This is a genomic window from Ferrimonas sp. YFM (genome assembly GCF_030296015.1).
GTDB lineage: Bacteria > Pseudomonadota > Gammaproteobacteria > Enterobacterales > Shewanellaceae > Ferrimonas.
In genome coordinates, this window is record NZ_AP027368.1 from 3,608,783 (window position 1) to 3,666,453 (window position 57,671).

Sequence of the window (57,671 nt, forward strand, 5' to 3'; positions counted from 1 at the left end):
TCTCGGTCTTGATCACCCCGGGGGCGACCACGCCGGTGCGGATGCCATAGCGGGACAGCTCCCTGGCCCAGCCCACCGCCATGGTGGCCACCGCCGCCTTGGAGGCGGAGTAGTTGGTCTGGCCAATGTTGCCGGCCTTGGCCAGGGAGGAGATGTTGATGATCACCCCGCGGCTGCCGGTCTCTACCATCACCGCCGCCGCTTCACGGCCACAGAGGAAGGTGCCGGTCAGGTTCACATCGATCACCCGCTGGAACTGCTCCAGACTCATCTTGGCAGACACCTGGCCGTCGCGGGCCTTGATCAGCATGCCGTCCATCAGGATGCCGGCGTTGTTCACCAACACATCCAGGGCTCCAAAGTCCGCCTTGATGGCGGCGAAGGTCTGCTCCACCAGGGCCTCATCGGTGATGTTCACCTGATAACCCTTGGCGTCCATCCCCTTGGCGGCCAGCTCCTGGCAGGTCTGGTCCAGGATCTCGGCCTGGATATCCAGCAGCACCAGCCTGGCTCCCTGGCTGCCGAGGCGCTCGGCCATGGCCAGCCCCAGGCCCCGGGCACCGCCGGTGATCACCACTACCTTGTCCTTGAGTTCCATCTGTTACTTCCCTTGTTGATGTTCAAACTGCTCGAAGATGCTGGAGAAATCCCGGCCGCCATTGCCCTTGGCGGCGTGCAGGCGGAACAGACTGGTGGCCAGGGCCCCCATGGGGGTGGAGCTGTGACTGTCGGTGGCGGTCTGCATCGCCAGGCCGAGATCCTTACACATGAGATCCACCATGAAGCCACCCTGATAGCCGTTGCTGGAGGGCACATTGGCCATCACATCCGGGCAGGGGTTGTACTTCTCCAGGGTCCAGTTGCCCCCGGAACTCACCTTGATGATCTCCGACAACACCTTGGGATCCAGGCCGTTGTGAATGCCCAGCTGCAGCGCCTCACTGGTGCCGGCCATCAGCACCGCCAGCAGCATGTTGTTGCAGATCTTGGCCACCTGGCCGGCACCGGCGGCGCCGGCATGGAAGATGTTGGCCCCCATGTTCTCCAGGATGGGGCGGGCCCGGCCAAAGCCGGCTTCGCTGCCCCCGCAGATGAAGGTCAGGGTGCCTGCCGCAGCGCCGGCGGTACCACCGGAGACCGGCGCATCCACAAACTCGATGCCGCGCTTGGCGGCCGCTTCGCCCACCACCCGGGCGCTCTCGGCGTCGATGGTGGAGCTGTCAATCAGCAGGGTGTCCTGGGAAACGGTCTGAATCAGGCCGTCCTCACCCAGGTAGAGGCCACGTACATGCTTGCCGGCGGGCAGCATGGTGATCACCACCTCGGCACCGGCGGCGGCACCGCAGCTGGAGTTACAGGGGATGGCGCCCTGCTCGGCGATGGCGTGCACCGCATCGTGATTCAGGTCGAACACCCGGACCGTGTGGCCCGCTTTAACCAGGTTGAGGGCCATGGGGCCGCCCATGTTGCCCAGTCCGATAAAGGCGATGGTAGCCATAACTACTCCTTGTTCCAGTTGCTCAATGGGTGCTCGCTCCAGGGGGGCGTCACCATGGCGTCAATGTGGGCCGCCGGTACCTCGGTGGCGGTGGTAAAGCGCCACTTAGGCTGGCGATCCTTGTCAATCAGCAGGGCGCGTACCCCTTCGACAAAGTCGCCCATCTCGGCGCAGCGCACCGACAGCACCAGCTCATGCTCAAACACCTGCTCCAGGGTCATATCCGCCCCCTGAGTCAGCTGGTGCCAGATCAGGTGCATGGTGATTGGGCTGCCGCTGGCGAAGGTCTTCGCCGCCCTGTCGAGCCACTTCTCGTCACTCTCGAAACCGCTCAGGCGCTCCACCACCGACTGCAGGTCATCGCCGGCCATCAGGTCATCTATGTCTTTCTGGCGCGCCGACAGTACGCTGGCCGGCAAGGCCGCCTCGTCCTGTTGCTGGTAGCCACCGAGCAGCTCATCGATCAGCGCCTTGGCATCGTGGTTGTGCCACTCCAGATGACACAGGTCAGTGAGCAGTTGCTTACGGCGGAAGTCCGCCACCGCAAAGTCCGCCAGGCCCACGTAACGGGCATCCAGGCCATTCATCTGGTAACCGGTCAGCCCCAGGAAACGGCCGCAGTGACCGGGCATGCGGTTGAGGAACCAGGTGCCGCCCACGTCGGGGTAGAGACCTATGGTGATCTCCGGCATGGCGATGCGGGAGCTCTCGGTGACGATGCGGTGGCTGGCACCGGCCATCAGCCCCAGGCCACCGCCCATGACGATGCCGCCTCCCCAGAGAAGGATAGGCTTGCTATAGACATGAATCAGATGATCGAGGCGATACTCCCGGGTAAAGAAGGCTTCCACCTCGGGCACCCGCTGGCCAGGATGGGCCACACAGGCGTCGTACATGGCGCGGATATCCCCGCCGGCGCAAAACGCCTTGTCACCGGCGCCATCGAGGATGACGCACTTGATCTCCTCCCGCTGCTGCCAGTCGAGCAGGGTGGCATGGAGGCGATCCACCATCTCCAGAGAGAGGGCGTTGAGTGAGCGCTCACTGTTGAGGGTCAGGTGGCCAATCAGGGCGCCGCCGGCACCCTGATGCTCCTGGATTAAGACCAGCTCACTCATCAGCGGTTCTTCCACTCTGGGGCACGCTTCTCCAGGAAGGCGTTCACTCCTTCGGCCTGATCTTCGCTGTCGAACAGATCCAGGAACAGTTCACGCTCCATCACCAGGGCCTGGCTTCGCGGCATGCTGCGGCCACTTTGCACCAGAGTCTTGCAGGCGGAGACCGCCACCGGACTTTGTTTGCCCACCTTCTCCGCCAGGGTCAGGGCGGTGTCCAGGGCACAGCCTGTGTCCACCACCTCCTCCACCAGACCGATGGAGAGGGCGCGATCCGCCTTGATGCGCTCGCCGCAGAGGATCATCCGCTTGGCCCAGCCCTCGCCCACCAGGGCGGTGAGGTTCTGGGTGCCACCGGCGCAGGGCAACAGCCCCACTGTGGCCTCGGGCAGGGCCATCTGTGCCTGGGACTCGGCGATGCGAATGTCGCAGGCCAGCGCCACCTCCAGGCCGCCGCCCATGGCGTAGCCATTGATGGCGGCAATGGAAACGCCGCGGAAGGCGGACAGGGCCTCGAAGGCGCGGCCGAAGGCACGGGCCATATCGGCGGCCACGCCCTTATCACCCTCGGCAAACAGCTTGAGGTCGGCACCGGCGGAGAAGAACTTGTCCCCCTCACCGGTAAGCACCAGGGCGTAGATGTCGCGGTCATTGTTCAGCTCGCCCACCAGTTGTTCGAGCTCCCCCAGACTTTGCTGGGTCCAGGTGTTGGCAGGTGGATTGTTGATGGTCACCAGGGCGGTGTGGCCCCGGCGCTCCAGCTTGAGAAATTCCATCTTCATGGCTCCTTGTGAGCGTGTTTATTCGATTTGGCCGGCGTTGTCATCCAACAGGCGACGGGCGACGATGAGGCGCATGATCTCGTTGGTGCCCTCCAGGATCTGATGCACCCGTACGTCTCGCACATGGCGCTCAAGCGGGTACTCCTGGATGTAGCCATAGCCGCCATGGATCTGCAGCGCCTCGTTACAGACGGTGAAGCCCACGTCGGTGGCAAACCGCTTGGCCATGGCACAGTAGGCGGTCTTTTCCGGGTCGTTGCTGTCCAGTTTAAACGCCGCCAGGCGCACCATCTGCCGGGCCGCCACCAATTCGGTGGCCATGTCCGCCAGCTTGAACTGCAGCCCCTGAAAGGCCGCCAGAGGCTTGCCGAACTGCTTGCGCTCCGCCATATACTGCTGAGCCCGCTCCAGGGCCGCCTGGGCGGTGCCCAGGGAGCAGGCGGCGATGTTGATGCGGCCGCCGTCCAGCCCCTTCATGGCGAAGGTAAAGCCCTGGCCCTCCTCCCCCAGCAGGTTCTCCACCGGCACCCGCACATTGTCGAAGGTCACCAGGCGGGTGGGCTGAGCGTTCCAGCCCATCTTCTCCTCCGCCTTACCATAGACGATCCCCTCGGCGTCGGCGGGTACGGCGATGGCACTGATCCCCTTGGGGCCCTCAGCGCCGGTGCGGCACATCACCACCAGCAGCTCGGTGCTGCCGGCACCGGAGATGAACATCTTGGAGCCGTTGATCACATAGTGGTCACCATCGCGCTCCGCCTTGGTGCGCAGGGAGGCGGCATCACTGCCGGCTCCGGGCTCGGTCAGGCAGTAAGACGCCAGCTTCTCACCGGTCACCAGCTGAGGGCACCAGGCGTCCTTCAGGGCCTGGGAGCCCCAGGAGGCCACCATCCAGGTGGCCATATTGTGGATGGTGATCATGGCGGTGGTGGCGGTGCACCCCTTGGACAGCGCCTCGAAGATCAGCGCCGAGTCCAGGCGGGACAGGCCCATGCCCCCGGCCTCTTCCGGGGTGTACAGGCTGCAGAAGCCCAGCTCACCGGCGCGCTGAATCACATCCTTGGGGAAGTGATGGTCTTTGTCCCACTGCCCGGCGTTGGGGGCCAGCTCCGCCTCGGCGAACTGCTTGGCCACCTCGATGAAAGCCTGCTGGTCTTCGGTCAGGTTGAAGTTCATAAAGGCTCCCTCTTACTTCAGCGCAATGGTCAGGTTCTGACCGGCGACGATGCCGGACTCGGGCCAGCGGGCGGTGATGGTCTTGGTCTCGGTGTAGAAACGCACCGCCTGTTTGCCATAGGCGTGCAGATCGCCGTAGAAGCTGTTCTTCCAGCCGGTGAAGGAGAAGAACGGCAGTGGCACAGGGATGGGCACATTGATCCCCACCTGGCCCACTTCAATCTCATGCTGATACTTGCGCGCCGCGGCGCCGGAGTTGGTGAAGATGGAGGTGCCGTTGCCGAAGGGGTTGGCGTTGATCATGGCGATGGCGTCGGCCAGGGTATCCACTTCTGTGGTGCACAGCACAGGACCGAAGATCTCCTCCTTGTAGATGCGCATCTCGGGAGTGACACCGCTGAACAGGGTGGGCCCCACCCAGTTGCCGGACTCATGGCCCTCGACGGTGAAATCGGAGCCATCCAGCAGGCAGTTGGCGCCTTCGTCCTTACCGGCCTGAATCAGCTCCAGCACCCGAGCCTTGGCGGCCGGGTTGATCAGTGGGCCATAGCCGGCCTCCTCATCATCCCACAGGCCGGGACGCACCTTGGCCAGAGCCTCCTTCAGCTCGGGAATCCACTGTTTGGACTCACCCACGAACACCGCCACGGAGATCGCCATGCAGCGCTGACCGGCGGCGCCCACGGACGCCCCCACCAGCTGGTTGATGACGGTGTCCTTGTCCGCGTCGGGCATCACCACCATGTGATTCTTGGCACCGGCGAAGGCCTGCACCCGCTTGAGGTGTTCGGTGCCGGTCTTGTAGATGTACTGGCCCACGGGCACAGAGCCCACGAAGGAGATCGCCTTGATGTCCGGGTGGGTCAGGATGCCGTCGACCACCTCTTTGGCACCGTGGACCACGTTCAGCAGCCCCTTGGGCGCACCGGCCTCTTCAAACAACTCCGCCAGCAGCATCGGGGTCATGGGGTCCTGCTCGGAGGGCTTGAGCACGAAGCCGTTGCCGCAGGCGATGGCCATGGGGAACATCCACAGGGGGATCATCGCCGGGAAGTTGAAGGGGGTGATACCGGCACATACGCCCAGAGGCTGGATGTAGCTGTAGGTATCGATGCCACGGGCCACGTTCTCTACGGTCTCGCCCATCATCATGCTGGCGATGTTGGCCGCCTGCTCCGCCACTTCGATGCCGCGCCAGACGTCCCCTTTGGCGTCGGCAAAGGTCTTGCCGGTCTCCTGGGCCAGCACCTTGGCGATGCGATCGTGGTTCTCCTTCAGCAAATGCTGGTAGCGCAGCATCAGCCGGGCACGGTCGGACACCGGCGTCTCCCGCCACTGCTCCTGGGCCGCCTTGGCACTGGCCACCGCCTGGTTCACTTCCGCTTCGGTGGCACAGTTCAGCTGGGCGATGGGGCCGTTGTTGGCCGGGTTGGTCACCTGAATCTGCTGCTCGCCGCAGCCATCGGTGTATTCACCGCCGATCAGGTGCTTCACATGTGTGGTCATTATTGCTTCTCCCGTTGATGGGGCCGTCCGCGTTGGGTATGGAGTCGTTGTAGGCGTCGGACGGCCGGTCCTTGTCTGTTATCGCGAAAATTAAACCAGTTCGATGGCCATCGCCGTGGCTTCACCGCCGCCGATGCACAGGGAGGCGACCCCCTTGCTCAGGCCACGGCGCTTCAGGGCGTGCACCAGGGTCACCAGCAGCCGGGTGCCGGAGCAGCCGATGGGGTGCCCCAGGGCGCAGGCTCCGCCGTTGACGTTCACCTTGGCGTGGTCCAGCCCCAGCTCCTTGATGGCCAGCATGGTCACCATGGCAAAGGCTTCGTTGATCTCATACAGGTCCACCTCATCGCGCTGCCACCCCGCACGCTCCAGCAGGCCATTGATGGCACCGATGGGGGCGATGGTGAACTCCTCAGGTGCCTGGGAGTGGGTGTGATGGGCGGCAATGCGAGCCAGGATCGGCAGGCCATTGGCCCGGGCGTAACCGGCGCTGGTCACCACCATGGCGGCGGCACCGTCGGAGATGGAACTGGCGTTGGCGGCGGTGATGGTGCCCTCCTTGGCGAAGGCGGGGCGCAGGGCAGGAATCTTATCGGGACGGGCATTGCCGGGCTGCTCGTCCACACAAACGGTGACCTCGCCCTTGCGGGTCTTGATGGTGACCGGGGCGATCTCATCGGCAAAGGCACCCGCTTCAATGGCGGCGTTGGCCCGCTTGAGGCTTTCCAGGGCATAGTCGTCCATCTGCTCCCGGGTCAGGCCGTACTCGTCTGAGGTTCCCTGGGCAAACACCCCCATCGCCTTGCCGGTATAGGCGTCTTCCAGGCCATCGAGGAACATGTGGTCCAGCACCTTGCCGTGGCCCATGCGCATGCCACCCCGGGCCTTATCCAGCAGGTAAGGGGCCTGAGACATGCTTTCCATGCCACCAGCCACCACCAGCTGGGCACTGCCGGCTCGCACCAGATCATGGGCCAGCATCACCGTCTTCATCCCGGAGCCACACACCTTGTTCACCGTGGTGGCACCACAGGACTGAGGCAAACCGGCTTTCAGGGTCGCCTGACGAGCCGGGGCCTGGCCCTGACCCGCGGGCAACACACAACCCATCAGCACTTCGTCCACCTGTTCGGGGGAGACACCACTCTGTGCCAGGGCGGCGCTGATGGCGCTGGCGCCCAGCTCCGGGGCAGCCACTGAGCTCAGCGCTCCCTGAAATCCACCCATGGCTGTGCGGCTGGCCGCAGCAATCACAACCTCATGATCCTTGATCATTGTTAACTCCTTGTAATGCGATTCATCCTAGATTACTCGAAGCGTGACGTTTACGGCAACGTAAACTTTGGTTTAATGCCAGGCCAAAGTTTGTCCAGCTGTAAGCCCACGCTGACGCAAACTCCACTATCCTTATGGAGATCCAATGACAAACAGATGGCAATTCAATGGATAACAAGGGACAAATGATGGTCAGCTGGCTTACCCGCACCCTGGAAGTCAGCGCCGCACTGCTGATTTTCGTCATCGGCATCGGGATTCTGGTGGTCGCTTACCTCTACGTAAAGGACGTCACTCAGACCCAGCAGGCGATACGGCGCAACTACCCGGTGATCGGCCGTTTTCGCTACTGGTTTGAGCATATGGGGGAGTTTTTCCGGCAGTACTTCTTCGCCCTGGACCGGGACGAGATGCCCTTTAACCGGGCACAGCGCAGCTGGGTCTACCGGGCCGCCAAGGATGTGGACAGCACCATCGCCTTCGGCTCCACCCGCCCCCTGAATCAGCCCGGCGACATCATCTTCCTCAACTGTCTGTTTCCCACCCTGAAAGAGGATGCGGTTCCCCCCACCCCGGTCACCATAGGCAAAGGGGTGGCCCGCACCCCCTTTACCACCGCCAGCTTCTTTAACGTCTCCGGCATGAGTTTCGGCGCCCTCAGCGTACCCGCGGTGCGGGCACTGTCCATCGGCGCCCATGAAGCCGGCATCTGGATGAACACCGGAGAAGGGGGCCTCTCCCCCTACCATCTGGAGGGCGGCTGCGACATCGTTTTCCAGATAGGCACCGCCAAATACGGCGTTCGTGACGCCGACGGCAACCTGTGTGATGAGAAGCTCAAGGAGGTGGCGCGTCACCAGCAGGTGCGCATGTTCGAGATCAAGATGAGCCAGGGGGCCAAACCCGGCAAGGGGGGCATTCTCCCCGGCGGCAAGGTCACCGCCGAGATCGCCAAGATCCGCGGCATCCCCGAAGGGGAGGATTCCATCAGCCCCAATGGTCATCCGGAGATCCGCAATGTGGATGATCTGCTGGACATGATCGCCCGGGTCAGGGAGGTCACCGGCAAGCCCTGCGGCTTCAAGGCGGTGATCGGTCATACCGCCTGGGTGGATGAGTTGATGGCCGCCATCAAGTCCCGGGGCGCGGAGAGCGCTCCGGACTTCATCACCGTGGATTCCGCCGATGGCGGCACCGGCGCCGCGCCCCAGTCCCTGATGGACTTTATGGGGTTGCCCCTGAAGCGCAGCCTGCCCTATATCGTCGACACCCTGGAAGCCCACGGCCTCAGAGACAGGGTCAAGGTGATCGCCTCCGGCAAACTGGTGAACCCTTCCGATGTGGCCTGGGCTCTGTGCGTCGGCGCCGACTTCGTCAACTCCGCCCGAGGCTTCATGTTTTCTCTGGGGTGCATTCAGGCGCTGCAGTGCAACAAGAACTCCTGCCCCACCGGCATTACCACCCATGACCCCAAGCTGCAGAAAGGGCTGGTGGTTGAGGACAAGGCCAAACGAGTCGCCCACTATGCCCGCAACCTGATGCACGAAGTTGGGGTGATCGCCCACTCCTGTGGGGTTCGTGAACCCAGGCTGCTGCGACGGGATCATGCCCAGGTGATCAACGATCATGGCCTGCCGGTCTCACTGAATGACATGCCCCGCTGATGATGGGGCATCCCTTGGACTCTCTCATGATTGACAAAGAAGGAAACAGAGGGCTGATGTAGCACGAATGCAGCCCTTGCCCCCTCCCGGTTAACCAAGATTTGATCGTGGCGTGTTTTTCACTTTCCCGCCGTTAACAACGGGTTCACACCTCACATTTTCACACATTGAAACCCGCTATTTCGCTACGAGATCCGACCACCTTTGCCGCCGATGACCGTTCTGCCGTGATCCCGGTCACTCCTGAACCCAGCCTGAACCAAAAATCTCACCCGCTGACAGTTTTGCTTATACCCCTGCAACTTTTCTTCGCTCCATAAGATTAGGAATAGCTAATACAGTGGTAACTAAAGAAAAGTAAAGCACTCAGAGGTATCTTATGAAACGTCGCTCCTATCAAGCTCTTACCGCAGTTCTGCTGCTTACTGTCTCCGCTGGTCTGGCGGCTGCCGAAGGCGGCAACCCCAAGAAAGGCAAGCACCTCTATAAGAAACACTGCAAGGCCTGCCACAGCCAGAACAGTGAAGCGATGGAACTGACCCCCATGTCCAAAACCATGGCCCAGTGGGATCGCTTCTTCCAGCGCAACAAGCATAAGGCCAAGCCCGAAGTGTTCCAGGGACTCTCCGACCAGGCTCTGAAGGACATCCAGCAGTTCCTCTATGACCACGCTGCGGACTCCGACCAGCCAGCCACCTGCGGTTAATCAAACAACAACAAGCCCTTAAGGAAATGATGATGAAACCCACACTCGTAGCATTAGTCGTCTCACAAGCGCTGATTCTGCCCCAGGCGATGGCCGCAGACAGCACCGAGAAATCCATCGACGATCTCAAGCGCCAGCTGGCCGAGGTCACCGAAGAGCTGGAGTACCTGTCTGAGCGTGTCGACAAGCCGGAGAGCCATGCCGCCACCGACCGTGTGCTGATCACCGGAGATTTTCGCACCAAGGCCCACAGCCTGCACTACCAGGATGTGGTCTGGAGCCCAGGCGTGACCGTTGCCACCCCAATGGGCAGAATGCCCATGTCCATGAATGGCCCTGGCTTCGTGCCCACCGCCCAGGACATCGACAACGACGTGTTCTACACCACCCGCCTGCGCCTCAACCTCAAAGCCAAGGTATGGGACAACGTCAGCTTTGCCGGCCGTCTGACCATGTTCAAGAGCTGGGGTGACTCCACCGAAGTCAACGTGTTTGACTCCTGGAACTCCTTCACCATGGACGGCACCAGCAGCGGCCACCCTAATGGCGACACAGTGCGCGTTGAGCGCGCCTACTTCGACTGGAAGAACATCGGTGGCACCGAGTTCTACCTGTCCGTCGGCCGCCGCCCTTCCACCTACGGCTACCCCACCAACTTCCGTGAGAACGAGCTGCGTGGCGGCACCCCCTCAGGCCACCTAGTGAACTTCAACTTCGACGGCGCCACCGTGGGCTACCACACCGAGCACCTGACCGGCATGGAAGGCCAGGTAGTTCGCTTCTGTTACGGCCAGGGCTATGAGTCCCAGTGGGGCAACGGTGAGCTGTTCGGCAACACCTCTGTAGACGATGTCCACCTGGGTGGTTTCAACATCGACATCCTCAACGATGGCACCAACTTCCTGCAGTTCATCCTGTTTGGCGCCAAAGATGTGGCCGATGGCTTTAAAGGCACCATGTCCATGCCCGACGAGCTGCTGGCGATGTTCGGTCAGGACGGCATGGGCAACGTGACTCCTGTGGTTCGCTACCAGCCCAGCACCAACATCGGTGACATCTATCTGAGCGGCCTGACCTTTGTCCGTGAAGAGGACAGCGGCATCAAGTGGTTCACCTCCCTGGGCTGGACCCGCACCGACCCCAACGGCAACTTCGGCATGTTTGGCGGCCTGAACAACGATCCTCTCTACCAGATGATCAGTCAGACCGAGATGGATCCCAACCCCATCGGCACCACCGACAACGAAGCCCACGATGGCTACTCCATCTACGCCGGCATCCAGATCCCTGTAGGCGATGGCAAGTTCGGCCTGGAGTACAACTACGGCTCCAAGTACTGGACCCCCTTCACCCAGGCTCAGGACGATCCCATCGGCAGCAAGCTGGCCACCCGTGGTCACGCCTATGAGGGTTACTACATCCATGACATCAATCCAAAGACCTTCGTGAAGTTTGCGGCCCTGTACTACGACTACGAGTACACCGGCTCCGGCTCCCCGGTGGGCGCCCCACAGAACATTGATGAGGTTCTGGCTGGCCAGGCATTCAGCATGCTGCCTGCGATGGACTCCGCATTCGACGTGAATGCCTCCATCACAGTGAAGTTCTAAGTTTCATCATCTCGGCGGCCCAACCTCAGCACCAGAGGGGACGGCCGCCTCTCCAGGGAAAAGATATGCGCACATTACTGATTACCACTCTGCTGACCGGCCTGATGTTGCCGGTTGGCGCACAGGCGGAGAATCCTCACAAAGAGTTTATCTCCGGTCCCATCAACAGCGGCAGCGAAGCCACCGCCCAGTGCATCGAATGTCACGAAGAGCACACCGAAGCCTTTATGAAGACCAGTCACTGGACATGGGCCAAGGAGCAGACCGTCAACGGCAAGACCGTGAAACTGGGTAAAAAGAACGCCATCAACAACTACTGCGTTTCCGTCTCCAGCAACGAGCCTCGCTGCACCAAGTGTCACGCCGGTTACGGCTATGAAGACGCCAAGTTCGACTTCCAAGACGCCACCAAGGTGGACTGCCTGGTGTGTCACGACACCACAGGTACCTACAAGAAGGATCTCAGCGGCTACGCCTTCAAGAGCGTCGACCTGGTGAGAGTCTCCCAGAACGTGGGTGCCCCGGTACGCGACAACTGCGGCAGCTGCCACTTCTTTGGCGGCGGCGGCGACGGCGTGAAACACGGTGACATGGACTCCAGCATGGCCTATCCGGACAAGGCGCTGGATGTGCACATGGACGCCGATGGCATGGACTTCCAGTGCCAGGACTGCCACAAGGGTGAGTCCCACACCATCAAGGGTCAGGCGATGAGCGTCTCTCCAGGCAGCACCGACCACCTGGAGTGCACCAGTTGCCACGAAAACGACGTCCATAAAAACGCCAAGCTCAACCGCCACACCGAGAAGGTGGCTTGTCAGACCTGCCACATCCCCGAGTTTGCCAAGGTTGAGCCCACCAAGATGTGGTGGGACTGGTCTGAAGCGGGCCAGGACCGCGAAGAAGCTAAGAACCAGTGGGGCCGCAAGGACTACATGAAGAAGAAGGGCAGCTTCGTCTGGGGCCAGAAGGTTCAGCCTGAGTACGCCTGGTACAACGGTACTGCTGACGCCTACCTGTTTGGCGACAAGATGGATCCGGCTAAAGTGACCGCCCTGAGCAAGCCTGCGGGCGCTAAGGATGACGGCGAGTCCAAGATCTACCCCTTCAAGGTACACCGTGGCAAGCAGCTGTATGATGCCAAGCACATGGTATTTGTTCCTACCAAGGTGTTTGGCAAGGATGGCTACTGGAAGACCTTTGACTGGGACAAGTCCGCCACTGCCGGCATGAATACCCACCCTGCCATGCAGGCCAAGGGACTGACCTACAGTGGTCAGAAAGGGTTTGCCGAGACCGAAATGTGGTGGCGCATCAACCACATGGTCTCACCCAAGCAAGAAGCTCTGAAGTGCAGCGCCTGCCACAGCAAGAAGGGCCGGCTGGATTGGGAAGCCCTGGGCTATGACCAGGATCCTATGAAAGCGAAGAAGAAGAAGTAACCTAGGGGCGTAACCCGGGGCTCCTCCCGGGACCAAGGTTGGCCCGCCATCTGGCGGGCCTTTTTTTTGGGCTGACCTCAGTCAACCGCATTCCCAATCAGACAGAAAATATCCTCTGGACAGCGAAGAGGTTGTTGATAATAATTCTCATTAGAAGAGTTCAATGACCAACAAGGAGCCCGCCGTGAGCTCAGAAATCCTCCGCTGGTTGCAACGCGATCCTGACCCAGACACCCGCCGCGAACTTCAACACCTGCTGGACAATCAGGACCAGCAGGAACTCGAACAGCGATTCTCCGGTCGCCTGGCCTTTGGTACCGCCGGGCTGCGGGGCGTGGTCGGCGCCGGCCCCAACCGGATGAACCGGCTGGTGATCCAGGAAACCGCCACCGGCCTGGCCCGATACCTTCTGGCCCAGCAGATCAACGCCCAACAGCGTGGGGTGATCATTGGTTACGACGGTCGCCCGGACTCCCGTCAGTTTGCCGAAAACACCGCTTCGGTGCTCACCGGACAGGGTATCCCGGTTTATCTCACCGTACGGGTCGCCGCCACTCCACTGGTGGCCTTTGGGGTTCGCCACCTCAATGCCGCCGCCGGTGTGGTGGTCACCGCCAGCCACAACCCGCCCCAGTACAATGGCTTTAAAGTTTACTGGGGCAATGGCGCTCAGATCATTCCCCCCCATGACAAAGGCATCGCCGAGCAAATAGAGATTGCGGCCCAGTCGCAGCTGTCACTGATGACGCTGGACGAAGCGAAAGAGAATGGGCTGCTGACCCTGCTGGACACCCCTTTCTATGAGGCCTATCGCCAGGCGTTGGGCAACAGCGCCCTGCTCAGCAACCATACCAGCCCGGGAGCCATCAGCCTGGCCTACACCGCCATGCACGGGGTGGGCGCTGAGATGGCGGAAGCCCTGCTGAAAGACGCAGGCTTTGATCAGGTTTACAGCGTCGCGGCCCAGCGGGAACCGGACGGACGCTTCCCCACGGTGAACTTCCCCAATCCGGAAGAGCCGGGCGCCATGGACCTGGTGATCGCCGAAGCGGTCAAACATGACGCCACACTGGCGGTGGCCAACGATCCGGACGCCGATCGCCTGGCGGTGGCCGTGCGCACCGAGACAGGCCAATACCAGATGCTGACCGGCGACCAGGTGGGCGCGCTGCTGGGTCACTACCTGCTCAGCCGCACCTCAGCCTCTCAGGCGCTGGTGGGCACCACAGTGGTTTCCTCCACCTTACTTGAGCGTATTGCCCACTGGGAAGGGGCCCACTACTACCAGACCCTGACCGGGTTTAAGTGGCTCACCAATGTGGCCATGGAGAAACAAACGGAAAATCAGCGCTTCCTGTTCGCCTATGAGGAGGCCCTGGGTTACACCGTCGGCGACCTGGTGTGGGATAAGGATGGCCTCTCAGCCCTGGTGGCCTTTGCCCAATTAACCGCAGAGCTGGCCAGTCAGGGACTGACCCTATGGGACAGGCTGGAGTCCCTCTATCGGCAGCATGGCCTTCACCTCAATGCCCAGCGCAGCATCGCCCTGTCACCGGGCGCACCTGCCATCGGCGATGCCCTGAGAGCCCATCCCCCCGAGCAGATAGCCGCGGAAGCGGTCACCGCCATCACCGACCTGAAGCAGGGCACCATTGACTACAGTGACGGTCGTCAGGAGCGGGTAGCGCTGCCCAGCAGTGACGTGCTGATCTACCAGTTGGCCAGTGGCAGCCGGGTGGTGGTACGACCCTCGGGCACCGAGCCGAAGATCAAGTGTTATTACGAAGTGGTGGAAGCGGTGCAGGAACAGGAACCTCTGAAGCAGGCGCAGGAGCGGGCAGCAGGGCGAATGTCCGAGTTGATTGCCACCCACCAGGCCAGCCTCAGCTGAACTTGCAGCCCAAGCTACCGCACAAAAAAGGAGGACCCAGGGGTCCTCTTTCGCAACCGAGAGATCCGGCCAATGGGAAGGTTTCTGAGTTGAAACTAATGAATGAAAGAGTGCTCGATGCTGGACACCAGGGGACGGAACCAGGGCTGGCCCTGACTCTCCCAGGAGGCCAACAGACTGCGGTGACACAGATGGTCAAATCCGTCGAGCTCGAAGGCCACCAGCTCGCCGCTGGCAAGCTGGGCACGAATCAGGGCGGCGGAGATAAAGCCGATCCCCTCGCCACGAATCAGTGCCTCCACCATCAGATGCAGATCGCCACAGGAGACCTGGAACCGAAAATCCTCCAGTTCCAGCTTTTTCGCTGCCAGGTTCTGCACCAACAGGTCCCGGGAGCAACAACCCGGCTTGGCCACATAGAGGGTGTGGGCCATTAAGGCCTCCAGGCTCTGCTCATCGATGCTGCCCAGCAGTGCCGGGCTGGCCACAAAGATCACCTTGTCCGGCGGCAAAGGGTGACGCCAGCAGTTGCTCAGGTTCAGGGGCTGAATGTGCTCGGTGATGGCGATGTCGTAACGCCCCTCATTGATGGCGGCGATCACCTGATCGCTGGCCAGGTAATCAAACTCGACCGAGTGCTGTTTCTCCCGGTTAAATTCACTCAAGGCCACGGGGAAATAGCTGGCACCGAACGCCGGAGTACAGCACAGCCTCAGCGCATCGCTGCCACTTTGCTGCAACCGGGAGAACAGCTGGCGCTCCATCTCAAGTAATCGGCGCCCATGATCCAGCACCAGCTCGCCCGACAGGGTGGGCTTGATGGGAGTCAGCTGTCGATTCAGCAACACGGCGCCGCAGCGCTCCTCCAGCGCCTTGATACGCTGAGAGGCTGCCGAGTGGGTGATGTTCAAGGAAGCGGCCGCTTTAGAGATACTGCCAAGCTCCACCGACAGCACCAGGGTCTTGAGATCCTGGGTCTTCATACACAGTCCTTACCCGAGGGCGCGGTACACCGGAAATTAACTCCAGAGTATCAATTAAATTTAGACTTTACTAATATAAAAGTGACCATCGTGATCCAATACAAAAAATCATGGGTCTACACTGATTAGATTGATCAGTGTAAGGAGCATGTTATGGGATCTCTCAAGGTACTGGCTCTGTGTGGCAGCCTGAGGCAGGAATCACTGAACCGGAAACTGATGCTTCAGGCCATGGCCTTGGCCCCCAGAGGCGTCGATGTGCAAGAGGGGAAAATCTGCGCCATTCCCCTCTACAGCCAGGACCTGCAACAGATGGGATTCCCCGAATCGGTGGAAACACTGCACCGGCAACTGATGGAGTCCGATGCCATACTGCTGGTGACCCCTGAGTACAACTACTCCATCCCCGGCGTACTGAAAAACGCCATCGACTGGTTGTCGAGATACTCCCCTCATGGATTCAACAACAAGCCTGTGGCGATCATGGGCGCCAGCCCGGGCAGAATGGGCACCAGCCGCTGTCAGTATCACCTCCGCCAGGTGATGGTGTTTCTCAACGCCTGGGTATTGAACAGGCCGGAAGTGATGCTCAGTGAAGCGCATCTGGCCTTTGACGAGGCAGGCAATCTGAAGGAGCACAGGCTCAAGGAGTTGGTGGAGAGCCAGATGCAGGCATTACGGCAGATGATTCACGGCGAGTAAACCCGCAGCGGCGCCTAACGGCGCCGCTTTAACCTCAATCTCGACTGGCGAAGCTCAGGTGCAGTGATCCAATCAGCCCCACCTGCTGCTGCAGTTCGCTGCTGCACCGCTCCACCTCCTGAGTCGACGCCAGGTTACCCTGAGTCAACCCCTGAATCTCCGCCAGACTGCCGGCAATCTCATTCACCGCCTGCCTTTGCTGCACCGCGGCGGTCGCCGTTTGCCCGGCCATATCATGGGCCAGTTCAATCTGACGGTTGATCTGTTCAATCTCACTGGCACTGGTCTGCGCGGCAAGGGCACAGGCATCGGCCAGTTGATGATTGTGCTCCATCTTTTCGACCCAAAGCTTGAGGGTATGGTGCATCCCTTCGATGCTGTTCTGAATCTCCGTGGTCGCCTGCTGAGTCCGGTTGGAAAGGGCACGAACCTCATCGGCCACCACGGCAAATCCCCTCCCCTGCTCTCCGGCGCGGGCGGCCTCAATGGCGGCGTTGAGGGCCAGCAAATTGGTCTGCTCGGCGATGCCGTCAATCTCCTTCATCGCCAGGGCCACCTTATCCGCTTCACCGTGAAGCTCTCCGGCATGCTCCGCCGCCACCTTGACCTCCTCGGCCAGAGTCCGAATCTGATCTCGGCTGTCCAGCATATCGTTTTGGGCCCCGTGGCAGGACTCTCGGGAGTGCAGTGTGCTTTGCGCCGACGCCTCGGCACAGTTGGCGATCTCGCCCACGGAGACATTGAGTTCCTCCACCGCCGTGGCGATCTGATCCAGACGGGCATTCTCCTGACGCACTCCCTGCCTGGCCTGCTCACTGAGCCCAACCAGGGTGGAAGACATGGCATCCAGATGCTGAGAGGCATCCCGGGTTCGTCCCAGCACACCGGTCATCCTGGCCTGAGACAACTGCAGCTGAAACGCCAGGATGCTGCTGCTGCCATGCCCGGCAAAAACATAGCGACTGACGCTGTCGTACTCCTGCTGCAGCTTCATCAACATCGCCGGCACCCGAAACGCCTCATCGAAGAACAGCATCAGCATGGCGGCCACCATTGCCAGACCACAGAGCACCACCCAGGGCTGGAACAGCCAGGCCACAGCGGCAAAGCCCAGGGCCAGAATCACCCCGGACAACCAGCGACGACGGGCCAGGGTTAGGGAGCGGCCGACGGGCTTGCCTTGGTTCAGCTTTTGATAGACCTCGCGGGCCCGCTCCTTCAGCTCTTGTGTGGTAGCCCGTCTCACCGACTGGTAGCCCACCACCTGCCCATGTTCGAAAATGGGGGTGACAAAGGCGTCCACCCAGTAATAACGCCCATCCTTGGTGCGATTCTTGACGACGCCTCGCCAGGGTTTCTGCGCCTTCAGCGCATCCCAAAGCTCCTTGAACGCAGCCTTGGGCATCTCGGGGTGGCGAACCAGATTATGATTGTGACCGATCAGTTCAGACTCTTCGAATCCGCTGATCTCGATAAAGGCGGGATTTGCGTAGGTGATGATGCCTCGCAGATCTGTGGTGGATACCAGCTCCTCTCCCTGAGGAACCACAACCTCTTCATTGACGATGTGACTCTCTCGTCTCATGTGACCTACATCCTGTAGTTAGATTGAGTTAATCAAGCTTAGGTCACATTTTACTTGTTGCTTAATGGCTTTACCACGTGATAGGGCGGAAACTTTTTTCCGATTTATCGTGTTTTAGCACCATATTTCATCAACTTGCGCATTATTCGCCCGCCAGGTCATTCAGGTCATAAGGGGTCTGCTGATAGACGCAGTAGTTCAGCCAATTGGAGAACAGCAGGGCGCCATGGGCATGCCAGCGCGCATGGGGAGGCAAAGTGGGATCGTCCTTGGGATAGTAGTTCTTCGGCAAGGCTGGCTCGGCGCCCGCTGCCCGATCCCGGCGGTATTCATCCTGCAAGGTGGTACGGGTGTACTCTGGGTGGCCGGTCACAAACAGGTTGCGGTTGTCCCTGCTGGTCACCAGATAAGCCCCGGCTTCATCGGACTCCGCCAACACCTGAAGCTCCGGGTGAGCTTTCAACCGGTCCAGGCTGACCTGGGCAAAGCGCGAATGGGGCACCCAGAACTCGTCATCAAACCCTCTCAACAGGGGAATATGGCCATGGGCACGGCGATGACGAAAGACTCCGGAGATCTTGTCGTCCCTAAGATAGCGCTTCACCCCATAGAGATGGTACAGCGCCGCATGGGCGGCCCAGCACAGGAACAGCACCGAGGTGGCATGCTTCTGCGACCAGTTGATGATGTCGCAGATCTCCGGCCAGTAGGTCACCTCTTCAAACTCAAAGTTGCCCAGGGGGGCCCCGGTAATGATCAGGCCATCGTAGTTGTTGTTCTTAACCTGGTCAAAATCCCGGTAGAAAGCGTCCATATGGTCGCTGGGCGTATGCTTGGAGGCTCTGCGGTGAATCCTCAACAGCTCGACGTTCACTTGCAGCGGTGAGTTACCCAGCAATCTGAGCAACTGAGTCTCGGTCTCGATCTTGTTGGGCATCAGATTGAGGATCAGCAGACGCAAAGGACGGATATCCTGAGACGCCGCGCGCTCCTCGGACATGACAAAGATGTTCTCGCTGCGCAGGATCTCCGACGCCGGCAACTGACTGGGTATTCTGACTGGCATAAACAACCTCCTAGAGCTCCATTTATAACAGGACATCTAGACGGCTACAACTCCAGAGCTCCAATTTCCCCTTGGGTGTGATCCTGCCCCTCTGCTCCCCGATGCAATATGGATGACGTTAACACTTTGGGAACAGATATTTACAACCGGAGCTGCTATGATCCCGCTACCTGAACTATTGCTAAGACATCATGAGCCAACTCTCTGCCATCATCATCGGCGCCAATGCGGGGCTGAGCCAAACCCTGGCCCAAAAGCTGGCCGCCGAGGGAGTGCGTCTCGGCCTGATGGCCGCCGACCTCTCCAGCCTCGACCCTCTGCTGCAGCAGCTTCCCGACAACACCCTGTGCAGCGAGATCGACATTTTCGATCCCGCCCAGTGCCGTCAGGCCCTTAAGGATCTGTGGCAGCAACTGGAGGGGGCTCAACTGGTGATCATCAACACCGCCGCCAGCCATCATGAGCTGGAATTGCCCTGGGAGGCAGACAAAATGGTGCTGGATGTGAACGTGACCGGGTTTACTGCCCTGGCCAACGGCGCCTTCGCCCTGTTCAGGGAGCAGAAATATGGCCAGTTGGCGGCCATCACCTCCATCGCCGGAGAGCGGGGCGGTGCCAGCAGCGCCTTCCACGCCAGTAAGGCATTTCAGCAGAACTACCTGCAGGGACTGAGGCTCCACGCCCAGCGCCTGAAACTGCCGGTCACCGTCAGTGATCTGCGCCTGGGGTACATCGACAAGATGCAGGCCCGGGGCAGCAAGGCCTGGGGAGCCTCCCTGGACGTGGTCGCCAGCCAGATCCTGGCCAACCTCAAAAAAGCCAAGGCCACCAGTTATGTCACCCGGCGCTGGCGCATCGTCTCCTGGGTTGGTCGGATGCTGCCGGAGTTTATCTACAACAAGCGCAAGTATCGCTGAAGCTCAGGTACTCAAGAACAACAAACGCCGGCATAAGCCGGCGTTTTTCTGTGCTATTGCGCTAGCAAATCAGAACTTGTAACCCACGGACACCATGTACACCCAGGGGTCGATGTCGGTTTCGATGCTGACAGAATCTCCGCCCAGCTTGAAATCAACGTCGGTCTGGATGTCGATGTACCAGATGGACGCGTTGATCAGCCAGTTGTTGTTCAGCTCGTAATCGATGCCCACCTGAGCCGCCAGCCCCCAGGAATCAGACAGTTCCAGATCGGTCAGGGCCCCATCCAGATCGTTGGTGAACTCCTCATCCCAGAAGTAGGTGTAGTTGATGCCGGCACCGATGTAGGGGCGAATCTTGTCACTGCCGAAGTAGTACTGAGCCATCACGGTCGGTGGCAGGTGAGTCACCTCCGCAATGGTGCCCACAGGACCCAGACCCACGTTGTGTTTGAACGGGGTTGCCGCCAGGACTTCAACCGCCCAGGCGTCGGTCAGCATGTAGGTAAAGTTCAGGCCCAGCTGGTTGTCTTCATCCACGTTGAACTCACCGAAGGTGGCGACGGGCTCAGAAGACTCATCTGGATTTACCTGCGCCCAACCGGCACGAACAATAAAGTCGCCGGCTTCGCGAGCGGCGAAGGCGGGGGCAGAGAGGGAGGCCAGAACCAGGGCTGAGATCAGGGTTTGCTTCATCATCTTTTATCACTCCATGAATAGTCGGAAACTAAATTCAAACGTTTTTCCAACAAGTTGCGACGGACTGTACCAATTAAGAGGTAGCGATTTTTTGATCTAAAACAGACTTTGAAAATCTATTTTCTCCCTACCACCCCTCAAATGATTTGAAAAGCGATCCAGATCTCACTCGGGCACAAAAAAGGGCACCCCATGGTGCCCTGGCGCAAATCTTGCGGATAATAAGTTTCATCTCATATGAAAGATTTCGACTGACATCACCGTGCCGGTTCCATGGTGACCGTCACTACGGTCTCACCATTGTTGATCACCGGGAAGCGTTCGTAACTTTGCAGTAACAACCTCTCATCCAGCTTGACCATGGCCACCACCAGATAATCGGCTTCCTCACGAATCGCCTGCTTGGGCAGCTTGAACTGGAACAGGGCCGGCAATTTGGCCACGGTAAAGTTCTTCTGGGCAAGAATGGCTCCCCGCACCTTGGCATCGATGATGGCTACGGTGAGCTCCGCGCCCTGAGGCAACAGAGAGACCCCTTCGGCGCCTGCCACACCGGTGACGCTGACCATTTCGGGCTTGGCATCCCCCACGGTCACACACCCGTTAAGGAACAGGGAAAACAGCAAGATACTGAGGATTCTCAACATAAAAAAGGCTCCTTGATTCAGGAGCCTTTATATCAAATCCGCGGATGCTAAGCCATTTAGCCCACCTGAGGCTGCACCGCCATCGGCTTACGCGCTTCGAAATAGGCCAGGGTATCCCCCACCACCTCCTTGCGCAGCAGCAGCAGGGCAATGAGGTTAGGCACCGCCATCAGGCCGTTGACCACGTCCGCCAACAACCAGATCATGTCCAGCTGCAACAGGCCGCCGACCGCCACCAGGGCGACAAAGACCCAGCGATAGGGCAGACGGGCACGCTCTCCCCAGAGGAACAACACCGCCCGTTCGCCGTAGTAGTTCCAGCCCAGGATGGTGGTAAAGGCAAAGAACAGCAGGGCCAGGGTGATCACCTGCTGCCCCACAGTGGCCGACAGGCCTGAGGTGAAGGCGGACGAGGTCATGGCCGCTCCAGCCAGTTCTCCCTGCCAGGCGCCGGTCACCACCAGGGCCAGGCCGGTCAAAGTGCAGATGATGATGGTATCGAAAAAGGTCCCCGTCATGGACACCAGCCCCTGCTCCACCGGCGAGTTGGTGCGCGCCGCCGCCGCCGCCATGGGCGCACTGCCCAGGCCGGATTCGTTGGAGAACACCCCACGGGCGATACCGAACTGGATGGCCATCATCACCGTGGCACCGGCAAAACCGCCTCCGGCAGCCTGAGGGGTGAAGGCCGCTTCCACCACCAGGGCCGCTGCCGCAGGCACCGCCTGCCAGTTGGCGCCCAGCAGCATCACACAGGCCACCACGTAAAACAGCGCCATGGAGGGCACCAGGGCGGTGGCAACCGCAGCGATGCGGCGTACCCCACCCAGAGTCACCATGGCCACCAGCACCGCCAGCAGGCTCATGGACAGCCAATCAGGCACAGAGAAGGCGATGCGGGCGCCATCGACGATGGCATTCACCTGGGGGAAAGTACCGATACCGAAGAAGGCTACCCCAAGGGTAAAGAAGGCAAACATCTTCGCCAGCCACGCCTTACCCGTACCGTGGAGGATGTAGTACATGGGGCCGCCCACCTGCTGGCCACGCTCATCCTGACGGCGGTATTTCACCGCCAGCATGCACTCAGCGTACTTGGTGGCCATGCCGGCAAAGCCCGCCATCCACATCCAGAACAGGGCACCAGGACCGCCGAGCTTGATGGCGGTGGCCACCCCGACGATGTTACCTGTACCTATGGTGGCGGCCAGAGCGGTGCACAGGGCGGAGAAGGAACTGATGTCGCCCTGGGCATCCCTGGGCTTGAGCATCAGGCCAATGGCCATGGGCAGACGGCGGACCTGCATCAGCTTGAGCTTGACGGTGAAGTAGACCCCGGTGCCCACCAGCAGAATCAATAGCGGTGGACCCCACACCCAGCTGCTGAGGGTGGAGAGGGCAGTATGTAGTTCGTTCATTTGATGTCTTCCTCAGTGCGACAACTAAAATACACAGAGGAGAACCATGCTTGAGAAACGGATCGAGGATCCGTCCTGTGAAAGGAGGTAAAGCGTCTATCTTGCACCCTGTCCTTTTGCCTGAGCGTTTGACCACCGTCTCCCAAGGGAGCGCGGGGCTTGCGCCTTCGGCGTCCAAGTCAATGGAACTCTCCAGAGGCCCGTCCAGTAACAGTCCATGCCGGCCAAGCCGACGCCTGAAAGATTTACTTCTTCGGCGGACGCAGAGCGTCTCTCTCCTATTACCTTCATCCGGGATTCCGCTTTCGCGGAACGACAAACTCTATCAAAAAGCGCGCCATTAAGACGCGCTTTTTTGGTGAGATAACTCACACTATCGTGATTTCTGCCTAAGCAGCCCCTCCTGGGCGGTGGAAGCGACTAACTCCCCGGCCTGATTGAAGATCTGCCCCCGCACCAGTCCCCGTGAATTGATGGCATTGGGGGAGTCCACGCTGTAGAGCAGCCACTGGTCAAACGCCACCGGGCGGTGGAACCACATGGAGTGATCTATGGTGGCCATCTTGATCCCCGGTGTCAGGAAGGACACCCCATGGGGCTGGGCGGCGGTCACCAGGAAATTGAGATCCGAGGCGTAGGCCAGCAGGTGACTGTGCAGCACCGGGGCCGCCGGCAGGGTACCGTTGGCCCGCATCCACATGTGCCGAACCGGCTCCCTGGGGGTGGGTTTCAGCGGGTTGATGGGGTCCACCGGACGGATCTCTATGGAGGTGTTGTTCAGATAGATGTCCAGCACCGCATCGGGCACCTTACCGCGCATCCCCTCAGCCAGTTGAAACTGGTTAGGCAGGGTCTCGGGTCCCGGCACCTGAGGCATCTGAGCCTGATGCTCAAATCCCGGCTCCAGGTGGTGGAAGGAGCCGGTCAGGTGGAAAATAGGACGGCCATGCTGAATGGCGCTGACCCGACGGGTGCTGATGGAGCCGCCGTCGCGCATGTTCTCCACCTCGTAGATCACCGGACGATTGAGGTCGCCGGCACGCAGGAAGTAGGAGTGGAAGGAGTGGATCTCGCGCGCCGAGTCCACCGTTCGGGTGGCCGCCGCCAGTGCCTGACCGAGCACCTGGCCGCCAAACAGGTGACCGAAACCCAGATCTTCGCTCTGGCCCCGGTACAGCCCCTCTTCCAGCTGCTCCAGATCCATTATCTGCAGCAGGGTATCGAGAGAATTGGACATTGATGGGTCCCAAATTCAGTGACAAAGGCCACAGGGTACCCAAGGGCACAACTCAGGGTCAACGCTGGAACAGGCGGCGGACTCGCTCCCGAAACGAGGGATAGGGGGTAACCACAGATTCGGAGTCCAGCTCATCCCAGGCCAGGCACAACTCCTCCGGACGCAGGTTCTCCGGTTTTAACCTGATGCCATGGGTTTCCACGGTTCTGGCCAGGGTAAACTGCCCCGCCGCCGCCGTCAGCGTGGCGCCATTGGGCGCATCCCGCGACAGCAGATAGAGCAGGGCCGGCACCACGGCGCTGATCTGCAGTTTCTGGTGCTGCTCTCCGGTATAGAGCTTCTCCACCATTCGGGTGGAAGCCGAAGGACACAGGGCGTTGCAACGGATCCCCGCCTCCTCCATCCTCTGAGCCACGGACAGCATAAAGCCGCGGTTGGCCATCATGCTGGCGCCATAGCCGCCCAGGTCCCGATCGCCATAGAGGCCAGAGAAGCCGCTGCACACCACGATGTGCCCCCTGTTGGCCTGGAGTTGCTCCATGGCGGCGTGCACCAGATTGACGGTGCCGAAGTGGTTGATCTCCATCATCCGCCGGTACTCATCCAGGTCACAGGGGGCTTGCTGAGGGATCAGGATGCCGGCACAGGCCACCACCGCGTTGAGGCGGCCAAAGTGTGCGATGCCTGCGGCGAGTGCCTCGGAGAGTGCCTGATAATCGGTGACATCCACGCACATGGGCAGGGCTTCGCCGTCCAGGTCCTGCATCAGGGCCGCCACTTCGTGCACCAGGGCCGGGTCTCTGCCCTGCCCCCGGCTGTCACAACCATTGTCCAGCAGGATCAGCTTGGCACCGCGCTCCGCCAGAGCCAGGGAGAAGGCCCGACCCAGGCCGCGACCGGCACCACTGATGGCAACCACCTGATCATCAAAGCGAATTGAGCCCGTTTCCTTCATCCCTGTCCTCCCAATAAACTGGTGTAACTCCTATTCAAAACAATGGGTTAATATCCGTACAATTGCCAGGGTAAAACCGTTGCCGATACTGGATTCTCTACCGGGATCACATGCCCCCGCTGCAGACGATGAATCTCCTCGCTTTAGAGGTACAATAATGCGGTCATAACCAAATCAAGAGACCCTATGAAACTGAGTTACTGGATGATGGCGATTCGCCCCCGCACCCTGCCCGCGGCCATCGGGCCCATTCTGGTGGGCAATGTGCTGGCTTTCTATCATCAGGACTTCTCCGCCCTGGTCGCCTTTGCCTCCATGGTCTGCGCCGTACTGCTGCAGATCGGCGTGAACCTGGCCAACGACTACTTCGATTTCAAGTCCGGCGTGGACACCGATGAGCGCCTGGGCCCCACCCGGGTCACCCAGCAGGGGCTGCTCTCCCCCACCGCCGTGCGCAATGGCATGATCCTCTCGCTGACCATTGCCACCCTGATCGGCCAGTACCTGATCTTCGTCGGCGGCTGGCCCATCGCCTTCCTGGCCCTGTTCGCCCTGGCCGGTGCCCTGTGCTACTCAGGTGGCCCCTACCCCCTGGCCTCACACGGCCTGGGCGAGATCGCCGCCTACGTCTATTTCGGGCTGGTAGCCGTCGTCGGCTGCTACTTCATCCAGACCGGCACCACGGACGCCAGCGCCTGGCTGCTGGCCAGTGCCGTGGGTCTGCTCAATGCGGCCATCATGCTGGTGAACAACACCCGGGATCGCACCACAGACATCAAGGCGGGCAAGCACACCCTGGCGGTACGCCTTGGGCTGGAGCGCTCCCAACTGCTGTACCAGATGCTGATCGCCGCCCCCTACCTGATGGTGACCCTGGGCTGGCTGATGGGGATGCTGCCGGGCGCCACCGTGGCCGCCTGTGCCGCCTCCATCCCCATGGCCAAGGCCCTGGCCATGGAGTTTGCCAGCACCGAGGGCGCCGCCCTCAACCCGCTGCTGGGCCGCACCGCCAAGCTCACCATGATCTTCTCCGGCCTGGCCTCCGGCGGATTGCTGCTGGCCCTTTGAGGCTTGAATACGACACTCATCAGGGGCTCAGTTGAGCCCCTTTTTTGGGCTGTGTCTGCGTTAACTGTTGAGGTTCTATAATTAGGGTAACTCTTTGATAGAGAGGGCCCGTTATGGATAGTTCAGCTTTTGCCCGTATCCTGCGTTCCCTGCCTGAGCTTACGCCCAGTCAACGAGAACAGCTCCTTACTCATGTGCGCTTCGATGCTCCTGCCGTCGTAGCGCTACTCATTGAAAACCATCCTAAAGATTGTCCACATTGCCACGAGGAAGCTCTACGCCCTTGGGGCTCAAGCCATGGCCTGCCTCGATTTCGGTGCCGTGCCTGTGGCAAAACCTCTAACCCCTTAACGGGCACGCCTTTGGCACGATTACGCATGCGCGAACGCTGGTTGGAGTACGCACTTTGCTTGAACGATGGCTTGACCGTTCGCCGAGCTGCAGCCCAATGCCAAGTTAATAAAAACACTGCGTTTCTGTGGCGACATCGATTTCTGAAATTGATAGCTGACATGCGACCTGAAAAGGAACACGGCATTGTTGAAGCCGATGAAACCTTCTTTTTGAAATCGTACAAAGGGCAACGAAACCTTCCCTGGCCAGCGCGTCAGCGTGGTGGTGTTAGCAAGACCAAAGGCGGTGGTAGTGAAGACCAGGTATCGGTCCTGATAGTGCGCGATAGGTCGGGTAAGACGGCGGACTACATGCTGAAGAAACTGGATGCAGCACATGTCACGACGGCTTTGGACTCGATTTTGGATAAGGATGCCTGTCTGTGTACTGACCGTGCTGGCGTATATTTGTCTTACGCAAAATCAAAGAGAATCAGACACGAGCCCATCAAGGCATCAGGTCCGCGCAGGCGAGGTCCCTTCCACATCCAGAACGTAAACGCCTACGACAGCCGGTTGAAAGGGTGGATATCAAGGTTTAAAGGGGTGGCGACCAAGTATTTAGGAAACTACTTGGGCTGGCACAGAATGCTGGACCGGCATAAGTACCGGCCCAGCTCTGAGCAGTGTCTGTTCGAAGCTGTTGGGTGGGGTTCAACAGTTACTTAGGACACAGCCCTTTTTTGTGGCACAAAACTAATTTCCCCAGAAGCAGTGATCTGGGTCACGGCGGGCCTTCAATTGAGGTACACTATGCAAGGTCTAAAACAACAAACAAAATCATGCCGATGGAAGACAACAAACGCCCCCTATATATCCCCTATGCCGGTCCCGTGCTGCTGGAGACCTCCCTGCTGAACAAAGGCTCCGCCTTCAGTGAGGAGGAGCGCGAAGCCTTCAACCTCAACGGCCTGCTGCCCCACGCCATCGAAACCATCGAGGAACAGGCAGAACGGGCTTACCAGCAGTTCCAGCACTTCACCAACAACATGGACAAGCACGTCTACCTGAGAAACATCCAGGACACCAACGAGACCCTGTTCTATCGCCTGGTGAACAACCACATCAGCGAGATGATGCCCATCATCTACACCCCCACGGTCGGCGAGGCCTGCGAGCAGTTCTCCAACATCTATCGCCGCGCCCGGGGGCTGATGCTCAGCTACCCCAACCGGGACAAGATCGACGACATCCTCAACAACGCCACCCGCCACAACGTCCGGGTGATCGTAATCACCGACGGTGAACGGATTCTGGGTCTGGGGGACCAGGGCATCGGCGGCATGGGGATCCCCATCGGCAAACTCTCCCTCTACACCGCCTGTGGCGGCATCAGTCCTGCCTACACCCTGCCCATAGTGCTGGATGTGGGCACCGACAACCCGCAGCGGCTCAATGACCCCATCTACATGGGCTGGCGCAACAAGCGCATCTCAGGCGAGGAGTACGACGCCTTCGTCGAGGAGGTGCTCAGCGCCGTTCAACGACGCTGGCCCGACGCCCTGGTGCAGTTCGAAGACTTTGCCCAGAAGAACGCCATGCCCCTGCTGGAACGCTACAAAGACCGGCTGTGCTGCTTTAACGACGACATCCAGGGCACCGCCGCGGTCACCGTCGGCTCGCTGCTGGCCGCCTGTAAGGCCGCCGGTACCCAGCTCAAGGAGCAGACCGTCACCTTCCTCGGCGCCGGCTCCGCCGGTTGCGGCATCGCCGAGGCGATCATCGCCCAGATGGTTTCCGAGGGCCTGGAGGATAGTGATGCCCGGGCACGGGTGCATATGGTGGATCGCTGGGGCCTGCTGCAGGAGGGAATGCCCAACCTGCTGCCCTTCCAGCAGAAGCTGACCCAGAGCCTGGAGAAGACCCAGGGTTGGAGTGAAGAGGGCAGCGGCGTCTCCCTGCTGCAGGTGATGGAGCACGCCAAGCCCACCATCCTTATCGGCGTCAGTGGTGCCCCGGGGCTGTTCACCGAAGAGGTGATCCGCACCATGCACAAGCACTGCCCCCGCCCCATCGTCTTCCCCCTGTCCAACCCCACCCGCCGGGTGGAAGCGATGCCGGAAGACATATTGCGCTGGACCGACGGCCAGGCCCTGGTGGCCACCGGCAGCCCCTTCGACCCGGTGATCTTGGACGACGCCACCTACCCCATCGCCCAGTGCAACAACAGCTACATCTTCCCCGGGGTCGGCCTGGGTGTGCTGGCCTGTAAGGCGGAGCGGGTCACCGACACCATGCTGATGGCCTCCAGCCGCGCCCTGGCGGAGTGCTCCCCCCTGGCCAACGACGGTGAGGGCGCCCTGCTGCCGCCCCTGGAGGAGATCCAGGAGGTCAGCAAGCAAATAGCCTTTGCCGTGGCCCAGGCAGCCATGCGCGATGGCGTCGCCAAACTGATGAAAAACGTCGACCTCAAGGACAAGATTGAGGGGATGTTCTGGCAGCCGGAATACCGCCGCTACAAGCGCACCAGCTTCTGATCCAAACGAAAAAAAAAAGAGGTGCCTGATGGCACCTCTTTTTCTATGGGCCGCTGACGCAATCCTAGGAGAGATCCAGCACCGGCTGCTCCGGGGTATTGAGCCCCATCTGCGCCAGGGCCTGGCTGATCACCAGCAGCGCCTGGGGATCTTCAATGGTGGCCGGCGTCTTCACCGCCTCACCATTGGCAATTTTGCGCATGGTGCCGCGCAGAATCTTACCCGAGCGGGTCTTGGGCAGTTTTTCCACCACCCCCACCAGCTTGAAGGCCCCCACCGCCCCCACCTCGGCACGCACCAGGGCCACCAGCTCCTTCTTGATGGTCTCCAAATCCTTGTCCATCCCCTGCTTGAGCACCACCAGTCCCAGGGGCAGCTGGCCCTTGAGGCTGTCGTTGATGCCGATCACCGCCGCCTCGGCAACGGCGTTGTGGTGAGACAACACCTCCTCGAAGCGACCGGTGGAAAGGCGATGACCCGCCACGTTGATGATGTCGTCCACCCGCCCCATCACATAGAGGTAGCCCTGCTCATCCATGTAGCCGGCATCGCCGGTGAGGTAATAACCGGGATAGCGGGCCAGGTAACCGTCGCGGTAGCGGTCATCGTTGTTCCACAGGGTCATCAGGGTCCCGGGAGGCAGGGGCAGCTTGATGGAGATGGCACCGCTCTGATTGGGCGCCACTGGGGTGCCCTCTTCATCCAGTACTTCCACCTGATAGCCGGGCACCGCCAATGCCGGAGAGCCCGCCTTGATGGGCAGGGGGGCAATCCCCATGGGGTTGGCGCAGATGGACCAGCCGGTCTCGGTCTGCCACCAGTGATCCACCACAGGCACCTTGAGCATGTCCGCTGCCCAATTCAGGGTATCCGGGTCGCAGCGCTCCCCCGCCAGGAACAGCGCCTGCAGGGAGCTGATGTCGACCCCCTCCAACAGGCTGGCACCGGCGTCCACCCGTTTGATGGCGCGGATGGCGGTGGGCGCGGTAAAGAAGGATTTCACCTTGTACTTGTCGATGATCCGCCAGAAGGCACCGGCATCCGGGGTGCCCACAGGCTTACCCTCATAGAGGATGGTGGTGGCCCGGGCCAGCAGCGGCCCATAGACGATGTAGGAGTGACCCACCACCCAGCCCACGTCGGACGCCGCCCAAAACACATCGCCGGGGTCGATGTTGTAGATCGCTTTCATCGACCAGGCCAGCGCCACCGCATGACCGCCATTGTCACGCACCACCCCCTTGGGGCGGCCTGTGGTGCCTGAGGTGTAGAGAATATACAGGGGATCATCGGCCCCCACCTCCACACACTCTGCAGGCTCGGCGCACTCCACCAGCGCCTGCCAGTCGAAGTCCCGTCCTTCCTGTAACTCCGCCTGACACTGGGGACGGGCAAAGATCACCGTACTGGCCACCTGGTGCTGAGATTGGGCCAGGGCCGCATCCAGCAGCGGCTTGTAGGGGATCACCCCTGAAGGCTCAATGCCACAGGACGCGGAGATCACCAGCTTGGGCTGGGCATCGTCGATGCGGCTGGCCAGCTCCGGCGGGGCGAAGCCGCCAAACACCACCGAGTGGATCGCGCCTAACCGGGCACAGGCCAGCATCGCCACCGCGGTCTCCGGGATCATCGGCATGTAGATCACCACCCGGTCACCCTTGCCGATGCCCAGCCCCTTGAGGGCCCCGGCAAAGGCGGCCACCTGCTGCTGCAGCTCAGCATAGCTGACGGCACGCTCGGTGCCGGTCACCGGGCTGACGTACTGAATGGCCGTCTGCTCACCAAAGCCCGCCTCCACGTGCCTGTCCACCGCGTTGTAGCAGGTGTTCAGGGTCGCGTCCGGAAACCAGCGGTAGAAGGGGGCCTGGCTGTCGTCCAGCACCCGGTCCACCGGTTTCATCCATGTAATTGTCTGGGCAGCCTGGCTCCAGAATCCCTGAGGATCCTGCCACGCCTGCGTCTGCATCTGTCTGACCTTGTCCAACGGCATCTTTGCCTCCCTGGTCGAATTCACACTCTCCCCTGAATTTGTATCAAAAGGGAGAGCGGTGCCCCATTCGACCAAGGGCTAACACCCCCTTAACAACTTTACCTTTACGTAAACTTCCTATATGGTGAACGGAAGTGATTTTAGACCGGTACCACCATGACTCAGAACCAAGAAAAGGGCAGCGTGACCTACTCCATCAGCGATCTCGCCCGGGAGTTCGACATCACCACGCGCAGCATTCGCTTCTATGAAGATCAGGGCTTGCTCAGCCCTGCGCGCAGGGGGCAGACCCGCATCTACAGCCTGCAGGACAAGGTGCGCCTGAAGCTGATCCTCAGGGGAAAACGCCTGGGCTTCTCCCTGGCGGAAACCGGTCGCCTGTTTGATCTCTACGACGCCGACAAGAGCAGCGGCACCCAGTTGCAAACCATGCTGGAGCTGATCGAAACCAAGAAGGCCGATCTTCAGCAACAGATGGACGACATCAAGGTGGTGATGATGGAACTCAGCTCCGCCGAACAGCAATGTAAGCAGGCACTGGAAGAGCTAACCGCAGAAACCTAGTGTTTCACACATAACAAGCGGTCCCTCTTTTTGCGGCCGGAGCGCCGCCAGTCTTGCTGCCCACAAGGACCCAAGGGGAGAAGATATGAGCCTTTACCAACCCAATTTCAACTTTGGCTTGGACGATACGCTGGAGATGCTGCGAGACTCGGTACGGGATTTTGCCCAGGCCGAAATCGCCCCTCTGGCCAGTGACATAGACCAGAGCAACACCTTTCCCAGCCATTTGTGGCAAAAGATGGGCGAGATGGGGCTGCTGGGGATCACCGTCTCCGAGGAGTATGGCGGCGTCAACATGGGCTACCTGGCCCACGTCATCGCCATGGAGGAGATCTCTCGGGCCAGCGCATCCGTAGGCCTCTCCTACGGCGCCCACTCCAACCTGTGCGTTAACCAGATCCACCGCAACGGCACCGAGGCCCAGAAGGCCAAATACCTGCCCAAACTGGTCAGCGGCGAGCACGTGGGCGCTCTGGCCATGAGCGAGCCCAACGCCGGCTCCGACGTGGTCTCCATGAAACTCACCGCCCGCCTCGAGGGTGACCACTATATTCTCAACGGCAACAAGATGTGGATCACCAACGGTCCAGACGCCGACACCTACGTCATCTACGCCAAAACCGACCTGAATGCCGGCCCCAAGGGGATCACCGCCTTTATCGTCGAGCGAGGCACCCCGGGCTTCACCCAGGCCCAGAAGCTGGACAAGCTGGGGATGCGCGGCTCCAACACCTGTGAGCTGGTGTTCCAGGATGCCCCAGTCCCCGTTGAAAACGTCCTCGGTGGCGTCGGCAAAGGGGTCAACGTGCTGATGAGCGGCCTGGATTACGAGCGGGTCGTCCTCTCCGGTGGCCCCCTGGGGATCATGGCCGCCTGCCTGGATCAGGTGGTGCCCTACATCCATCAGCGGGAGCAGTTCGGCAAGGCCATTGGTCAGTTCCAGCTGGTCCAGGGCAAGGTGGCAGACATGTACACCCGCTCCAACGCCTCCCGTGCCTACGTCTACGCCGTCGCCCAGGCCTGCGACCGCAAAGAAACCACCCGCAAGGACGCCGCCGGAGCCATCCTCTACTCCGCCGAACTGGCCACCCAGCTGGCCCTGGATGCCATCCAGCTGCTGGGGGGCAACGGCTACATCAACGAGTACGCCACCGGCCGCCTGCTGCGGGACGCCAAGCTGTATGAGATCGGCGCGGGGACCTCGGAGATCCGCCGCTTCCTCATCGGCCGCGAACTGTTCAACGAAACCGACTGATCCCATGGAGCGGGGCCTCTGGGCCCCGCCAGTTAAGGACTGACTAACGTGACCATACTCCGTTCCAGCATCAATCGGCAGGACGCGGGCTTTGTGGCCCGTCACAATGCCATGGCGGATCTGGTGGCCGACCTCAAGGCCACCCTGGACGCCATTCTTCCCGGGGGCAACGAGCGTGCCCGCAGCAAGCATCTGGGCCAGGGCAAACTGTTGCCCCGCCAGCGGGTCGAGCGACTGCTTGATCCCGGCGCCCCCTTCCTGGAGATAAGCCAGTTGGCGGCCCATGGCTGCTACGAAGACAATGTCCCCGCCGCCGGGGTGATCGCCGGCATCGGCCGGGTCTCTGGGGTCGAGTGCATGATCGTCGCCAACGACGCCACGGTAAAAGGGGGCACCTACTACCCCCTGACCGTCAAGAAACACCTGCGGGCCCAGGAGATCGCCGAGAAGTGCCACCTGCCCTGCATCTATCTGGTGGAGTCCGGTGGCGCCTTCCTGCCCCGCCAGGATGAGGTGTTCCCGGACAAGGACCATTTCGGCCGCATCTTCTACAACCAGGCCAACATGTCCGCCAAGGGGATCCCGCAGATCGCCGTGGTGCTGGGCCTGTGTACCGCCGGGGGCGCCTATATGCCCGCCATGGCGGATGAATCGATCATCGTCCGCGAGCAGGGCACCATCTTCCTGGGGGGACCGCCGCTGGTGAAGGCGGCCACCGGCGAGGAGGTCACCGCCGAGGAGCTCGGCGGAGGCGCGGTGCACACCCAGATCTCCGGGGTGGCCGACCACCTGGCGGAGAACGACGAGCACGCGCTGCAGCTGGCCCGCCAGTCGGTGGCCCGTCTCAACCACAAACGCCAACAGGCTCTGGCGGATACCCCCATCCTGCCGCCCCGCTACCCCAGTGATGAGCTCTACGGCATCGTCGGCAGCAACCTTAAGCAGCCTTTCGAGGTGCGGGAGGTGATCGCCCGACTGGTGGACGATTCCGACTTCGACGAGTTCAAGGCCGGCTATGGCGCCACCCTGGTGTGTGGCTTCGCCAAGCTCTATGGCCAGCCGGTGGGGATCCTGGCCAACAACGGTATCCTCTTCTCCGAGTCGGCCCTCAAGGGCGCCCACTTCATCGAGCTGTGCTGCCAGCGCAACATCCCCCTGCTGTTCCTGCAGAACATCACCGGTTTCATGGTGGGCAAGAAGTATGAGCACGAAGGGATCGCCAAGCACGGCGCCAAACTGGTGACCGCGGTTTCCTGTGCCCGGGTGCCCAAGTTCACCGTGGTGATCGGCGGCAGCTACGGTGCCGGCAACTACGGCATGTGTGGCCGCGCCTACGACCCCACCATGATGTGGATGTGGCCCAATGCCCGCATCTCGGTGATGGGCGGTGAGCAGGCGGCCAACGTTCTGGCCCAGGTGCGCACCGACGCCCTCGCCCGCAAGGGGGAGAGCTGGAGCGACGAGGCCCAGGCCTCCTTCAAGCAACCCATAGTCGAGCAGTATGAGCGTCAGGGACACCCCTATTACGCCAGTGCCAGACTGTGGGACGACGGCATCATCGACCCGGCCCAGACCCGGGAAGTGGTGGGCCTGGCCCTGACCGCTGCCATGAACGCCCCGGCCCAAGAGACCCGCTACGGCGTGTTCCGCATGTAAGGAGAGCCCATGGAGTTTCAGTATCTGACCCTGAGCCGCCAGGGCGGCGTCGCCCGACTGACCCTGAACCGGCCGGACAAACACAACGCCTTCGGCGACACCATGATCCAGGAGCTGAACCAGGCCCTGGCTCACCTGGCCAAAGAGCCCCCCACGGTGCTGGTGCTGGCCGCCAACGGCAAGCACTTCTCCGCCGGCGCCGACCTGGCCTGGATGAAGAGCCAGGTAAATCTGGATGAGCAGAGCAACATCCGCGACGCCAGGGAACTGGCCAGGCTGATGCACAGCCTGGATCGCTTCCCCAGCCCTACCCTGGCGCTGGTGGACGGCGCCGCCTTCGGCGGGGCATTGGGCCTGATCGCCTGCTGCGACATCGCCCTGGCTTCCCCCCGGGCCCGCTTCTGCCTCTCCGAGGTCAAGCTGGGACTGATCCCCGCGGTGATCAGCCCCTTTGTCGCCCGCGCCATGGGGCAGCGTCAGGCCCGGCGCTTTATGCTCAGCGCCGAACAGTTCGACGCCGACACCGCTTTCCGCCTGGGGCTGGTGCACCAGGTATGCGACGACCTGTCTGCCGAAGGCGAGACGATGATCGCCACCCTGACGGGTAACGGTCCAAAGGCGATGCAGGCCTGCAAAGCCCTGCTGCACACCATAGAACAACACCCCTTCGATGAAGCCCTGGCGCAGCTGACCGCCGAGGCCATTGCCCGCATCCGGGTTTCAGACGAAGGGCAGGAGGGGCTGGGCGCCTTCTTCGATAAGCGTCCCCCCAGTTGGCAAGGAGAGAATTGATGCTGACCAAAGTACTGATCGCCAACCGGGGCGAGATCGCCTGCCGGGTGATACGCACCTGCCGGGAGCTGGGCATCGCCACTGTGGCGGTCTACTCCGAAGCGGACCGCAGCGCCCAGCATGTGCTGATGGCCGACGAGGCCCTGTTGCTGGGCCCGGCCCCGGCCACCGAATCCTACCTGCGCGGTGAGGCCATCATCGAGCTGGCCAAGGCCCACGGTGTGGACGGCATCCACCCCGGCTACGGCTTCCTCTCCGAGAACCCCGAATTTGCCCGGGGCTGCGAAGCCGCGGGCATTCGCTTTATTGGCCCTGGCGCCGACGCCATCGACAAGATGGGCTCCAAGAGCGCTGCCAAGGTGATCATGGCCGATGCCGGCGTGCCCATGCTGCCCGGCTACCACGGCAAGGACCAGAGTGATGACTGCCTCACCGATGAGGCCAGCAAGATTGGCTACCCCCTGCTGGTGAAGGCCGCTTTCGGCGGCGGCGGCAAGGGGATGCGCATCGTCAATCAGGCCAATGAGCTGGCCGAGGCTCTGGCCACCGCCCGTCGGGAAGCCGCCTCCGCCTTCGGCAACGATACCCTGCTGCTGGAGCGTTACCTGTCGGCCCCCCGCCATGTGGAGGTGCAGGTGTTTGCCGACACCCAGGGGAACTGCGTCTACCTGTCCGACCGGGACTGCTCCATCCAGCGACGCCATCAGAAGGTGGTGGAGGAGGCTCCGGCCCCCGGCCTAAGCGACGCCCTGCGCCAGGAGATGGGCGAGGCCGCCTGCCGCGCCGCCCAGGCCATCGATTACGTGGGCGCCGGTACCGTGGAGTTTCTGCTGGATGAGCAGGGGCGCTTCTACTTTATGGAGATGAACACCCGATTGCAGGTGGAACACCCGGTTACCGAGCTGGTCACCGGCCAGGATCTGGTGGAGTGGCAGCTGCGGGTGGCCGCCGGCGAGCCCCTGCCCCTGGCGCAATCTCAGGTTCAGGTGACCGGACACAGCCTGGAGGTGCGCCTCTACGCCGAGGACCCCCAGCGGGAGTTTCTGCCCGCCACCGGCACCCTGACCCGCTTCGATGTGCCGGCCAGCCTGCGCCTGGACAGCGGCGTGGTCGCCGGAGACAGCATCAGTGCCCACTACGATCCGATGATCGCCAAGCTGATCACCTATGGCGACAACCGCAGCCAGGCCATCGCCCAGATGATTCGTGGCCTGCGCCAGACTCAGCTGGCGGGGGTCACCAGCAACCTGGCGTTTCTGGCCCGCATCGTCGCCCATGATGACTTCAGAAACGCGGTGCTGGACACCGGCTTTATCGAGCGTCACTACCCTATGCTGACCAAGGCCGATGACCTACGTCAGCGGGCGGCCATCGCCGCTGCCCTGGTGGCCAGCCGCCCAGATGCGGAGCACTCACCCTGGCAGAGCGCCGTCGGCTTCCGCCTCAATCAGCGCGCCCATCTGGGGCACCAGCTGGAGGATGAGCATGGCGAACGTTACAGCCTCAACCTCAGAGGCGAATGGCCCGCCTTCACCCTGACTCTGGATGATCAGGAACACTCCGTGGTGGCCGACCTGGATGAGCAGCAGATCCGCATGGAGCTGGATGGTCATCTGTGTCACTGGCCCTATGAGCGCTGCCACGAAGCGATCACCCTGTTCCTGCCCGACGGTCCCTTGCGCTTTACCCAGGTTCGTCACGGCACCCAGTCCGGCGACGAGGAGGGGGAGGACTCGCTGAAGGCACCGATGAACGGCACCATAGTGGCGCTGCTGTGCGACCTGGAACAGCAGGTGGAAGCGGGCCAGTCCCTGCTGGTGATGGAAGCGATGAAGATGGAGTACACCATCACCGCGCCCTATGCCGGCAAGGTCACCGCCCTGCCCTTCTCCCCGGGCCAGCAGGTGAGCGACGGTGTCTCCCTGGTGGCCCTGGAAGCGGCGGAGGAGTAATGAACCAAGCAAAAATCGTCGAGGTAGGCCCCAGAGACGGCCTGCAAAACGAAGCCGGGGTCACCCTGGCGCAGCGCATCGCCCTGGTGGATGCCCTGAGCCAGACTGGCCTCAAAGAGATCGAAGCGGGCAGCTTCGTCTCCCCCAAGTGGGTGCCTCAGATGGCGGACGCCGACCAGCTGTTCAGCCGCATCAACCGCCAACCGGGGGTGCGGTACAGCGCCCTGACCCCCAATCTCCGTGGCCTGGAGTCGGCCCTGAGCGTAGGGGTGGACGGGGTGGCGGTGTTTGGCGCCGCCTCCGAGAGCTTCAGTCAGCGTAACATCAACTGCTCCGTGGCCGAGTCCCTGGAGCGCTTCCAGCCGGTGATGGCCGCCGCCCGGGAAGCCAATGTGCCGGTGCGTGGCTACGTCTCCTGCGTGCTCGGTTGTCCCTATGAGGGCGACATTGAGGTGGCCAAGGTGGTGGAAGTGGCCCAGACCCTGTATCAGATGGGCTGCTACGAGATCTCCCTGGGGGACACCATAGGCGTGGGCACCCCGGCCAAGGCCAAAGCCATGGTGGCGGCGGTGGCCCAACAGGTGCCGGTCTCGGCCCTGGCCCTGCACTTCCACGACACCTATGGCCAGGCCCTGGCCAATGTACTGGCCTGCCTGGAGCTGGGGATCACCACCTTCGACAGTGCCGTAGCCGGCCTGGGGGGCTGCCCCTATGCCGCCGGTGCCTCCGGTAACCTGGCTAGCGAGGATCTGGTCTATATGTTGGAAGGGATGGGGATCGACACCGGGGTCAACCTGGACGCCCTGGTGCTGGCAGGCGCGCAGATCTGCCGCAGCCTGAATAAAGCCCCCACCAGCCGGGTGGCTCAGGCCTGGCTGGCCAAACACAAGGAGAAGCAGGGATGAGTAACAGCCCATTGTGGCAACCGTCACAGGCGCGGCGCAGTGCCACCCAGATGGAGCAGTTCCGCGAAGACCTGAATAGGGATCTGGGGCTGAACCTGACCGACTATGACCAGTTGCATCGTTGGAGCGTCGACCACCCCGGCCTCTTCTGGCGGGAGATCTGGCAGCGATTCGGTGTTCAGGGCACCGTGGGTGAGACCCTGCTGGCCGACGCCGACAAGATGCCGGGGGCACGCTTTTTCCCCGAAGCCAGGCTTAACTTCGCCGAAAACCTGTTGCGTTACCGGGATGACCGCATCGCCCTGGTCTACCGGGACGAAGCCAGCAACCGGGTCGCCCTCTCCTACAATGAGCTCTATCATGAGGTGGCCAGACTGGCCGCCCACCTGCGTGGCCTGGGAGTCGAATCCGGGGACCGAGTCGCCGCCTTTATGCCCAACCGCATCGAGACCGTGGTGACCATGCTGGCAGCGGCCAGCCTGGGCGCCACCTTCAGCTCCTGCTCACCGGACTTCGGCTTCAACGGCGTACTGGACCGATTCGGCCAGATCCGTCCCAAGGTCCTCATCGGCGCCAGCGGCTACCGCTACAACGGCAAGGTGATCGACTGCAGCGACAAACTGACCCAGATAGCCGAGGCCATCGACTCCCTGGAGCAACTCATCGTGGTGCCCGCCTTCGATAACACCGCAGAAGTGGACTCCCCGTTGGCCCTGGCCTGGAGTCAGGCCCTGGACAACGAGGCCCGCTCGCTGAAGTTTGAGCCCCTGCCCTTCGACCACCCTCTGTATGTACTCTACTCCTCCGGCACCACAGGCAAACCCAAGTGCATCGTCCACGGCGCCGGCGGCACCCTGCTGCAACACCTCAAGGAGCACCGGCTGCACACCGACCTGCACCGGGAGGATGTGCTGTTCTACTTCACCACCTGCGGCTGGATGATGTGGAACTGGCTGGTCAGCGGCCTGGCGGTGGGCGCCACTCTGGTGCTGTACGACGGCAGTCCCTTCGCCCCGGGTCCCGAAGTGCTGTGGCAACTGACCGAGCAGGAGGAGGTGAGCATCTTTGGCACCAGTGCCAAGTATATAGCCGCCCTGGAGAAGGCGGAGTACTTCCCCGCCCGTCACCACAGGCTGGACAACCTCAAGGCCCTGCTGTCTACCGGTTCTCCCCTGGCCCATGAAGGCTTCGACTTTATCTATAAGGAGATAAAGCAGGAGCTGTGCCTCAGTTCCATCTCGGGCGGTACCGACATCGTCTCCTGCTTTGCCCTGGGGAACCCGGCCAAGCCGGTCTACCGGGGACAGCTTCAGTGCCTGGGGTTGGGGATGAAGGTCCAGGTGTTTGACGAGCAGGGACAGGCACTCCAGGGTGAAAAGGGCGAGTTGGTGTGCACCGCTCCCTTCCCTTCTATGCCTGTGGGCTTCTGGGGGGACGAGGACGGCACTCGCTATCACGATGCCTACTTCGCCCGCTTCGACAATGTCTGGGCCCATGGCGACTACGCCGAAACCACCCCACAAGGGGGCCTCATCATCCATGGTCGCAGCGATGCGGTGCTCAATCCCGGCGGGGTGCGCATCGGCACCGCGGAGATCTACCGCCAGGTGGAAAAGGTGGAGCAGGTACTGGAGAGTCTGGCCATAGGTCAGCAGTGGCAGGATGACGTTCGAGTGGTGTTGTTCGTGGTGCTTAAGAGTGGATTACAGTTGGACGACACGCTGAAGCACACCATTTGCCGCACCATCCGCGCCAACACCACCCCCCGTCATGTGCCGGCGAAGATCGTCCAGGTGTCAGAACTGCCCAAAACTTTGTCTGGCAAGCTGGTGGAGCTGGCAGTGCGAAAAGTGGTGCATGGAGAGGCGGTCAACAACACCGACGCCCTCGCCAACCCGGACTCACTGAAACAGTTCGTCAACATCCCAGATCTGACCAGTTAACACCAAAAACGCGGCCATTACCTGAACTTAACAGGGATGGCCGCACTTTTCCTATTACCATCAAAAACTTACACACTTAGTTAAGCTCAAAATGAACAAAATTAGGGGGTAAAGCAATCATAACTTAAAATGCTTTTTTAATAAAAACATCTGATAAAGCCCCTCTTAAATCAACCGCTTAAAGTTGCAAATGAAAAGTGTGAACTGCTACCTAAGCTGATCTATTGCGCAAATTCGTTACCGCATGTTAGATTCCGCGCCCAGATAGTTATCAAAATTTGACTAAGATTCACTAACAAGACGAAATTAGTTTTTTTAACTCGGAAGGTGCCATGCCAGTTTTAATGCGGGACTTTGATTCCATCGATATACGGCTGCTGATCGTCTTCCGCGCCGTGGTCTTTACCGGGAGCTTGAGCAAGGCCGCTCGCAAGCTTTCCGTAACCCCAAGCGCAGTCAGCCAGTCACTGTCCAAGCTGAGTAAATATTTCAGCCATCCCCTGTTCACCCGTACCAGCAACGGTCTGGAGCCTACCGACTTCGCCATGGAACTCTATGGCTACGTCAACTCCGCCCTGGACCTGCTCCAGGACGGCGTGGAAAGCCTGAGCGACTTCGACGCCGCCAACAGCAAGCGTCGCTTCCGCATCGCCGCCAACCACATCCTGGACCTCATCGTGCTTCACCCCCTGGCACGCCGGGTTGAGACCTTCAACAACCAGTTGAAGATCACCGTCAACAACCTGGTTGAAGAGGAATCCAAGATCATCGACAGCCTGCAGATCGACAACAACGATCTCTGCCTGGTGGCCCTGAAAGTGGACATGAAGTCCATCATTCAGGAGAAGCTGCTGGAGGAGGAGATGGTGGTCCTGGGCTGCAGAAACAACCCGCTCACCAAAGAGGTGATCGACATGGACACCTACCTGTCCCAGCGTCACGTCCGTTACGCCGTGGGCCAGATCGGTTACAAGATGGGTAACGCCCTGAACCTGGGCTATGTGGATGAGCGTGAGGTGTTCCTGGACACCAACAACCCTTTCAATGCCATGATGATGGCTCAGGAGAGCGACTCACTGGTCACAGTGTCACGCTGGCTGTGGGAGAAGTATGGCCGTCAATTCGATCTGGCCGAGGTCAAGACCTCCTTCGACATCCCCAAGGTGCCTCTGTACCTGACCTACCTGAAGAAGATGGAAGACAGCAAGGCCAACCGTTGGCTGCGTGATCAGGTCAAAGAGACCCTTAGCAAGATTCGCTGATCTCTCCGCAGGAAAGGACTCCTGCCCTCCCCTCCCGAAACACCGCCACTTTATTCTCTCTCAGCAAGCAGCAGAAAAAGAAACAGCAGCCGAAGCTGCCGTATCTCATTGCGTCTGATGCTCAGTCCCAGGCCAGTTCCCGGTAGTGGGTCCGGCACATGGAAACATAGCTGTCATTGCCACCGATATGCACCTGATCGCCATTGCGAACCGGCTTGCCTTCCCCATCCATGCGGACCACCATGTTGGCCTTGCGGCCACAGTGGCAAATGGTTTTCAGCTCCACCAGCTTGTCCGCCCAGGCCAACAGGTAATGGGAGCCCTCGAACAGCTCACCCTGAAAATCGGTACGCAGGCCGTAACAGAGTACCGGGATATCCATCTTGTCCACCAGATAGGTCAATTGACGTACCTGCTCCTTGGTGAGGAACTGACACTCATCAACCAACAGGCAGTTGACCTGCTGCTGCTCATTGCGCTCCAGAACCATGGTCAGGAGATCATCCTCACGACGGTAGATCAGCGCATCTGAAGAGAGGCCGATACGGGAGGTCACCTTGCCCACCCCGTAGCGATCATCCAGACCGGCGGTCATCACCAGCACCTCCATGCCGCGCTCGCGATAGTTATAAGCGGACTGCAGCAAAGAGGTGGATTTTCCGGCATTCATGGCCGAATAGTAGAAGTAGAGTTGAGCCAAAATTCTTCCCCCTGAAAAATTCTCGGACAGTCTAACCAAAAGGCCGGATCCGGACCAGAGTTAACCGCCTGAAACTGTGCGCCGGCTCGACGCTCTCTGCATAAAGAAAGCCCCGCTAAGCGGGGCTCATTTAACGTTACTCGGTGACCGCCGTCGTCCTGTTCGGCGCGCACAGGCGTCTGAGCACTAAGACCACCAGCAACAGGCCCAGGGTGGCCGTGGCAAAGCCCAGCACCACCGACCCGGTCATCCCCAGCACCAGGTAGCCCGCCAGGGAGATCACCGCCGTCAGCACCGCATAGGGCAACTGAGTGGTGACGTGGTCGATGTGGTGACAACCCGCTCCGGTGGAGGAGAGGATGGTGGTATCTGAGATGGGCGAGCAGTGATCACCGAATACCGCCCCGGCCAGCACCGAGGAGAGCATGGGCAGCATCAGTGCCAGATCCACCGCTTCCGCCATATTGGCGGCGATGGGCAGCATGATGGCGAAGGTGCCCCAGCTGGTGCCGGTGGCGAATGCGGCAAACCCGCTGAGGACAAACAGCAGCGCCGGCAAAGACCAGGCGGGCAGGTTGCCCTGGGCCAGGGAGGCCATGTACTCACCGGTGTTGAGATCGCTGATGATACCGGCAATGGTCCAGGCAAACAGCAGGATATAAATAGCAGGCAACATCGACTTGGTGCCGCTGATCACCGCCTTCACCATATAGCCCACGGGCACACCCTGCATCAGGCTGAACATCAGGGTGAAGATCACCCCGGCCAGGCCGGAGTAGAACAGGGACCAGGCCACATCGGTGTTTTCGAAGGCGCCGATCAGGCTGAAGGCTTTACCGTCGGCGGCCAGGGCCTGATTACCGGAGAACAGCATCAGGGCGACGGTGATGGCGATCAAAAAGCCGATGGGCGCCACCAGCCCGGCCACCCGACCGTTGTCCGCTTCCGGCAGATCCAGCTCCTCACCGGGGGGCACGCCGCGGGACTCCTCCCACAACTGACCGGCACGGGCACGCTGCTCGGCCCGGGCCAGGGCACCGAAGTCCAGGCCAAAGTAGACCACCGCCAGCAGCAGCAGGAAGGCGAAGATGGCGTAGAAGTTCATGGGCACCATCTGAATAAAGGCACTCAGGTAGCCGATCTCCGTCATGCCGTGGGTGGTGAGCAGGCCACCGATCAGGGCGATGATGTACGCTCCCCAGGAGGAGATGGGGGAGATCACGCAGATGGGCGCCGAGGTGGAGTCGATGCAGTAGGCCAGCTTCTCCCGGGACACCTTGTAATGATCGGTCACCGGCCGGGCCACGGAGCCCACCACCAGGGTATTGAAGTAGTCATCGATGAAAATCACCACGCCCAGCGCCATGGTCATCAGCTTGGCATCCCGCCCGGAGCGAATCCGCTTGCGGGCCCAGGCGGCAAAGGCCCGGGTCGCGCCGGAGACGGAGATCAGGGCGGTCATGATCCCCAGCAACACCAGAAATCCCAGGGTGTAGAGGTTCCAGGCGGCAGGCGCGCCATCGTCCCACACCAGGGTCAGGGCCCGGCCGGAGAGCTCGGACAGCGCCGTCATGGGCGCAAAGTCCACCAGCATCAGGGTGCCCAGCAGAATACCCAGCCCGAGGGAGAGCAACACCTTGCGGGTCATGATCGCCATCCCAATGGCAACCAGGGGAGGCAGAAGAGAGAGTGCCGAATCGGCGTAACTAATTAAGGCCATCGTTATCTTATCGTTGTGGATTAGCGATGGAGGCAACTGACACGACTGTGCGTCGAGGGAGGGATATGCAGAGAATAGAAACCCACCGTCCTTTCAGTAGCGCTCCATAGTAAAAAAGCATCCGAGCTCCTCTCGGAATTTACTATGGCAGTGCTGCTCCTGTTAAAAGCAGCCCCAGCGGCCAGGGATGATGCCCTGCCCACTTCGGCATCGACTCCTTTCCACCGGCGTCGTCGGGTATCAACCTCGACCGGCGTACTGATAGGCGATGCGCCTCTACCTAAATCGGTACTCGCAAAAAGCGAAGGCGGCATTCTAACCGCAAGTGTCCCTCACTTGTCCGGCAGATGCCGCCATAATGTGAGTTAAATCACATTTATAACAGTTCTGTGAGCTTAGGAACAGCCTCAAACAGGTCTGCTTCCAGGCCATAATCGGCAATCTGGAATATAGGCGCGTCCGGGTCCTTGTTGATCGCCACGATCACCTTGGACTCTTTCATCCCCGCCAGGTGCTGAATGGCACCGGAGATCCCCACGGCGATGTAGAGATCCGGGGCAACGATCTTGCCTGTCTGACCCACCTGCAGATCGTTGGCCACGAAGCCTGCGTCTACGGCTGCCCTGGATGCGCCGATGGCGGCACCCAGCTTGTCCGCCAGCTGTTCGATCAGGGCAAAGTTCTCACCGCTGCCCAGTCCACGGCCTCCGGAGATCACCACCCGCGCCGCACCCAGTTCAGGGCGCTCGGACTCAACCAGTTCCTCGCCGACAAACTGGGTCAACTCGCTCGACTTGACGCTGTCCAGGGCATGAATTTCCGCCGGTGCCTGCTCAGCCACCGCATCGAAGGCACTGGTCCTGATGGTCAGTACCTTCTTCTCATCCAGGCTCTGCACCGTCGCCAGGGCATTGCCCGCATAGATGGGACGGACGAAGGTATCGTCAGACTCGATGGCAATGACATCGGAGTGCTGTGCCACGTCCAGCAGGGCCGCAACCCGGGGCAACATATCCTTACCCTTGGCGCTGGCTGCCGCCAGAATGTGGCTGTAATCAGCGGCCAGTTCCAGCACCAGGTCGGCCACAGGCTCCGCCATCTGGTGGGCGTAGGCCGCGTTATCCGCCACCAGTACCTTGGTGATGCCGGCGAGCTTGGCGCCCTGCTCTGCGGCGGTCGCGGCGTTGTCGCTGGCCACCAGCAGATGAAGGTCCTGCCCCAGTGCCGATGCGGCACCCACCACCTTGGCACAATCGGCACTCAGGCCCTGCTTATCTACTTCTGCAATAATGAGGATCGCCATTACACCACCTTCGCTTCATTCTTCAGCTTATCCACCAGCTCTTCCACTGAGCCCACCATGACGCCGCCGCTGCGCTCAGCGGGCGCGGTCACTTTCAACGTCTTCTGATGAGACCCCAACTGCAATTCAAAATCTGCCACAGTCACGATATCCAGAGGCTTTCGCTTGGCTTTCATGATATTGGGCAGGGAAGCATACCTGGGTTCATTGAGACGCAGATCCGCCGACACCACGGCGGGCAGCTTCAGGCTCAGGGTCTGGATACCACCGTCAATTTCGCGGGCCACCTTAATCTGATCGCCGTCCACGTCCACACTGGAGGCAAAGGTGGCCTGACCCATACCGGCCAGCGCCGCGGTCATCTGAGCGGTCTGGTTGTTGTCACCGTCGATGGACTGTTTGCCGAAGAGCACCAGAGAGGGCTGCTCCTTGTCAATCACCGCCTTAAGCACCTTGGCGACAGAGAGGGGTTCCAGGGCATCATCATGCTCCACCAGAATCCCCCTGTCTGCACCCAGCGCCATGGCAGTGCGCAGCTGTTCCTGTGCCACCTTGAGGCCAATAGACACTGCAATAATCTCATCAGCGTGGCCTTTTTCCTTCAGCCTTACCGCTTCCTCTACTGCGATCTCGCAGAAGGGGTTGATCGCCATCTTCAGATTGGCCAACTCGACATCGGTCTCGTCTGCCTTAACCCTTACTTTTACATAGGGGTCGACCACCCGCTTAATGGGAACCAGAATCTTCATAGTACGTCCTTTGTTGAGCGCCGGATTCGACTTTGCCTAACACTGCTCACCACTCTAATTACTGTTGACGTTAACGTCAACCTGAACCAAGGTCGCAAGGCCCCCAGGCGACGGCGAATCCGGCTCAGGAGAGTTTCAGATGACTTTTAAAAAGGAAGATGAACTTTAACAAAAGTAAAATGTCATCATTTGGGAATGCAAAACTCTATTTAATCGCTAAATTAATCGGAATATTTTGCAGACAAGTAATATTTTGCATGCTAGTCTAAACACTGATCTATATACACACTCATATTTAGGTTGATTCAACGATGGCTGATTTCCTCGAAATTTTGACTCACGGTCGCCGCTTGAAGGCTCAAGTTAAAGAGCTGGAGCTGGATGAACTGAAAGACGTAATTGCTAAACTTCAAAAGATTGCTGATGAGCGCGAAGCGGAAGCTGAGGCTGAAGAAGCCGCTCAAGCTGAGCGTCTGGCGAAAATTGAAGCAATTCGTAAGCAACTGGCCGAAGACGGTATTAGTGTTGACGAGCTGAATGCACTGGAAGGTGCTGCTCCTCGTCGCAAGCGTGCTCCTCGCCCTGCCAAATACCAAATTGAAGTAGATGGCGAGATGATTACCTGGACCGGTCAAGGCCGTACTCCTAAGGCAATCAAGGAAAAGCTGGACCAAGGCCACTCTCTGGAAGAGTTCCTGATCGAGCAATAAACTACAGTTTCCTGAAAAAGCGGTCGCCTATGGCGGCCGCTTTTTTTTGTCTGCGGGTAATAGAGGGCAGCGCTTAGCAGCGCCGATATATAGTATTCCAGGAGGATATAAAGACCCACCCAGCACGACATGGATAAAATCCTTTATAATCATGCACTAAACTCATATCCCTCCTCAGCCATTAGCCCCTTTGCCCCGGCCCCTATATCGTGCAGAAGGGTATTAACGCCCACCCGATGCCCCGATAAGTCAGGGTGTATGCCCTCGGAGGATGTGACATTTCAATTACGTAGATTGAACCGGGATAAAAGCGAAGCTGAATTTAAGCTGAATATACTTATGCTACGGCTACGATATCGAAGAATAGAAACCTTTGATGACCAGATGTCACCACCGGGCAGTGCTTTATTGAGCTCAACAAGGTCAGTTTGACCCTTTCAATTCAGCACTTTTGTAAACCTTTGTTGAGCATGACTCATCACCACCAAGTTCTCCGGGGGGCATACCATGGCTATTTCCACACTCTTTTAAGAGCAAGGCGATTTTGAAGTAACCAAATGTTAACTCCTGCTTCCTATATGAGGAGGCATAAGCTCAGCTCTCTTTTAGCTCTCCCTTTAACCCACCTAAGGACAGCCATCATTCCAATGGCTATTCTTTACCAGGTTAACCCGGCAACTAAAGAAGACTCATTGGTCAATTTTGCACCAGCATCGAATGTCATACTCACCAGTGGCAAGTTATAAGCCGGCATTATATTTCAGTCCGGAGCCCCTCAGACTTTCTCAGGCCACATATACGCTGTGTTACACTAAGGCGATAAAAGCACCAAAGAGATCCCCCATGAGACACTCCATCATCGCCACACTCTTGTTACTTGGCGGCTGTAGTGCCAATTTCGAGTTCAACAGTAATCTGGACTCCGAGGCAACCCGCGACTATTTCAAAGCCGGTCAGGTTGCCCTGTATCAGGGCGAGGCACCACCTCCGGGTAAGGATCTCGGTTGGCTGGAGGCCACCAGCTGCCAGCAGAGAGAATCCGACCCCGCCGCCAGCCCGGCGGATGCCCGCACTCAGCTGCGTCGCAAGGCTGCAGAATTGGGGGGCAATGCCCTGTGGGTAAGCCGCTGCGCATCTCTGCCCGCCGATGACCACTGTCTCTCGGCCATCACCTGCTACGGCCAGGCCTTGGAGCAATATGAAGATTGAGATTGAGCCGGTCGCCATCTGCCGCTCCCCCTATAAGCAGAAATTTGCCATCCCCCGACAACCTCGCCTGGTGCCCGCGGCCCTGGGCCGCCTGGAGCTGCAGGGTGAGTGCAACAACCCGTATCTGCTCAGAGGGCTGGAGCAGTTCGATACCCTTTGGTTGATCTTTGCCTTCCACGAAAACCTGGCACAGGGATGGAAGCCCACGGTTCGGCCCCCCAGACTGGGCGGCAACACCCGGGTCGGAGTTTTTGCCACCCGGGCCACCTTCAGGCCCAACGGCCTGGGGTTGTCGGCGGTCAAACTGAAAGGGGTTGGCCAGCACAAGGGCCAATACTACATAGACGTTGAGGGCATAGATCTGCTGGATGGCACCCCCATCTACGACATCAAACCCTACATCCCCTACTCCGACGCCCTGCCTGACGCAGCGGGAGGGTTCGCCCAGGAGGCGCCGCCCGCCATGCCAATGGAGGTCAGCCCTCAGGGCAAGGCGGCTTTGGCAAGGGCCGAAGCCCTCTGCCCAGGCTTCACTGAGCTGGCCTCCCAGGTTCTGGCCCAGGACCCTCGTCCCGGCTACAAAAAGGAGGAGGGGGAGCGGGTCTATGGCGTTCAGCTGCATCAGTTTGATCTGCGCTGGCAGGTAAAGGAGGGGCGCAACCTGGTGGTGGATGTGGTGCCTCTGGAGAACTCATGAGTGAGCGTTACCGACAGCAGCACAAGCGGCGCCTGAACTGGATGCCCTGGCTCTACTACCGCCTCAAGCCCAAACACCTGGAGTGGGCTCGCCCCTGGCAGGATGAGCTGCAACGAGAGCTGGAGTCGATGGAGAGTGTCAGCTTTGGCCAGAACTGTTTTCTGGCCGAGGAGTGCGCCATCTTTGCCGAGCCCGGACGGGAGGTGAAGATCGGCGACCGCTGCATGCTGGCCACCGGCAGCTTCCTCCATGGCCCCATCACCCTGGGAAACGAGGTCAGCATCAACCATGGTTGCAGCCTGGATGGTGGCCGAGCCGGCCTGACCATCGGCGACCAAAGCCGCCTGGCCAATAACGTCAGCATCTATGCCTTTAATCACGGCATGGAGCTGGACCGCCCCCTCTACCAGCAGGGGGTCAGCTCCAAGGGGGTCACCATAGGCAAGGATGTGTGGATCGGCGCCAGAGTCAGCATCGTCGACGGCGTCTCCATAGGGGATCACGCCGTGATCGGCATGGGCGCCGTGGTGACCAAAGATGTGCCGCCCTATGCCAAGGTGGCGGGCAACCCGGCCCGCATCATAGGGGATCGCCGGGACACATAAGGAAGCGGCCGCCTATCCCAGGCTCAGATCGCCCCGTTCCTGATTGTGGTAAGCCACCTGATTACGCCCCTGGCTCTTCGCCTTATACAGGGCCTTATCCGCCAGCTCAAAGAACTGCTCCGGAGTCTGGTCCACCTCAGGCACCACGGTGGCCACCCCGATGCTGATGGTGACATAGCCACAGATGTCCGACCCCTCATGGGGAATCCCCAGGGCTTCCACCATGGCGCGCAGGCTATCGGCAAACTTCACCGCCTTACGCCCGGTCTCCGGCAACACCGCGGCAAACTCCTCTCCGCCATAGCGGGCCAGCAGATCTCGAGGCCGATTAAGCTGACTGGAGAGCATACGGGCAATTTTCTTCAACACCCTGTCCCCGGCCAGGTGACCATAGCGGTCGTTGTAGTTCTTGAACAGGTCAACGTCGATGACAAACAGGGTCACCGGCTTGCCGGTACGGCGAGCACTCTCCCACTCCTGGCTGAGCCAGGTATCGAATTGGCGGCGATTGGCCACCTGGGTCAGTCCGTCGGTGAGACTCTGTCGGGTCAGCTGCTGGTTCACCCGGTTGAGCTCCTCGGTACGAGCACGCACCAGGGCTTCCACCTCGTGGTTTCTGCGGCGCATCTGCCACAACATGCCGCCCACGGCCAGCATTGCCATGGAGCCTCCCAGGCCTACCACGTAGGGCGCCAGGCTGCGCTTGGCTGCAAAGAATTGGCCATTGGCCATGGCCACCAGCTCCCAACGGCGTCCCGCCAGCCCCTCGAACACGAAACTCTGAGTGCGGTCTCCGACCGACACTGGGTGCGGCGGCGCCCCCATCAACTGGCGACGGGTGTCCCCGGTGGTATCCCAGATCTGAAACTCGATGTTGGCTCGCTCCCCGTCCAGGACCAGATCATGCAACAGCTCCTCGAGCTGAAACACCCCCAGCAGGTAGCCTTTCAACAGCTTGCTGCGGCTGGCATCGGTCAGAGGCAGACTGTGGTAGATGGGGACCACCGCCATCACCACCTTGCCATAGGAGACATCCATGGCCATGGGAGAGAGCAGCAACTCGCCGGCGCCCATCGCCTGGGTCAGCACCCCCATCAGTTTAGGATCCTGACCGAGGTCCATCCCCAGACGTGATTCGTTGCCACTGAAAGGACGCAGGTAATAGACGGGGAAGTATTCGTTGCGCTGCTCGGCCACCACCCGCTGGCCCAGGGAGGATTCGGTGAAGCTGAAATCGGGAAAGCGGTCGCGCATCGCCAGCTCCAGCTGCTCGCGCTCCTTGTGGGCCACCCGAGGCACCCACTCCAGCGCCTTGATCTCCCGCTGGCGGGCGAGGATGCCATCGGCCACCATCTCAAACTCGTCGGCGGTGACGTTGGTGCTGCCCTGGTACAGGGTAGAGAGGTAATTGAGCACCGACAGGGAGGAGTCGATGCGCCACTTGATCTGCCTGGCCTGGTTACTGGCGTAGTGATCGAACTCCCTCTCCAGGGTGTACTGCTCTGTCTGGTAGAGGCGAAACGCCAACCAGGTCATCGACAGTACCCCGACCAGCACCAGGCTGGTGATACCCCATCGTTCACTCTTCATCGCCACTCCGTCGGGCCTGAGATTCTTTAACAATTATTCCATACGAAACAACCAATAATCATCAATATATTACATCAGCCTGATGATCCAGCCTTTATTAGTATTTCAGAGTTGCCCTCAAAGCGCTGCCCGAGTGACACCCGGGGCTCAGGACTGATAGACTATCCGCCTCTTTATTTTTACGGACATTATCGATGAGAACCAGTCGTTACCTGGTCTCCACCCTGAGAGAGACCCCCTCTGATGCTGAAGTGATCAGCCATCAGCTGATGTTGCGCGCCGGCATGATCCGCAAACTGGCTTCCGGGCTCTACACCTGGTTGCCCACTGGCCTGAAAGTGCTGAAGAAAGTTGAAAACATCGTGCGTGAAGAGATGAACCGCGCCGGTGCCGTGGAAACCCTGATGCCCATGGTTCAACCCGCAGACCTCTGGCAGGAGACCGGCCGCTGGGACGACATGGGTCCCGAGCTGCTGCGCATCAAGGACCGCCATCAGCGCGATTTCGTCCTGGGGCCCACTCACGAAGAGGTGATCACCGATATCGTTCGCGATGCCGTGAAGTCCTACAAGCAGCTGCCTCTGAACCTGTACCAGATTCAGACCAAGTTCCGCGATGAAGTGCGTCCACGCTTCGGTGTGATGCGCTCCCGTGAGTTCCTGATGAAGGATGCCTACTCCTTCCATCTGGACCAGGAGACCATGGACGAGACCTACCAGGCGATGTATCAGGCCTACTGCCGCATTCTGGAGCGCATGGGACTGGAGTTCCGTCCGGTCCTGGCGGACACAGGCGCCATCGGTGGCAGTCACAGCCACGAGTTCCAGGTGCTGGCCCAAAGCGGTGAAGATGCCGTGGTGTTCTCCACCGAGAGCGACTACGCCGCCAACATCGAAAAGGCGGAAGCCCTGCCTCTGGGTGAGCATGGTGAACCCGGCCAGGAGATGACCCTGGTGGACACCCCGGATGCCAAGACCATCGACCAGTTGGTGGAGCAGTTTGACCTGGCCATCGACAAGACCGTGAAGACCCTGATCGTGCACGCCAGCGACGAGTGTGATGCCAAACTGGTGGCACTGATGGTTCGCGGCGATCATGAGCTGAACGAAGTCAAAGCGGAGAAGCTGCCTGAAGTGGCCACCCCACTGCAGTTTGCCACCGAAGAGGAGATCCGCGATGCCATCGGTGCCGGTCCTGGCTCCCTGGGTCCGGTCGGCCTGAAGCTGCCTCTGATCATCGACCGCTCCGTGGCCACCCTGAACGACTTCGGTGCCGGTGCCAACATCGATGGCAAGCACCACTTCGGCATCAACTGGGAGCGCGATGTCGCCCTGCCCCGTGTCGAGGATCTGCGTAACGTGGTGGAGGGGGATAACAGCCCCTGTGGCCAGGGCGTGCTGAAGATTGCCCGGGGCATCGAAGTGGGTCACATCTTCCAGCTGGGCACCAAATACTCCGAGTCCATGAAAGCCACCGTGCTGGATGAGCAGGGCAAGGCCCGTCCGCTGATCATGGGCTGCTATGGCGTGGGCGTCTCCCGCATCGTCGCCGCCGCCATCGAGCAGAACCATGACGACAGAGGCATCATCTGGCCCGCAGCCATCGCCCCCTTCCAGGTGGTGATCGTGCCGATGAACATGCACAAGTCACACCGGGTTCAGGAAACCGCCGAGAAGCTCTACGACGAGCTGACCGCCGCCGGCATCGACGTGTTGTTCGACGACCGTAAGGAGCGTCCGGGCGTGATGTTCGCCGACGCCGAGCTGATGGGCATCCCCTACTCTGTGGTGATTGGTGAGCGCGGCATCGACGCCGGCAGCCTGGAGCTGAAGAGCCGGGCCGACGGCAGCAAAGAGGACGTGGCCATGGACGCCGTCCTCGACGCGGTTCAAGCCAAGCTCAAAGGCTAACAGCCGCAAACACGAAAAAGGGTTGGCATTGCCAACCCTTTTTTATTCCCTTGTCCCGTCCTGACACAGGCACTAGGTCAGACGCTCCGGGGCACTGACCGCCCGCTCCACTCCCTGAATCAGCTCGCGGAAGATCTTCTCCTTATCCAGCTCAACGGTGCACTTGCGCGCGCCGCACACCAGCTGCACCATGCCTCCATGGAGGGTATGGAACAGGGTAAAGGCGGTCTCCACAGACATCTGAGGGTGCAGGGCCCCCTGCTCAGAGGCCAACTTCAGCGCCTGATACATGTGGGAGTCCTCCTGACAGTGCATCTCGTCGAGCTTTTCCGCCAGCTCCGGCACCTGCTCCGCCTGACGATAGAGCATCATCACCTGTTTCAGGGTGGACTCGGTGTTCAGTTCCAGCCAGAACGTATGGCTGGCCTGGAGCAGACACTTCAGGGGGTCGGCCCCCTCCTCGGTCATGGAGTGCCACAGCCGCTCCGCTTCCGGAGTGATGGAGCGCTCAAACAGGGCGTGCAACAGATCGGCCTTATCCTCGAAGTGCCAATAGATCGCCCCGCGGGTCATCTCGGCGTCGGCGGCAATCTGCGCCAGGGTGGTCTTGGCCACCCCCTTCTCGCTGAACAGCTTCATCGCCGAGTCCAGCAGCTGTTGGCGGGTCTTCTCCGCTTCCGCCTTGGTTTTTCGCGCCATGTTTCAGGCCTCCTCTGGGTCTGCAGACCCCTCATCCGGCGACTATCACCTGGCCGGCGGAGGGTAAAGAATGGCGCAAATTATACCTACACTTAAGTTTGTATCAATGCGGTTATACCGTGAACTATACTTAAGTCACTGCAGCATAATGTAAATCAATGATTCTCTGTGGATTATCACACTCCACTCTCTTAAGGGGGGCCAGCGCTCCATGAGGCCGTCGCATCAAACACAGAACCGGGCCCTGCAACTCAGCGGAGGTGGCAGCCGGGCCGCCTATCAGGTCGGCGTGCTCAAGGCGATCGCCAGCTTCTACCCGAGAAATCACGGCCTGCCCTTCCCCATTCTCTGCGGCACCTCGGCGGGGGCCATCAATGCCGCCACCCTGGGCTGTCACGCCGGCTCCTTTCACAAGGGCGTGCGCAAGCTCGAATGGATCTGGCGCAATTTCCGCAGTCAGCAGGTGTACCATGCGGATCTCTGGCCCGCCTCCAGACACCTGTTGCGCCAACTGTGGCGCCGCAAAGACCCCAACCTGCCACCCAGTCTGCTGAACAATCAGCCCCTGCGGGTCCTGCTCAACCGGGTGCTGCCCCTGGAGAAGCTGCAACGCCACATCGACACCGGCCACCTCAGAGCCCTGACGGTGGCCGCGTCCAGCTACTCCCACCCCTGCTGCATCAACTTCTATCAGGGCCAGCAGAACCTGGCGCCCTGGCAGAGGTTTCGCCGCCGCGGGCAGATTACCCAGCTGACCCTGGACCATCTGATGGCCTCCTCGGCCATCCCTCTGGTGTTCCCTTCGGTGGCCATCGACGGTGAGCACTTCGGCGACGGTGCCATTCACCAGCTCTCCCCCCTGAGTGCCCCCATCCACCTGGGGGCAGAACGGATCTTCATCATCAACCTGGAGAGCCCCACCGACAACCAGCCGGTGCCCCACCCCCCCAACAGCGGCCGCATCACCGGTCACCTGCTGGATGCGGTGTTTTCCGATGCCCTGAGCTCGGATCTGGAACGGGTGGCGCGAATCAACGCCTCCCTGGCGCTGATCCCGCCGGAGCGCCGGGTGATGCAGCCCCTTCGCACCGTGGAGACCCTGACCATCAAGCCCTCAGAGAACCTGGACGCCATCGCTCTCAAGCACTACCGGCGCCTGCCCAGGGGCGCCCGTACCCTGCTGAAACTGATGGGGGTGGATGAGAACCGGGAGTCGAGCCTGCTCAGCTATCTGATGTTTGAATCGGAATACTGCCAGGAGTTGATTGAGCTGGGGTACCGGGACGCCAGCGCCCAGCAACAGCAGTTGAAGATCTTCTTTGAGCTGGAGGAGACTAAGGTCCCTCCAGCAGTGCTCGCTCCGCCAGCTCAACCTGATGAGGCGTCCCCATCAGCAGCAGCACATCCCCCCGCTGCAGGCGGGTAGTGGGCACAAACTCCAGGGCCACCCCCTCCCGCTTGAGGCCGTCCAGCTGCACCCGCCAATGGTTCAGGGGCAGCTCCACCACGAAGTGGCCCACCGCCCAGGCGTTGTCCGACAGGGTTACCGCGTGCAGCAGCTCCCGCCCCTGCACAGGATCGGTGCCGCCGAAGAACCCATGGAGCATGCGGTAGCGATCGCGCCGCTCCCGCTCGATGCGCAGCAGGATGCGCGGCAGGGGCACCCCCAGTTGATACAGCACCTGAGACACCAGCATCAGGCTGCCCTCCAGGCTCTCAGGGATCACCTGGTCGGCCCCCGCCAGCTCCAGGGCCTCCAATGTGGCGTCATCCCGAGTGCGCACCAGGGTACGGATATGGGGGGCCATCAGCTTGATGCAGTCCAGCAGGTTGAAGATGTCGCGGCGATTGTCGAAGGTAACCACCACCAGCCTGGCCCGCGGCAGCCCCACCTCCTTGAGAATATCCTGGCGTCGGCCATCGCCGAACACCACAGGTTCGCCGGCGGCCCTGGACTCCCGCACCCGAATGGGATCGAGATCCACCGCCACGAACGGCATCTTCTCCCGCTTGAGGAAGCGGGCGATGGTCTGCCCCACCCGGCCATAACCAAGCAACACCACATGATCCTGGGTGGCCAGCTCAGGGGCTTCCGGCTCCTCGCCGAACAACTGCTCCCTCTGTCCCAGAATCCGCTTGGCCAGCACCAGACAGTTGTCCACCATGAAAGGCGTCAGGGCCATGGAGATCACCCCGGTGGCCACCAGCAAATTGGCCAGTCCCTGCTCCAGCACCTGCCACTTCATCGCCAGGGCGATCAGCACGAAGCTGAACTCCCCCACCTGGGCCAGACAGATACCGGTGGCCAGGGCGTCCTTGGTCTTCTCCCCGGTCAGGGTGGCCAGCATCCAGATGATGATCGCCTTGGCCAGCATCACCACCGTCAGCAGGCCGAGAAGCAGGGGCAGTTGGGCCCAGAGTAGGGAGAGATCCAGCAACATGCCCACCGACACGAAAAACAGGCCCATCAGCAGATCGCGGAAGGGGCGAATGTCCGCCTCAAGCTGCTGGCGATACTGGCTTTCTCCCAGCAGCATCCCCGCCAGGAAGGCGCCGAGGGTCATGGAAAGTCCCAGGGACAGAGTGACGAACCCCGTGGCCAGGGCCACCGCCAGGGTCGTCAGCAGGAACAGCTCATCGGAGCGGGAGCGGGCAACCTCATCGAAGATCTTGGGCAGAAGATAGCCCCCCAGCCCCAGCAGCAACACAAAGGCAATGGTGCCCTTGAGCAGGGCCCAGGAGAGTTCCATGGCCAGGGCGACGCCGCCGCTGTCTGAGCCCAGCAGGGGAATGATGATCAGCAGAGGGATCACCGCCAGATCCTGGAACAGCAACACGCTGACGGAAAGCTCGCCGTGACGGCGGTTGATCCAGCCCTGCTCATCCAGCTGTTTGAGCACGATGGCCGTCGAGGAGAGGGCGATGGCGCCGCCACAGACGAAGGCGGCCCGGGGATCCAGGCCCATGCCCCAGGCCAGGGCAAAGGTGCAGCCCAGGGTGACCACCATCTGGGCACTGCCCAAACCGAATACCCGGGCGCGCATGGCCCACAGGCGGGGCAGGGAGAACTCCAGCCCCAGGGAGAACATCAGGAATACTACGCCGATCTCGGCCACCAGGGCGATTTGATCACTCTGAAGCCAGTTAAACCCCTGACTGCCCGCCAGGCCGCCGGTCACCAGCCAGGCGAGGATCACCGGCAGCTTCAGCCGCCGGGTGATCACCAGGCCGGCAATGGCCACCAGTGCCAGTAATAAGATGGGGGTCAGACCGCCGTGATCCATGGGTATCGTCTCTCCTCCTGAAAGTCTGCGTGGCGGAGAGGCGGCTTCGGCCTACTCCTGACGAACGGGAACCAGTCCAGGTCCCAGGGTCTCCAGCGCCTCCTGCTCGAGCCAGTAGCCCAGGGCGGCCACCAGCCTGTCGCCGAAGAACAGCATGGGGATCTGGCCTCGCAGCCAGGGGGGCACACCCAGTTCCTGCCACACCTTCTTCAATGGTCTTGAGCCATTGCGGTTGGCGGGACGGACCCGTCGCGTCCCCAGAAGATCATAGCGCACCAGCACCGACTCTCCGGCCCGGGGCAGCCTGAGCCGCTCGCCATGGGCACGCTCCTCCAGGCACCAGTGCTCGCCGTTGGCCATCTGCTGACGCACCCTGGGGATCATCATCTCCAGCTCCGCATCCAGCGAGGGTCCTTCACCCACCAGGTACAGGGCATCACGAAAACGGCGCAGCTGGCAGTCACCCAACTTCAGTGTAGGTTGGGCGTCCTCTCTGGCCAGCCAGAACTGCTCCAGCTGCTGCAGCTGAACCTGGGAGGGCATTAATTGATTATGCTTTCTTAACCAGTACCTTACCAGATTATTTCTTCGTGGCGCACTGAGGGCGGCCAGACCACTGATCCCCAAGCCGCCGCTGGCAACCTGGTGCTGGCGGAGATCCTCCGCCGCCAGTTCATCACACAGACTCTGCTGCTCACCACAGAGCTGGGCGCTGCGGTGGACCGCATGGTGAAAGCCGGGCCAGCGCGCCTTCATCATCGGCAGGACCTTATGGCGCAGGAAGTTACGGTCAAATCTCAGATCGGTGTTGCTGTCATCTTCGATGTGGGCCAGCCCCAGCTCGGCGGCGGCACTCTCCACCTCGGCACGGGAGTGCCCCAACAACGGCCGCAGCATGGTGGCACCGGCAAAGGGCTGAGAGGCCAGCATGCCCGCCAGCCCCAGGGGACCGCTGCCCCGTTTCAGCGCCAGCAGCAGGGTCTCCGCCTGGTCGTCCTTGTGCTGGGCGGTCAACAACAGATCCCCGGGCAGCAGCAACTGGTTCAGGGCTGCGTAGCGGGCCTCACGGGCGGCGGCTTCCAGGCTGATCCTCGGCCCCTGCTCCACCGACACCTTGGTCACCGTCAGGGGCAGACCATAGAGCTCGGCACGACGGCGGCAATGGGCCACCCAGCTCTCGGCGTTGTCCGATAAGCCATGGTTTACGTGAATAAGCAGGAAGGGACGGGAGGGGAATTCGGGACGGAGGCGGCCAAGGATGCTGGCCAGCAGCTCCGAATCGATACCGCCGCTGTAGGCCAGGACCACGCGGCGGGCATTGTCCAGATGGGCCGCCAGGGCGGCCCGAACGCTGGACTCAAGCTG

Annotated in this window: 48 protein-coding genes and 2 riboswitches (2 of these 50 running past the window's edge); of the genes, 24 read left to right on the forward strand and 24 right to left on the reverse strand. The window is 60.7% G+C overall.

Annotation, left to right across the window (positions count from 1 at the left end; all coding sequences use genetic code 11):
• The 7 genes from QUE41_RS16660 to QUE41_RS16690 form a co-directional block, all read right to left on the reverse strand.
• Window positions 1-598, reverse strand: the 5' portion of a protein-coding gene (locus QUE41_RS16660; RefSeq protein WP_286340114.1) for an SDR family oxidoreductase. 164 nt of this gene lie to the left of the window's left edge; 598 of the gene's 762 nt are visible here — the first part of the coding sequence; its start codon is at window positions 596-598; the stop codon falls past the left edge of the window.
• 3 nt (window positions 599-601) lie between these two features.
• Window positions 602-1,498, reverse strand: coding sequence for a 3-hydroxyisobutyrate dehydrogenase (gene mmsB / locus QUE41_RS16665; protein ID WP_286340115.1), 897 nt, complete (start codon window positions 1,496-1,498; stop codon window positions 602-604).
• Between the two features lie 2 nt (window positions 1,499-1,500).
• Window positions 1,501-2,616, reverse strand: coding sequence for an enoyl-CoA hydratase/isomerase family protein (locus QUE41_RS16670; protein ID WP_286340116.1), 1,116 nt, complete (start codon window positions 2,614-2,616; stop codon window positions 1,501-1,503).
• Window positions 2,616-3,389: an enoyl-CoA hydratase gene (locus QUE41_RS16675; RefSeq protein ID WP_286340117.1), complete on the reverse strand. Its 774-nt coding sequence runs from the start codon at window positions 3,387-3,389 to the stop codon at window positions 2,616-2,618. Before QUE41_RS16675 ends, QUE41_RS16670 begins: the two co-directional genes overlap by 1 nt.
• Before the next feature lie 24 nt (window positions 3,390-3,413).
• Window positions 3,414-4,571 carry an acyl-CoA dehydrogenase family protein gene (locus QUE41_RS16680; RefSeq protein ID WP_286340118.1) on the reverse strand — a complete coding sequence of 386 codons (1,158 nt, stop codon included), beginning with the start codon at window positions 4,569-4,571 and terminating at the stop codon, window positions 3,414-3,416.
• Window positions 4,572-4,583: 12 nt separating this feature from the next.
• On the reverse strand, window positions 4,584-6,077 hold the full coding sequence (locus QUE41_RS16685) for a CoA-acylating methylmalonate-semialdehyde dehydrogenase (RefSeq protein ID WP_286340119.1): 1,494 nt from the start codon (window positions 6,075-6,077) through the stop codon (window positions 4,584-4,586).
• A gap of 90 nt (window positions 6,078-6,167) precedes the next feature.
• Complete coding sequence (locus QUE41_RS16690) at window positions 6,168-7,352, reverse strand: thiolase family protein (RefSeq protein ID WP_286340120.1); 1,185 nt, start codon at window positions 7,350-7,352, stop codon at window positions 6,168-6,170.
• Window positions 7,353-7,540: 188 nt separating this feature from the next.
• On the opposite strand from QUE41_RS16690, the gene QUE41_RS16695 reads away from it, so the two are divergent.
• From QUE41_RS16695 to QUE41_RS16715, 5 genes are all read left to right on the forward strand, one after another.
• The gene (locus QUE41_RS16695; protein WP_286340121.1) at window positions 7,541-9,016 is read left to right on the forward strand and encodes an FMN-binding glutamate synthase family protein; all 1,476 of its coding nucleotides are present in this window, start codon (window positions 7,541-7,543) and stop codon (window positions 9,014-9,016) included.
• A 379-nt stretch (window positions 9,017-9,395) separates the two neighbouring features.
• Entirely contained in the window at window positions 9,396-9,722 is a 327-nt protein-coding gene (locus QUE41_RS16700; RefSeq protein WP_286340122.1) for a c-type cytochrome, read from the forward strand.
• Between the two features lie 29 nt (window positions 9,723-9,751).
• On the forward strand, window positions 9,752-11,332 hold the full coding sequence (locus QUE41_RS16705; RefSeq protein WP_286340123.1) for a DUF3373 domain-containing protein: 1,581 nt from the start codon (window positions 9,752-9,754) through the stop codon (window positions 11,330-11,332).
• A gap of 65 nt (window positions 11,333-11,397) precedes the next feature.
• Window positions 11,398-12,774 carry a tetrathionate reductase family octaheme c-type cytochrome gene (locus QUE41_RS16710; protein WP_286340124.1) on the forward strand — a complete coding sequence of 459 codons (1,377 nt, stop codon included), beginning with the start codon at window positions 11,398-11,400 and terminating at the stop codon, window positions 12,772-12,774.
• A gap of 163 nt (window positions 12,775-12,937) precedes the next feature.
• Window positions 12,938-14,665 carry a phospho-sugar mutase gene (locus QUE41_RS16715; protein ID WP_502875907.1) on the forward strand — a complete coding sequence of 576 codons (1,728 nt, stop codon included), beginning with the start codon at window positions 12,938-12,940 and terminating at the stop codon, window positions 14,663-14,665.
• A gap of 95 nt (window positions 14,666-14,760) precedes the next feature.
• On the opposite strand, the gene QUE41_RS16720 is transcribed toward QUE41_RS16715, so the two are convergent.
• A complete protein-coding gene (locus QUE41_RS16720) occupies window positions 14,761-15,648 on the reverse strand; it encodes a LysR family transcriptional regulator (protein ID WP_286340126.1) in 888 nt (295 codons plus the stop codon).
• 153 nt (window positions 15,649-15,801) lie between these two features.
• Between QUE41_RS16720 and QUE41_RS16725 the strand changes: the two genes are divergently transcribed.
• Window positions 15,802-16,350 carry an NADPH-dependent FMN reductase gene (locus QUE41_RS16725; protein WP_286340127.1) on the forward strand — a complete coding sequence of 183 codons (549 nt, stop codon included), beginning with the start codon at window positions 15,802-15,804 and terminating at the stop codon, window positions 16,348-16,350.
• A 34-nt stretch (window positions 16,351-16,384) separates the two neighbouring features.
• Here QUE41_RS16725 and QUE41_RS16730 read toward each other — a convergent pair whose 3' ends face one another.
• Complete coding sequence (locus QUE41_RS16730; RefSeq protein WP_286340128.1) at window positions 16,385-17,935, reverse strand: methyl-accepting chemotaxis protein; 1,551 nt, start codon at window positions 17,933-17,935, stop codon at window positions 16,385-16,387.
• A 142-nt stretch (window positions 17,936-18,077) separates the two neighbouring features.
• A complete protein-coding gene (gene metA, locus QUE41_RS16735) occupies window positions 18,078-19,001 on the reverse strand; it encodes a homoserine O-acetyltransferase MetA (protein ID WP_286340129.1) in 924 nt (307 codons plus the stop codon).
• Window positions 19,002-19,192: 191 nt separating this feature from the next.
• On the opposite strand from metA, the gene QUE41_RS16740 reads away from it, so the two are divergent.
• Complete coding sequence (locus QUE41_RS16740) at window positions 19,193-19,918, forward strand: SDR family NAD(P)-dependent oxidoreductase (protein ID WP_286340130.1); 726 nt, start codon at window positions 19,193-19,195, stop codon at window positions 19,916-19,918.
• 69 nt (window positions 19,919-19,987) lie between these two features.
• Here QUE41_RS16740 and ompW read toward each other — a convergent pair whose 3' ends face one another.
• From ompW to QUE41_RS16765, 5 genes are all read right to left on the reverse strand, one after another.
• Window positions 19,988-20,617 carry an outer membrane protein OmpW gene (ompW, locus tag QUE41_RS16745; RefSeq protein ID WP_286340131.1) on the reverse strand — a complete coding sequence of 210 codons (630 nt, stop codon included), beginning with the start codon at window positions 20,615-20,617 and terminating at the stop codon, window positions 19,988-19,990.
• A gap of 257 nt (window positions 20,618-20,874) precedes the next feature.
• Complete coding sequence (locus tag QUE41_RS16750; RefSeq protein WP_286340132.1) at window positions 20,875-21,264, reverse strand: YbaY family lipoprotein; 390 nt, start codon at window positions 21,262-21,264, stop codon at window positions 20,875-20,877.
• Window positions 21,265-21,320: 56 nt separating this feature from the next.
• Entirely contained in the window at window positions 21,321-22,682 is a 1,362-nt protein-coding gene (locus QUE41_RS16755) for an alanine/glycine:cation symporter family protein (RefSeq protein WP_286340133.1), read from the reverse strand.
• Window positions 22,683-22,780: 98 nt separating this feature from the next.
• A riboswitch (glycine riboswitch) is annotated at window positions 22,781-22,888 on the reverse strand.
• Between the two features lie 167 nt (window positions 22,889-23,055).
• Complete coding sequence (gene tesB / locus QUE41_RS16760; protein WP_286340134.1) at window positions 23,056-23,919, reverse strand: acyl-CoA thioesterase II; 864 nt, start codon at window positions 23,917-23,919, stop codon at window positions 23,056-23,058.
• A 58-nt stretch (window positions 23,920-23,977) separates the two neighbouring features.
• Window positions 23,978-24,874 (reverse strand): SDR family NAD(P)-dependent oxidoreductase, encoded by an 897-nt coding sequence (locus QUE41_RS16765; RefSeq protein WP_286340135.1) that lies wholly within the window; start codon window positions 24,872-24,874, stop codon window positions 23,978-23,980.
• A gap of 192 nt (window positions 24,875-25,066) precedes the next feature.
• On the opposite strand from QUE41_RS16765, the gene QUE41_RS16770 reads away from it, so the two are divergent.
• The 3 genes from QUE41_RS16770 (at window position 25,067) to QUE41_RS16780 (ending at window position 28,811) form a co-directional block, all read left to right on the forward strand.
• Entirely contained in the window at window positions 25,067-25,942 is an 876-nt protein-coding gene (locus tag QUE41_RS16770; protein ID WP_286342962.1) for a 1,4-dihydroxy-2-naphthoate polyprenyltransferase, read from the forward strand.
• 113 nt (window positions 25,943-26,055) lie between these two features.
• The gene (locus QUE41_RS16775) at window positions 26,056-27,003 is read left to right on the forward strand and encodes an IS1595 family transposase (RefSeq protein WP_286340136.1); all 948 of its coding nucleotides are present in this window, start codon (window positions 26,056-26,058) and stop codon (window positions 27,001-27,003) included.
• Window positions 27,004-27,122: 119 nt separating this feature from the next.
• Window positions 27,123-28,811 (forward strand): NAD-dependent malic enzyme, encoded by a 1,689-nt coding sequence (locus QUE41_RS16780; RefSeq protein ID WP_286340137.1) that lies wholly within the window; start codon window positions 27,123-27,125, stop codon window positions 28,809-28,811.
• 64 nt (window positions 28,812-28,875) lie between these two features.
• Here QUE41_RS16780 and QUE41_RS16785 read toward each other — a convergent pair whose 3' ends face one another.
• The gene (locus QUE41_RS16785; RefSeq protein WP_286340138.1) at window positions 28,876-30,825 is read right to left on the reverse strand and encodes a propionyl-CoA synthetase; all 1,950 of its coding nucleotides are present in this window, start codon (window positions 30,823-30,825) and stop codon (window positions 28,876-28,878) included.
• A gap of 132 nt (window positions 30,826-30,957) precedes the next feature.
• Between QUE41_RS16785 and QUE41_RS16790 the strand changes: the two genes are divergently transcribed.
• The 8 genes from QUE41_RS16790 (at window position 30,958) to QUE41_RS16825 (ending at window position 41,130) form a co-directional block, all read left to right on the forward strand.
• Complete coding sequence (locus QUE41_RS16790; protein WP_286340139.1) at window positions 30,958-31,365, forward strand: MerR family transcriptional regulator; 408 nt, start codon at window positions 30,958-30,960, stop codon at window positions 31,363-31,365.
• Between the two features lie 85 nt (window positions 31,366-31,450).
• A complete protein-coding gene (locus tag QUE41_RS16795) occupies window positions 31,451-32,620 on the forward strand; it encodes an isovaleryl-CoA dehydrogenase (RefSeq protein ID WP_286340140.1) in 1,170 nt (389 codons plus the stop codon).
• A gap of 48 nt (window positions 32,621-32,668) precedes the next feature.
• Window positions 32,669-34,276 (forward strand): carboxyl transferase domain-containing protein, encoded by a 1,608-nt coding sequence (locus tag QUE41_RS16800; protein WP_286340141.1) that lies wholly within the window; start codon window positions 32,669-32,671, stop codon window positions 34,274-34,276.
• A 9-nt stretch (window positions 34,277-34,285) separates the two neighbouring features.
• A complete protein-coding gene (locus tag QUE41_RS16805; protein WP_286340142.1) occupies window positions 34,286-35,068 on the forward strand; it encodes an enoyl-CoA hydratase-related protein in 783 nt (260 codons plus the stop codon).
• Complete coding sequence (locus tag QUE41_RS16810) at window positions 35,068-37,020, forward strand: acetyl/propionyl/methylcrotonyl-CoA carboxylase subunit alpha (protein WP_286340143.1); 1,953 nt, start codon at window positions 35,068-35,070, stop codon at window positions 37,018-37,020. Before QUE41_RS16805 ends, QUE41_RS16810 begins: the two co-directional genes overlap by 1 nt.
• Window positions 37,020-37,925 carry a hydroxymethylglutaryl-CoA lyase gene (locus tag QUE41_RS16815; protein ID WP_286340144.1) on the forward strand — a complete coding sequence of 302 codons (906 nt, stop codon included), beginning with the start codon at window positions 37,020-37,022 and terminating at the stop codon, window positions 37,923-37,925. The genes QUE41_RS16810 and QUE41_RS16815 overlap by 1 nt, the downstream gene beginning before the upstream one ends.
• The gene (locus QUE41_RS16820) at window positions 37,922-39,868 is read left to right on the forward strand and encodes an acetoacetate--CoA ligase (protein WP_286340145.1); all 1,947 of its coding nucleotides are present in this window, start codon (window positions 37,922-37,924) and stop codon (window positions 39,866-39,868) included. The genes QUE41_RS16815 and QUE41_RS16820 overlap by 4 nt, the downstream gene beginning before the upstream one ends.
• 332 nt (window positions 39,869-40,200) lie before the next feature.
• Window positions 40,201-41,130 carry a LysR family transcriptional regulator gene (locus tag QUE41_RS16825; protein WP_286340146.1) on the forward strand — a complete coding sequence of 310 codons (930 nt, stop codon included), beginning with the start codon at window positions 40,201-40,203 and terminating at the stop codon, window positions 41,128-41,130.
• 121 nt (window positions 41,131-41,251) lie between these two features.
• Here the strand turns inward: QUE41_RS16825 and QUE41_RS16830 are convergent, their stop codons facing one another.
• The 4 genes from QUE41_RS16830 to QUE41_RS16845 all read right to left on the reverse strand — a co-directional run bounded on the left by QUE41_RS16830 (window position 41,252) and on the right by QUE41_RS16845 (window position 45,602).
• Complete coding sequence (locus QUE41_RS16830; protein WP_286340147.1) at window positions 41,252-41,830, reverse strand: thymidine kinase; 579 nt, start codon at window positions 41,828-41,830, stop codon at window positions 41,252-41,254.
• A gap of 136 nt (window positions 41,831-41,966) precedes the next feature.
• Window positions 41,967-43,550: a Na+/H+ antiporter NhaC family protein gene (locus tag QUE41_RS16835; protein ID WP_286340148.1), complete on the reverse strand. Its 1,584-nt coding sequence runs from the start codon at window positions 43,548-43,550 to the stop codon at window positions 41,967-41,969.
• Window positions 43,551-43,639: 89 nt separating this feature from the next.
• Window positions 43,640-43,837, reverse strand: a riboswitch (Lysine riboswitch).
• Between the two features lie 89 nt (window positions 43,838-43,926).
• Window positions 43,927-44,853: an electron transfer flavoprotein subunit alpha/FixB family protein gene (locus QUE41_RS16840; protein ID WP_286340149.1), complete on the reverse strand. Its 927-nt coding sequence runs from the start codon at window positions 44,851-44,853 to the stop codon at window positions 43,927-43,929.
• A complete protein-coding gene (locus QUE41_RS16845) occupies window positions 44,853-45,602 on the reverse strand; it encodes an electron transfer flavoprotein subunit beta/FixA family protein (protein WP_286340150.1) in 750 nt (249 codons plus the stop codon). Before QUE41_RS16845 ends, QUE41_RS16840 begins: the two co-directional genes overlap by 1 nt.
• 311 nt (window positions 45,603-45,913) lie before the next feature.
• Here QUE41_RS16845 and QUE41_RS16850 point away from each other — a divergent pair, with 311 nt between their 5' ends.
• From QUE41_RS16850 to QUE41_RS16865, 4 genes are all read left to right on the forward strand, one after another.
• Window positions 45,914-46,312 (forward strand): H-NS histone family protein, encoded by a 399-nt coding sequence (locus QUE41_RS16850; protein WP_286340151.1) that lies wholly within the window; start codon window positions 45,914-45,916, stop codon window positions 46,310-46,312.
• Window positions 46,313-47,155: 843 nt separating this feature from the next.
• Window positions 47,156-47,521, forward strand: coding sequence for an Rcs stress response system protein RcsF (gene rcsF / locus QUE41_RS16855; RefSeq protein WP_286340152.1), 366 nt, complete (start codon window positions 47,156-47,158; stop codon window positions 47,519-47,521).
• The gene (tsaA, locus tag QUE41_RS16860; protein WP_286340153.1) at window positions 47,511-48,218 is read left to right on the forward strand and encodes a tRNA (N6-threonylcarbamoyladenosine(37)-N6)-methyltransferase TrmO; all 708 of its coding nucleotides are present in this window, start codon (window positions 47,511-47,513) and stop codon (window positions 48,216-48,218) included. The genes rcsF and tsaA overlap by 11 nt, the downstream gene beginning before the upstream one ends.
• Entirely contained in the window at window positions 48,215-48,823 is a 609-nt protein-coding gene (locus tag QUE41_RS16865; protein ID WP_286340154.1) for an acyltransferase, read from the forward strand. Before tsaA ends, QUE41_RS16865 begins: the two co-directional genes overlap by 4 nt.
• A 12-nt stretch (window positions 48,824-48,835) precedes the next feature.
• Here QUE41_RS16865 and QUE41_RS16870 read toward each other — a convergent pair whose 3' ends face one another.
• Window positions 48,836-50,413, reverse strand: a complete 1,578-nt coding sequence (locus QUE41_RS16870) for a sensor domain-containing diguanylate cyclase (RefSeq protein WP_286340155.1) — start codon at window positions 50,411-50,413, stop codon at window positions 48,836-48,838.
• Between the two features lie 194 nt (window positions 50,414-50,607).
• On the opposite strand from QUE41_RS16870, the gene QUE41_RS16875 reads away from it, so the two are divergent.
• On the forward strand, window positions 50,608-52,323 hold the full coding sequence (locus tag QUE41_RS16875) for a proline--tRNA ligase (protein ID WP_286340156.1): 1,716 nt from the start codon (window positions 50,608-50,610) through the stop codon (window positions 52,321-52,323).
• A 72-nt stretch (window positions 52,324-52,395) separates the two neighbouring features.
• On the opposite strand, the gene QUE41_RS16880 is transcribed toward QUE41_RS16875, so the two are convergent.
• A complete protein-coding gene (locus QUE41_RS16880; protein WP_286340157.1) occupies window positions 52,396-53,022 on the reverse strand; it encodes a TetR family transcriptional regulator in 627 nt (208 codons plus the stop codon).
• Between the two features lie 211 nt (window positions 53,023-53,233).
• On the opposite strand from QUE41_RS16880, the gene QUE41_RS16885 reads away from it, so the two are divergent.
• Window positions 53,234-54,448 carry a patatin-like phospholipase family protein gene (locus QUE41_RS16885; RefSeq protein ID WP_286340158.1) on the forward strand — a complete coding sequence of 405 codons (1,215 nt, stop codon included), beginning with the start codon at window positions 53,234-53,236 and terminating at the stop codon, window positions 54,446-54,448.
• Here the strand turns inward: QUE41_RS16885 and QUE41_RS16890 are convergent.
• On the reverse strand, window positions 54,357-56,306 hold the full coding sequence (locus tag QUE41_RS16890) for a monovalent cation:proton antiporter family protein (protein WP_286340159.1): 1,950 nt from the start codon (window positions 56,304-56,306) through the stop codon (window positions 54,357-54,359). The two genes, QUE41_RS16885 and QUE41_RS16890, sit on opposite strands and share 92 nt — an antisense overlap.
• Before the next feature lie 51 nt (window positions 56,307-56,357).
• A protein-coding gene (gene tilS / locus QUE41_RS16895) for a tRNA lysidine(34) synthetase TilS (protein ID WP_286340160.1) crosses the window boundary here: on the reverse strand, window positions 56,358-57,671 show its 3' portion. 12 nt of this gene lie beyond the right edge of the window; the window shows 1,314 of its 1,326 coding nt (coding positions 13-1,326); its start codon lies beyond the right edge, outside the window; its stop codon occupies window positions 56,358-56,360.

What these genes read in the sequence shown, in the direction of transcription:
- QUE41_RS16805 (WP_286340142.1), top strand. Translation starts at nt 34,286, where the DNA reads ATGGAGTTTCAGTATCTGACCCTGAGCCGCCAGGGCGGCGTCGCCCGA.
- QUE41_RS16845 (WP_286340150.1), bottom strand. Translation starts at nt 45,602, where the DNA reads ATGAAGATTCTGGTTCCCATTAAGCGGGTGGTCGACCCCTATGTAAAA.
- QUE41_RS16705 (WP_286340123.1), top strand. Translation starts at nt 9,752, where the DNA reads ATGATGAAACCCACACTCGTAGCATTAGTCGTCTCACAAGCGCTGATT.
- QUE41_RS16690 (WP_286340120.1), bottom strand. Translation starts at nt 7,352, where the DNA reads ATGATCAAGGATCATGAGGTTGTGATTGCTGCGGCCAGCCGCACAGCC.
- QUE41_RS16850 (WP_286340151.1), top strand. Translation starts at nt 45,914, where the DNA reads ATGGCTGATTTCCTCGAAATTTTGACTCACGGTCGCCGCTTGAAGGCT.
- QUE41_RS16720 (WP_286340126.1), bottom strand. Translation starts at nt 15,648, where the DNA reads ATGAAGACCCAGGATCTCAAGACCCTGGTGCTGTCGGTGGAGCTTGGC.
- QUE41_RS16820 (WP_286340145.1), top strand. Translation starts at nt 37,922, where the DNA reads ATGAGTAACAGCCCATTGTGGCAACCGTCACAGGCGCGGCGCAGTGCC.
- QUE41_RS16875 (WP_286340156.1), top strand. Translation starts at nt 50,608, where the DNA reads ATGAGAACCAGTCGTTACCTGGTCTCCACCCTGAGAGAGACCCCCTCT.
- QUE41_RS16825 (WP_286340146.1), top strand. Translation starts at nt 40,201, where the DNA reads ATGCCAGTTTTAATGCGGGACTTTGATTCCATCGATATACGGCTGCTG.
- QUE41_RS16730 (WP_286340128.1), bottom strand. Translation starts at nt 17,935, where the DNA reads ATGAGACGAGAGAGTCACATCGTCAATGAAGAGGTTGTGGTTCCTCAG.
- QUE41_RS16675 (WP_286340117.1), bottom strand. Translation starts at nt 3,389, where the DNA reads ATGGAATTTCTCAAGCTGGAGCGCCGGGGCCACACCGCCCTGGTGACC.
- QUE41_RS16795 (WP_286340140.1), top strand. Translation starts at nt 31,451, where the DNA reads ATGAGCCTTTACCAACCCAATTTCAACTTTGGCTTGGACGATACGCTG.
- metA (WP_286340129.1), bottom strand. Translation starts at nt 19,001, where the DNA reads ATGCCAGTCAGAATACCCAGTCAGTTGCCGGCGTCGGAGATCCTGCGC.
- QUE41_RS16890 (WP_286340159.1), bottom strand. Translation starts at nt 56,306, where the DNA reads ATGGATCACGGCGGTCTGACCCCCATCTTATTACTGGCACTGGTGGCC.
- ompW (WP_286340131.1), bottom strand. Translation starts at nt 20,617, where the DNA reads ATGATGAAGCAAACCCTGATCTCAGCCCTGGTTCTGGCCTCCCTCTCT.
- tsaA (WP_286340153.1), top strand. Translation starts at nt 47,511, where the DNA reads ATGAAGATTGAGATTGAGCCGGTCGCCATCTGCCGCTCCCCCTATAAG.
- QUE41_RS16815 (WP_286340144.1), top strand. Translation starts at nt 37,020, where the DNA reads ATGAACCAAGCAAAAATCGTCGAGGTAGGCCCCAGAGACGGCCTGCAA.
- mmsB (WP_286340115.1), bottom strand. Translation starts at nt 1,498, where the DNA reads ATGGCTACCATCGCCTTTATCGGACTGGGCAACATGGGCGGCCCCATG.
- rcsF (WP_286340152.1), top strand. Translation starts at nt 47,156, where the DNA reads ATGAGACACTCCATCATCGCCACACTCTTGTTACTTGGCGGCTGTAGT.
- QUE41_RS16790 (WP_286340139.1), top strand. Translation starts at nt 30,958, where the DNA reads ATGACTCAGAACCAAGAAAAGGGCAGCGTGACCTACTCCATCAGCGAT.
- QUE41_RS16775 (WP_286340136.1), top strand. Translation starts at nt 26,056, where the DNA reads ATGGATAGTTCAGCTTTTGCCCGTATCCTGCGTTCCCTGCCTGAGCTT.
- QUE41_RS16865 (WP_286340154.1), top strand. Translation starts at nt 48,215, where the DNA reads ATGAGTGAGCGTTACCGACAGCAGCACAAGCGGCGCCTGAACTGGATG.
- QUE41_RS16780 (WP_286340137.1), top strand. Translation starts at nt 27,123, where the DNA reads ATGGAAGACAACAAACGCCCCCTATATATCCCCTATGCCGGTCCCGTG.
- QUE41_RS16695 (WP_286340121.1), top strand. Translation starts at nt 7,541, where the DNA reads ATGGTCAGCTGGCTTACCCGCACCCTGGAAGTCAGCGCCGCACTGCTG.
- QUE41_RS16765 (WP_286340135.1), bottom strand. Translation starts at nt 24,874, where the DNA reads ATGAAGGAAACGGGCTCAATTCGCTTTGATGATCAGGTGGTTGCCATC.
- QUE41_RS16880 (WP_286340157.1), bottom strand. Translation starts at nt 53,022, where the DNA reads ATGGCGCGAAAAACCAAGGCGGAAGCGGAGAAGACCCGCCAACAGCTG.
- QUE41_RS16680 (WP_286340118.1), bottom strand. Translation starts at nt 4,571, where the DNA reads ATGAACTTCAACCTGACCGAAGACCAGCAGGCTTTCATCGAGGTGGCC.
- QUE41_RS16725 (WP_286340127.1), top strand. Translation starts at nt 15,802, where the DNA reads ATGGGATCTCTCAAGGTACTGGCTCTGTGTGGCAGCCTGAGGCAGGAA.
- tesB (WP_286340134.1), bottom strand. Translation starts at nt 23,919, where the DNA reads ATGTCCAATTCTCTCGATACCCTGCTGCAGATAATGGATCTGGAGCAG.
- QUE41_RS16670 (WP_286340116.1), bottom strand. Translation starts at nt 2,616, where the DNA reads ATGAGTGAGCTGGTCTTAATCCAGGAGCATCAGGGTGCCGGCGGCGCC.
- QUE41_RS16700 (WP_286340122.1), top strand. Translation starts at nt 9,396, where the DNA reads ATGAAACGTCGCTCCTATCAAGCTCTTACCGCAGTTCTGCTGCTTACT.
- QUE41_RS16740 (WP_286340130.1), top strand. Translation starts at nt 19,193, where the DNA reads ATGAGCCAACTCTCTGCCATCATCATCGGCGCCAATGCGGGGCTGAGC.
- QUE41_RS16835 (WP_286340148.1), bottom strand. Translation starts at nt 43,550, where the DNA reads ATGGCCTTAATTAGTTACGCCGATTCGGCACTCTCTCTTCTGCCTCCC.
- QUE41_RS16840 (WP_286340149.1), bottom strand. Translation starts at nt 44,853, where the DNA reads ATGGCGATCCTCATTATTGCAGAAGTAGATAAGCAGGGCCTGAGTGCC.
- QUE41_RS16870 (WP_286340155.1), bottom strand. Translation starts at nt 50,413, where the DNA reads ATGAAGAGTGAACGATGGGGTATCACCAGCCTGGTGCTGGTCGGGGTA.
- QUE41_RS16755 (WP_286340133.1), bottom strand. Translation starts at nt 22,682, where the DNA reads ATGAACGAACTACATACTGCCCTCTCCACCCTCAGCAGCTGGGTGTGG.
- QUE41_RS16810 (WP_286340143.1), top strand. Translation starts at nt 35,068, where the DNA reads ATGCTGACCAAAGTACTGATCGCCAACCGGGGCGAGATCGCCTGCCGG.
- QUE41_RS16685 (WP_286340119.1), bottom strand. Translation starts at nt 6,077, where the DNA reads ATGACCACACATGTGAAGCACCTGATCGGCGGTGAATACACCGATGGC.
- QUE41_RS16750 (WP_286340132.1), bottom strand. Translation starts at nt 21,264, where the DNA reads ATGTTGAGAATCCTCAGTATCTTGCTGTTTTCCCTGTTCCTTAACGGG.
- QUE41_RS16885 (WP_286340158.1), top strand. Translation starts at nt 53,234, where the DNA reads ATGAGGCCGTCGCATCAAACACAGAACCGGGCCCTGCAACTCAGCGGA.
- QUE41_RS16710 (WP_286340124.1), top strand. Translation starts at nt 11,398, where the DNA reads ATGCGCACATTACTGATTACCACTCTGCTGACCGGCCTGATGTTGCCG.
- QUE41_RS16715 (WP_502875907.1), top strand. Translation starts at nt 12,938, where the DNA reads ATGACCAACAAGGAGCCCGCCGTGAGCTCAGAAATCCTCCGCTGGTTG.